We start from the raw sequence: 54987 nt of genomic DNA, 5'->3' as shown, positions 1-54987 counted from the left end.
GCGTCCGAACAGCGGGGAGCCGCTCGTCGAAGCGATGCTCCTCTCTATCACACGTCTATCGGCTTTTTCCGGCTGCAAACCAGAAGCCAAGACACAGGGTGAGAGAACCCGCAAAAATGGCCACCAGGACGGCATCGTAGCCGCCGCTGGCTGCCATATGACGGCTGCCGCAAGTGGAGCCGCCGCCTGCATGAGGTTCATCGGAGCGACGAGAGAGCCATTGACTGCGCCGTAAGCTTGCCGCGTCACCATTTCAGGCACGGCTATCCCCCGCACGATGGTGATCATGCCGTTGGCTGCCCCATAGAAGGCGGCGATCGCGGCGATCGCCGAAACTTCAGGCGGGGCGAATGACAGGCCGATCACGGCAAGGGGGAACACGATCACGACCGCCGATCCGATCGCCTTCACGGGAGCGCGAGGCGCGAACGCCATGATCGCAATCCGCCCGATGACTTGTGCCGGACCGATCACGGCCATGACCGTCACGACCCCTGCAGCGTCCAGGCCGCGCTCCAGTAGCAAGGGGTAGAAGTGATAGGTGAGCGACGAAAAGGCTGCAGCGTAGGAGACCCAGGCCAGCATCAGCCCCCAGTAAGACGGCTTCCTCATGGCTGCCGCCGCGGCGTGCTTCCCGGCCAGCGGCGCCACCTCGTCCGGGTGCGCGATCCGCGCCGGGGAATCCTTGGAAGGGTCAATCGCAATCAGGTACAGGCCGCCGCAGACGATGCCGTTCACGGCGGCCATGCCAAGGAGCGCGCCTCGCCATCCATAGATGTCGATCAGCAACTGGATGAGCGGAATGAACACCGTGCTGGCGAAGCCGCCCCAGAGCGTCAGGGTCGTTATCCCCGCCGCGCGTTCAGGGGTCCCACCCGCCGTGCTATCACGGCGAAAGCGGGCTCGTAGAGTGTCGCTGCCTGCATGCATCCTAGAATCGCCATGACGGCATAGAACGCTGTCAGGCTGGAAACTTGTGACCAAGCGACAAGCAGCACCCCGGCGATCGCCGACGCGAGGGACATGAGCGCGCGGCCGTGGCCTCTGTCGATTGCCGAACCGACCGGATACGCAGCCAGCCCAGCGAGGAACATGCCGAGCGTAGCCGCGCCATAAAGCTCGGGCTTTGACCAGCCGAGGTCGGTCCGCATAGCCTCCGCGATCAGGGGGAAGCCGTAGAACAGCGTTCCCCACGAGCATATCTGGGCGGCTCCCAGGGCGCTGATGAACCATCCGGTTCCCGCGCCTTCTCCTGCTGGCTTCACGCGGCGCTCCGGCAGCACCCGGCAGACGCGGCGGGAGCGGGTTCAGATACCCGTTCTCCGCATCCGCACCCTGCGTCCCCAAGTTCCTTGGCCACTGCGTCGTCAACGCAACAAGCGTCGACAGCTTCAGGAACAGGACCGCCGCAACACCCCGATGCGCCATCGCGGTCCCCGGCTGAAGGCACAGCATTGCAAACGCCAGTCTCGGGCAGCACCAAGTGAACTTCGCGCGCGGCCTTCGCGTCGCCGCCGATCTCCGCGACGACGGACCGAACCTGCTCGTATCCGGTAGCCATCAGGAAGGTCGGCGCGCGACCATACGACTTCGAGCCGACGATGGTGAAGCCCGGTTCCGGGTGGGCGAGTTCCTCGATTCCATGCGGCGGGACCGTGCCGCATGAATGGAAGTTCGGGTCGATCAGTGGAGCGAGCGCCGGCGGCGCTTCGACGGCCGGGTCGAGCGCAATGCGGAGTTCACCAAGGAACGACAGGTCGGGACGGAAGCCAGCCGCGACGACAATCCGGTCCACAGTCAGGCTGAAAGGCTTTCCCGCCAGCGTCGCGTCGACGGTGAGGCTGTCGCCATCGGTTTCGACGCGGTCGACCGAGAACGGGGCCAGCATGTTCAACGTGCCGTCCTCGATCGCCCGCTTCGCGGCTAACCCCAGCGCGCCACGCTCGGGCAGCTGGTCGTTCAGCCCGCCGCCGAGGAGCTTCTCCACGCCGTTCCTGCGGAGCGCCCAGAAGATCTCGGTTCCGGGGGCCTCATTCTGAAGTTCCATGAGCGCGAGCGCGACGTTGATCGCCGAGTGGCCACCGCCGATGACGAGAACGCGCTTCCCGGCGTAGTCGCTCCTGGCCGCCCCGAGAACGTCCGGAATGCCATAGGCGATCCGGTCCCCCGCCTCCTGCTCGCCAGGAACCCGGAGACCGTCAACGCCGATAGGATTGGGGCGTGCCCAAGTGCCGGACGCGTCCAGCACGGCCCGGGCGAGCACGCGGTGCTCCCCTTCCGCGTCCTGGTAGTGGACGACGAACGGCGAAGCCTCGCGGCCCTCGTTCGAGACCTTGTCGTGTCCCTGGCGCGCGATGGCCGTAACCGTCGCCCCTAGCCTCAGGTTCGACGCGATCTCCGGAACCGCCGCGAGCGGAACGAGGTAGTCGCGCACAATCTCGCCCCCGGTCGGCAGCCTGTCGGGATCGGGAGCGCGCCAGCCAGTCCGTCCGAGGAGGCCGCGCGCCGCCTCGTCGACGTTGTATCGCCAAGGAGAGAAGACCCGGACGTGCCCCCACTCGAGAAGCGCAGCCCCGACGCTCGCACCCTTCTCAAGGACCAGCGGCCGGAGACCTCGGCTGGCCAGATGTGCCGCGGCGGCGAGGCCGACTGGGCCTGCACCGATGACAGCGACCGGAAGATCGGGAGGAAACGTCATGTTGATAGCTTCGATCTTCTGGCATGTTCGAATTAATCGGCAAAAAAACAGAACGATCAGGTGAGTTCGGCTTTCCTGGCGACTGGCGGACAGGAACCGTCGGCACAGCATTCGTCGGCGAGATAGCCGATCAGGGACTGCATCGCAGGATAATGGGCACGGCAGATCAGCGTGGTCGCCTGCCGCTCCTGCGAGACGAGGCCCGTGTCGATGAGCCGCTTAAGGTGATGCGAAAGGGTGGAGGCCGGGATGTCGAGCTTGTCTTGAATCCGCCCGACGGGTAGGCCCTCGTCGCCAGCCCGCACCAGCGTGCGGTAGAGCTGCAGCCGCGTCGGATTGCCCAGGGCCTCGAGCTGCAATGCTGCTTTTTCGAGTTTCATGGAATTAACCTACATATCCGCGATGTCGCCGTCAAAGGGAATTTCGAGGACTCTCGAATTAGCGTCACTGCGACCGCTGGTTCACCCGCCTGGAAACCTCCTCCGCGGTCTCGACGCGCTCCGAATAGCGGTCCGTCAGGTAGCCAGTCCGATCGCGCAACAGCAGGGTGAACTTCATCAGCTCCTCCATCACGTCCACGATCCGGTTGTAATAGGACGACGGCTTCATCCGTCCCGCCTCGTCGAACTCGTTGAACGCCTTGGCGACGGAGCTCTGGTTGGGGATCGTGAACATCCGCATCCAGCGGCCGAGAACCCGAAGCTGGTTGACGGCGTTGAAACTCTGGGAACCGCCGCTGACCTGCATGACCGCGAGCGTGCGGCCCTGGGTCGGGCGAACGCCGCCGAGCGACAGCGGCAGCCAGTCGATCTGGGCCTTCATGATGCCTGTCATGGCACCGTGCCGCTCCGGCGAGCACCAGACTTGGCCCTCCGACCACAGGGACAGCTCGCGCAGTTCCTTGACCTTGGGATGATCGGCCGGCGCGGAATCCGGAAGCGGCAGTCCGGAAGGATTGAAGATGCGCACTTCGGCACCGAGCCTTCGCAGGATTCTCGCCGCTTCTTCCGTCGTAAATCTGGAATAGGAGCGTTCCCGTAGGGACCCGTAGAGCATCAGGATGCGTGGCGGGTGCGTGGCGCGCGGTGCGTCGAAAAGCGCGGCCGGGTCGAGAGGCTGGAACTGGTCCTCGTCAATGTTCGGGAAGGTGTCCATCGGACGTGCGGCGTCAGTCATCGGCGAACTCCAGGCACTCGTGCACGATGCAACGTGAGCGTAATTTCGATTTACTTGGAAATATAGATGGCATCGCATGCAGGTCAACCCTGCTTCGAGAAAAATCGAAATAGCGTCAGCGCACGCGCCTGCCCGACGCGTCGATCACGACCTCGCCGTCGTCCTTCGTGAACGGTCCGATGTCTGGATTTGGCAGGATGTCCAGGACCGCCTCCGAAGGACGGCACAGCCTCGTGCCCTTCGGCGTGACGACGATCGGCCTGTTGATGAGGATCGGATGCGCGGTCATGAAGCCGATCAGTTCTTCGTCCGTCCACTTTGGATCGCCGAGCCCGAGTTCCGCGTAGGACGTGCCCTTCTCGCGCAGCAGCTCGCGCGGGTTGATGCCCATCGCGGCAATCAGCTCGATCAGCTTCTCGCGCGACGGCGGCGTCTTCAGGTATTCGATCACCTCCGGCTCTTCGCCGGACTGGCGGATCATGGCGAGGGTGTTGCGGGACGTGCCGCAGTCCGGGTTGTGGTAGATGGTGATCGTCATTCGGCAGGGTTCCTGATCACGGTCGGAGCGACGGCTGAGCCTTCCTCATACCAGTCCTTGCTGCGGTTCACGATCCAGACGACCGACAGCATCACCGGAACCTCGACCAGCACGCCGACCACGGTGGCGAGCGCCGCGCCCGAGTTCAGGCCGAACAGGGCGATCGCGGCCGCCACGGCAAGCTCGAAGAAGTTGGACGCGCCGATCAGCGCCGACGGGCCCGCCACGCAATGCCGCTCCCCCGAGATCCGGTTGAGCAGGTAGGCGAGACCGGAGTTGAAGTAGACCTGGATCAGGATCGGCACGGCGAGAAGGGCGATCACGAGAGGCTGGGCTATGATGTGCTCGCCCTGGAAGCCGAACAGCAGGACCAGCGTCGCCAGCAGCGAGACGAGCGAGACGGGCTGGAGCCTGGCGAGCAATCCGTCGAGCGCTGCCCGGCAAAGGGATGCACCTCTCCCTTGGGCTGGGAACCTGCCGAAAACGCCTTGAAGCGGCCCTGCCCTACCCGGTTCAGGATAGCCTCGGCAAGGATCGACCGCGCCGAGTTGCCCGTGCACAGGAACAGCACGTTGAATGGATCGTCGCTCATTCCCAGGTTCCTTCTAACATTCGCAGGTGACCGCATCGATGACGGGGCGGCACAGCTCCGGCGAGCCGTTGCAGCAGTCTTCCATCAGGTAGGCGAGCAGGTCGCGGAACCCGGTCATGTCGGCGACATAACGAACGACGCGGCCGTCCCGCTCGGTACGGACAAGGCCCGCGTGATGCAGGATTTTCAGGTGCGCCGACGTGGTGTTCTGGACCGCGCCGAGCCTGGAAGCGACTTCGCCGGAAGGCACGCCCTCCGTCCCTGCCTTCAAGAGAAGCCGGAAGATGTCGAGGCGCGTTTCCTGTCCGAGCGCCGCCAGCGCGGCCAATGCAATCTTCTTGTCCATGTATCCGCAAATCCAGATATGATGGATATACGGGCCACATATGACACTGCCATGACAGCAGTCAACAGGATGCGAGCGACTTCGCGGGTCACCGATCAAGAGCCTGCCCGCCCTCCCGAAGCTCGCCGGGCGTTGTTGTCGAGACGATGATCGTACGGCATCGGCCAATCTTCGTTGACGTGTCCTATGGGGGAGGATAGGAAGCGCCATGACCGATCACCGCCATGCCCCTCATGCCGACATCATAAAACGCCTGAAGCGTGCCGAGGGACACCTGCGCAGCGTCGTCGCCATGATCGAGGGCGGGAAACCGTGCCTCGATAGTGCTCCCCAGCCCGAAGCCCGCGAAGCCGCGCGGCATCTATGACCGCACCACGTGCGGCATCCGCATCTATCTCGCCACGCCTCGCCTGCGAGGCCTGCTCGCCATGAGCCTCGCCGTCGCGTCGGCGGGCGCACTCGTGATCGTCAACACCGTTGTCTACGTGCAGTCCGCTTTCGGCCTCGACCAACAGGCGATGGCCATCGCTCTCGCGGCCTTCGGCGGCGGCTCCATGCTGGCGGCGCTCGCGCTCCCGCGCCTTCTCGAAACCGTCCCCGACCGCACGGCCATGCTCGGAGGCGCTGGGCTGCTGGCCGCCGGGACACTGGCCGCAGCCGCCTTGCCCTCCTATCAATGGCTGCTGCCGCTCTGGTTCGTGCTCGGCCTCGGCTATTCCATGGCCCAGACCCCGTCCGGCCGCCTGCTGCGGCGTTCGGCCAACCCGGAAGATCGTCCGGCCCTGTTCGCCGCCCAGTTCGCCCTGTCGCATGCCTGCTGGCTGATCGCCTACCCGCTCGCGGGATGGGCGGGCGCAACGCTCGGCCTCCCGGCGACGGCGGCAGTCCTTGCCGCAGTGGCGGCTGCCGCAATCGGCATCGCGCTGACGGTCTGGCCTGCGGAAGATCCGGAGGCTGTCGAACACAGCCACGACGACCTGTCTGCGGACCATCCACATCTCGCTGGACCGGGACACCGCAGCCACTCGCATGCCTTCGTGATCGACGATCTCCACACCGCCTGGCCGATGAAGGGCTGACACGGGGTGGATGTTCTTCTCGCGTTGACAGGCCTGTTCGCCATTGCCTTTGTCGCCGCGACCATTCTCCCGGCGCAGTCCGAAGCGGCTATGGTTGGCCTCCAACTGGCGGGCTATCCCGTCGTCCTGCTCGTTGTCGTAGCCAGCGTCGGCAACACGCTTGGAGCCGTCGTCAACTGGGCTCTCGGACGCGGCGTCGAGCGCTTCAAGGATCGGCGCTGGTTCCCTGTTTCTCCCGCGTCGCTGGATCGGGCATCGGCCTGGTACCGCAAGTGGGGCCGCTGGAGCCTGCTGCTGTCGTGGGCGCCTCTAGGCGGCGACGCGCTCACCGTCGCGGCAGGTGTCCTTCGGGAGCCGTTCTGGAGCTTCCTTGCGCTCGTGGCGATCGCGAAGACCGGACGGTACGTCGTGCTCGCCGCGGCGACGGCGGGGCTGGCAACATGATATGGCTGTTCCAGGACCTCGTCGCGATCCAGCGCGAAATCTACCTTGCCTTCGCCGACCGCATCCGGGAGTTCGCGGAGACGGGGAACTGGTCGCTGCTGGTGGCCTACCTGCCGATGGGCATCCTGTTCGGCGCTGTACACGCCCTTACGCCCGGCCACAGCAAGGCGGTGCTCGCGACTTACCTGACGGGATCGACCGCGAGCGTTCCGCGCGGGCTGGCGGTCTCGCTGATCATCTCTTTCTTCCATGTCGGCATGTCGGTCCTGATCGCGCTGCTGTCGCTGCCGCTCGTCTCAGTCGCGCTGGGCAGCGTCGGCCGTGCACCGCTGCTGGAGGAAATCAGCCGCGGACTGCTCGGCGTGATCGGTCTCTGGATGCTGTGGCAGGGTTTCCGTGGAGCGGGTCACGCACACGGCTGCCGGACTCATCCCCTGTCCGCTCACCCTTTTCGTCATGACCTTCGCGATCTCGCGGGCCGTGCCTGAAGCTGGCGTGGCTTTCGCCGCCGTCATGATGGCGGGTGTGGCCTGGTGCCAGCCACGGTCGCGCTGGCGGCGATCCTGTTCAGACAGCAGTTGCTGCGGCTCCTGTCGTCCCGGCCGAAGCTCGTCGACCGCGTTACGCGGGCGATACAGATCGGGGCCGGGCTGGTTCTCGCCACAGTCGCCCTCAACGCGCTGGCTGCTTGAACGCAACCGCTTGACAGCGTGCCTGCATCGGCGCGATGAATCTCGCATGGGGATTGCGGTCTCCCCATGAGGCTACGGCCAAAGAATCGCGTCCTGATGAACCCGGCAACGGAGGACGCGCCATGCCATCTCCCACGACCATATCGGTCGACAAGCTTTCCCGATTATACGGAACCCCCGGCTGCGCAACGCTGGTCGACGTGCGGACGGACGAAGACTTCGCCGCCACCCCGCGGCTCGTTCCCGGGTCGGTCCGAAGGTCCCATTCATCGGCTCCAGAGTGGGCCGTAAACCTCGCCACACGTCAGGCGGTCGTCATCTGCCGGCAAGGCAGGAAGCTCAGCGAGGGCGTGGCAGCGTGGCTGCGCCATGAGGGTATCGCAGCAGAAGCGCTGGAAGGCGGCTTCGATGCCTGGACCGCCGCGGGTCTGCCCACAGTGCCCGAGGAACGTATCCCGGCCCGCGACGGGCAAGGGCGCTCTGTCTGGGTGACACGGGCGCGCCCCAAGATCGATCGCATCGCCTGCCCCTGGCTCATCCGCCGCTTCGTCGATCCGCTGGCGGTCTTCCTGTTCGTCGCGCCGCAGGAGGTGGAGGAGGTGGCCGACAGGTTCAACGCCGTTCCCTTCGACGTGGAGAACGTGTTCTGGAGCCACCGTGGAGAGCTCTGCACCTTCGACGTGATGGTCGAGGAGTTCGGCCTCGCCACCGAGCCGCTGATGCGGCTTACGAAGATCGTCAGGGGCGCCGACACCGCGCGTCTCGACCTTGAACCAGAGGCGGCGGGGCTGCTCGCGGCGTCGCTTGGGCTCTCGAGGATGTTCTCGGACGACCTTGAGCAGCTTGAAGCCGGGCTGACGCTCTACGATGCCTTCTATCGCTGGGCGCGCGATGCGACGGGCGAGACGCACAACTGGCCCTCGGCGAAGGCGGGAGGCACGAGATGAGCGCGCGCCCTTCCGTTCAAGCTTCCACTGATCCCCTCGGCGCGGCCGACCTGTCCCCGCCCGTGCAGTCGCCGGGCCAGATATTCGTCCGCTTCCTGCGCTTCGGCCTGCTCGCCTGGGGCGGTCCCGTCGCGCAGATCGCCATGGTCCGCCGCGAATTGGTCGACGAGGAGCGCTGGCTGTCCAGCGGCCGCTTCAACCGCCTGCTGGCCGTCTACCAGATTCTTCCCGGGCCGGAGGCGCATGAGCTCTGCGTGCATATCGGCATGCTCGCCGGGAAGCGGTTCGGAGGCCTTCTCGCCGGCCTCGGCTTCATGCTGCCCGGCTTCGTGCTGATGTTCGCCCTGTCCTGGCTCTACTTCACGATCGACATCACACAGTCCGCGCTGGGGCCGATCTTCCTCGGCGTTCAGGTAGCGGTCATCGCCCTGATCGTGCGCGCGGTCCACCGCATCGGCGAACACGTCCTGCTCGACAGATGGCTATGGGGGATCGGGTCGCGAGCGGGCTGGCGGCGCTGTTGGGCACGAGCTTCTGGATCACGCTTCCGGCGGCTGGCCTCTGCTATGTGCTGGCGAGGCGGGGACAACGCGCGATGGCGGCTGCGGCGCTGATCGTAGCGGCCATCCTTGCCTATGCCGTCGGCCCCGAGGGGATCATGCAGCCCCTCTCGCCTGGCCTCGCGTCATCGGCGGACGGGATGGCAGGCCAGCCCTCATTGTTCGGGCTCTTCCTCTCAGGCCTCAAGGCGGGCCTGCTGACCTTCGGAGGCGCTTACACGGTCATCCCGTTCCTGCGCGACGACGCGGTGGGCAACGGGTGGATGACCGAAGCCCAGTTCCTCGACGGGCTCGCGCTCTCGGGAATCCTTCCGGCCCCGCTCATAATCTTCTCGACATTCGTCGGTTACTTCGGCGGCGGTCCGCTTGGCGCGGTCGCGATGACAGTCGGCATTTTCCTGCCCGCCTTCGGTTTCTCGCTGCTGTTCCACGAGCGCCTTGAGCAGGTCGTCGAGAACAGGACCCTGCACGGCTTCCTCGAAGGCGTAGCCGCCGGGGTGGTCGGCCTGATCGCCACGACGGCGCTGGAACTGGCAGTCACGCTCGTCCGGCGGTTGCCGTCGCTGCCGTCGGGCATGCTCGTCTTCGTGCTGGCGCTTGCCGTTCTTTGCCTCTGGAAATCGAAGCTGAACGTGGTTTTGGCGATACTCTCCGCGGGCATGCTGGGGTGGGTGCTATTCGGGTAGAGGCTGCCTTTCGGGCCATCTAACATCGGTTGATGTGCCTGGTGGCCAGGAATTCATTCTGGCGTCTGCAAGTACGCGGCGCACGTCGTGAAATCGCCGCAGAGAGTAGCCGGACAAGCGCGCGGTTGACGTAGCAGCACCGGGCGCGATGTCCTGCGCGACAAAGATTTCGATTATGGTTAACGGTTTCTCGCAGGATTCCAGGCCGCAGAGGCGAGCCCGCTTGCCGCCGCTCCCGCTCGGGGGTTCGGAAGAAGCCCCTCGCCCAATCCGAAAGATGCTTTCATGCGGCGTCGGGGCTCCGACGGCTATGAGGCTGTGAGGCTGTGAGGCTACGGGTCTCATGGATTCCAGACCCCGGCAGAACGCAGTCGTCCGAACACGAATCGTTCACGAAAGCATACGGTTGGCGGAATTTCCTGAGCGCTTGGCGGGACTTGATCTGATGTCGGAAATGAGGCGACGTCGCATCGAAGCCAGGACGCGGTCGCAGACGTCAGATAACGGACAGGCGCAGCGGAAGGGGGAGAACTCACGAGGCGATCCTCCCGGCCACGTCCGGACTCATTGTAAGAAGACCAATTCCAGCAAGGAAAACGGACGGGCGAAAACAAGGAATAGAAGGAGAAGCTTAATAAATCACCGGCGCCACCGCACGCTTGCGACCCATTGCGGGTGAAGCCGCGCATTTCCAACCCGAAATCGCTTGCATCTGGAGGGAAACTGATGTTCCTGTTCCGTTCCATTCTGACTGACAATCGCGGGGCCTTCCCGCATCCGTGGAGCGAGGACGTCATGCGTCTCGTCATATCCATAGACAGGCGAATATCCGCCTGACCTAACGCGGTTCCGCGTCGGGTCGCCATTCACCGAGTCAACTTGAAAGCCTTAACGCCGCTCGCAGGAGCGCGATCCGGGACACACGTGCGTCTGCCGAATCCGTTCGGCAGCCGAGGACCGTCTGCGCCCGGATTTCGGGAGAACCCTGATGAACCTTCTATCGCAGGGCCAACGACTTTCGAATGGATTGCTTGCCATCGCCGACCCGGGCCGTGGCTCGTTCGACGTCATCCGTGCAAACGTTCCGTTCCGTGGCAGGGAGCCGGCGCCTTGCCACCTGAGGCCGGAAGGCCGCTGGGTGAGGCCCGGCAATTCCTACAGGAACGGATATTCCCTTAGCTGCTGGGGGCACGGGCAGCTTAGCTTCCTCGTGTTCCTGATCCGCGCGACGGAAATCGCCGTCAAGGCGGCATCCGGGGACCTGAACATCCTTCATCTAGGAAAGGCGTTCGACGAACTGAAACCGCGCGGCACGAAGGGCAATCCGTTTTCCTGCAAGTCAGTTCGGTTCCCGCACGATTACCTCGAACTCCTCATTGAAGGCGTCCGGCGGAAGAGCGGCCTTCGCAAGCGCGCGAAAGAGGATGCCGCATGACGAGACGGTACAAGCATGCCGGCGGGCGCACGGTCCTGCCGCTCTCGCCCGGCAGGAGCCGCACGAGCCCGCCCATGCCATCATTGCCAAGGCTGCGGACCTCAACGTGCCGGGAGCGGCAAGCTTCTTCAGACAGCTCCTGGACGACCAGCCTGGCCGTCTCGTGACGAACGTGCGGCCTGACGCCGTCGCGCGCTTCTGCGGCGTGTACGGGAGGATGCTTCGCCATGCGTCACCCCGTTTCGAGGGCATAATGGTGTCCGTCATAGGGGAAAGATTCCGGGCTAGCGATTACTCGACGGCGTACAGGCGCTGGTGCCCCGACTGCCTTCTCGAGACGGGTTCACACCGGACCTGGTGGGAACTGGCCTACGTCACGTCCTGTCCGCGGCATCAAATCGTGCTCTCCGAATCCTGCAGATGCGGAGCGCGTCCGACCTGGGCCTCGTCGCCGAGCGTCCTCCACTGTCGGTGCGGACGCGAACTGGCTTCGTCACGGGCCGACCGCTGGATGCCCGCGACGTGGCCTTCGACGCCTACCTGATCGGCCGGATGACGGGCGAGAGGGCGCAGCCCGTCCGTTGGCTGGACGCGATGGAGATGCACGAGGTGATGGACACGGTCGGGGTCGTTGGCAGGTTCGTCCTCGATCCGTTTTCCGAGACCGCCTTCTCGTATCGGCAGGAGGACCGCCGCCGTCTGATGTCGGCAGGCTTCAACGCGATCCTCGACGTTCCCGCGGCTGTCGCCGCCACGCTCGAGCGCGTCTACGCCGGGATGGAGGGCATGCTTGCGCCGCCGCATTTCATGCATTCCGACGAGTTCAGGTTCTGGCTCGTGCGGGATTTCAGGAACGGGCTGAAGGAGACCATCCGGCATAGCATCCGCAGCTGGACCGAAAGCCGCACGCTCGCGATCGGTCCGCGCGACGTCCCTTACGGATATTTCACGCTGGAACACGCAGGAGTCTTGTGCGGCTTCGCCCCCTCCTCCGGCGCAGGGCTGCGGCCGCTGCCGGCCGTCTCGCGGTCGCTTGGCGTTCCCGTCGCCGGACTGGTCCGGGCGGCGCTCGAGGGCAGGCTGCGCGCGGTTAAGTCAGGGGACGGGATCGGCCTGTCGGGGGTTCTTGTCGACGTGGAAGAATCCGCCTCGCTGGCGTCGCTACGGATGAGGGCGGCCTGCGACGGCTTCGCCTCGTCCAGCCGACTTATGGCTCAAAAATACTCCTGAGATGCGCTTTCGCAGTCGCTGGCACGCGTGATCGAGGACGATCTCGGCTGGCGCATCCACAGTTTTGCGTAGTCGTCCCGCTTGAAGTCGGCCTTGGCGGCGGCTCGCAGCGTGGCCAGGGCCTCGTCACGGCGGACCTGGCGTCCCCTTCCTCCCTTACGGCTGACCTCCAGCGGTCGAGAGCATCGGATGCCTTCCAGTAGGACTGCGACCTGCGCGCCATCGCCGCCGGCGAGAGGCCGCCGAGCGAATCCTGCGGTGACGACATCCGTTCCGAGGCGGCGCCCATCGCTGCCATCACGGATTTAGCCAAGCTCGCCTCGCGATCTCCGGCTTCGCGCTCGACCTTCTCCGCGGCCTCCTTTGCCCGCCGTTCCTCCGCAGCGCAGTGAGCGGCCGCCCGGGCGTCGCAAAAAACCCCATCTGAGGAAGCCTGCGACCATTCCGATTCTGGACACGGTGCGGAGGCAGGACTAGTGTCCGTTTGATGAACAGGCTCGTCCGCGTCCTCGCAGTCGTCTTCCTCGCGGCCTTCGCCGCGGGCACGGCAGCGCATGCGGCGGCCGCCACCAACATGTCCCTGAAGATGTCCATGGCGACCATGGACGACGGTGGCATGGCCGATTGCCAGGACTGTCCCGGCGATGACGCGCAGGCGACAGCATGCGACCAGTTCTGCGTGACCACGCTGGCCGCGATCTGCCCGCCTGCCGCGACCGAACATCCGCACGTCGCAGCCAGCGTTTCTTCGCCACCCGCGGAACGGTCGGACGGCCGCACGGGTCCGCCTGATCCCTACCCTCCCCGAACCACCCTCCTGAGCTGAAGCGGCCGCGGAGCATTCCGCTCGCGGCCGAACTCGTCGACGCGCCTGGCTAGGTCCGCGCGTCACATGAGGCTATTCCAGGATGGTTGATCCATGTCCGATTTTCGTGCGCCGACGCTGACGCGTCGAGCCTTCATTGCATCCGCCGCAGCCCTCTCGGCGAACGCGATGCTCCCGCTGCAATCCATTGCCCTTGCCGCAGGCGTTCGGGAGTTCCGACTCCGCGCCGGATCGGGCCGCGCCCAGATAGCGCCCGAGCCGTACGGGGAAACCCTTGTCTGGTGCTACGACGGCAAGCTGCCCGGCCCGGAAATCCGCGTCCGCCAGGGAGAGCGCCTGCGGATCGCGGTCGAGAACGGACTCGAGGAAGAAACGACCGTGCACTGGCACGGGGTGCGCGTGCCGAACGCCATGGACGGGGTGCCGCACCTCACCCAGCCGCCGATCGCGCCAAGCGAGACCTTCACCTACGAGTTCGACGCGGTCGATGCGGGCACCTTCTGGTACCATCCGCACCAGCGCAGCTTCGAGCAGGTCGGCCGCGGCCTCTACGGCCCGCTGATCGTGGAGGAAGCCGATCCGGTCCGGGTCGACCGCGACGTCACCTGGGTGCTGTCGGACTGGCGGCTGACCAAGACCGCCGAGATGCGCAACGACTTCGGCAGCCGCCACGACATGATGCACAACGGCCGGGTCGGCAACACGGTGACGATCAACGGCCGCGTGCCGGATATCTTCCGGGTCAGGAAGGACGAACGGATCCGCCTGCGCCTGATCAACGCCGCCAACGCCCGCATCTTCGCCCTCGACTTCGGAAGTCACGAACCCGTCGTCATCGCGCTCGACGGGCAGCCTGTCGAGCCGCATGCGCCGGAAGGCGGACTGGTGGTGCTCGGACCCGCCATGCGCGCCGACATTATGCTCGACATGACGGCTGATGCAGGAAGCCAAGTTTCGGTGATCGACCGCTTCTACGAGGGCCTCGAATACCGCCTGATCGATCTCGCCTATGAAGACGAGCCGCTGAGGGACAAAGCCCCCGACTGGCCCGTCGTCCTGCCGCCGAACCCGCTGCCGGAGCCGGACCTCGCGACGGCTGCCCGCCACGAGGTCACCTTCAACGGCGGCATGATGGGCGCCATGGTGATGCGGGAGATGGGCGGCAGCATGGGAGACATGGGCAGGGATTCCTCCGGCGCGATGGGTGGCATGATGGGTGGCATGATGGGCAACATGAGCGACATGATGAACATGATGCATTCCGGCGGCATCTGGTTCATCAACGGCGTGGCCGCGGAAGGCCACGTCATGGACCCGATGCTGACCCTTGCGCGCGGCAAGAGCCACGTGATCGCAATGACCAACGCGACGGCCTGGGACCACCCGATGCACCTGCACGGTCACTCGTTCCGGGTGATTTCCCGGAACGGCAAGCCGACGCCGCGACGCGAATGGCAGGACACGGTACTCATGTCGCCGCGCGAGCGTGTCGAGATCGCCTTCGTCGCCGACAACCCCGGCGACTGGATGTTCCACTGCCACGTCCTCGAACACCAGGCCGCCGGGATGATGGGCGTCTTCCGCGTCGCCTGACCAGTTTCCTCGAAAGGAGAACCGAAATGCGAAAGTTGCTGAACACCCTTTGCCTGGCTGCCTTCGTCTGGGGGACGGCTCCGGCCATGGCGGGCGAGAACGAGGTGATGCTCTACAAGAACCCGCAATGCGGCTGCTGCGAAGGGCACGCCGAGCACCTGCGGCAGAACGGCTTCAAGGTCACCGAGCAGGCCACGCACAACCTTGCGCAGATGAGCAGCGAGGCGGGCATTCCCGAGGAGTTCCAGGGCTGCCACCTGGCCTTCGTCGACGGCTATGTCGTCAGCGGCCACGTTCCCGCCTCGACCGTCCGCAAGCTCCTGACCGAGCGGCCCGACATCAAGGGCGTGACTCTGCCCGGAATGCCGACGGGCTCGCCCGGCATGCCCGGACCCAAGGAGGGTCCGCTCGAAGTCCTCGAGATCACCAAGTCGGGGACTGTGGGCGGGGTCTACGCGCGGGAATAGTGCCGCCTGAGCCCAAACCTGGAAGGAGCCGGCGATGATGGACGGTGGAACGATGGGCGGGATGATGTGGGGCATGGGTCTGGTCTGGCTGATCGTCGTGATCGTGCTTGTCCTCGCGGCCGCGGCCTTGGTGAAGTACCTGTTCTTCAGCAGCCCCAAATGAGCAGGAAGGTCGTTGCCCTCGGCATCATGGGAGCGCTCTCGGGTGCTGCGGCCCCCGCCCTGATCTGGCTGTTCCGGATCACCAAGGAAGGACCCGCCGTTGTCGCGCGCGGCGGCTACGAGAGCGACATGCCCGGATTCCGGGATGTGCTGAGCGACAACGAAATCCGCTCCGTACTGGCCTTCATCAGGAGCACATGGCCGGAACAGGAGCGAGCCTACCAGGCGCAGATGAGCCGCCAGGAAAAGGAGAAGGCGCAGTGAGAGCGATCCTGACGGCGCTTGTAATTGCTCTCGCGGCCGCGAGCGGCGCGCACGCGCAGGAACGGACAGTGATGCCGCTGCACGAGGAGCCGCAGCCCTTGCCCGAACTCGTCTTTGCCGACGAGTCGGGAGAGCCGCGATCCCTTGAGGACTGGCGCGCCAAGGTGGTGCTGCTCAACGTATGGGCGACGTGGTGCGCGCCCTGCCGGGCCGAGATGTCCACGCTCGACCGCCTGCGGGAGCGGCTCGGCGGCGAAGGGTTCGAGGTTGTCGCCCTTTCGGTGGACCGGGCCGGGGCCAGCGCGGCCAGGCAGTTCTTTGACGAGATCGGGGTCAAGCTCCCAATCTTCATCGACCGGGACGGGGCCGCTATTCGTTCGCTGGGACTGTTCGGCCTGCCAGTCACGCTGCTCATCGGCCCGGATGGAAACGAGCTCGCGCGGCTCGCCGGACCCGCCGAATGGGACACCCCTGAGATGGTCGCCTTCCTCGAAGGGGTCATAGAACGGGAACTCGACGACCAAACTGGAGAACGGAGATGAACAGAAGAGTGCTTCTCACCGCGATGGCCGCAGTCGCGGCTGCCGCATTGCCCGCGCATGCCCACCATCCAGGCGCTGATCTCGACAGGCTGATGGGCAGCGAGGAGAAGTACTTTCAGGCGATCGACGCTCCGGCAGCGCCCGGCTTCGAACTGGCGGATGCCGAAGGCAACCCGGCTCGGCTCTCGGACTTCTCGGACAAGGTGGTCGTGCTCAACTTCGTCTTCGCGAGCTGCACGGACGTCTGCCCGCTGCACTCCGACCTGATCGCCCGCGTCCAGGCCATGGTCAACGAGACGCCGATGAAGGACATGGTGCAGTTTCTGACGGTGACGACTGATCCGGCGGCGGACACGCCCAAGGTGATGAAGGCATACGGCGAGGCGCACGGGCTGGACCCGAGCAACTGGGCCTTCCTGACCACCCGCGAGGGACAGGCGGAGGACGCAACGCGCAAGCTGTCCGAGGAGTACAACGTCCGTTTCGATCCGCTTGGGGGCGGCCAGCAGATGCACGGCGTGGTTACCCACGTGATTGACCGCGGCGGGCGTTTCGCGGCCAAGTTCCATGGCCTCCGGTTCGATCCGCTGAACCTGGTCATGTATGTCAACGGTCTGACGAACAACATGAAACAGCCGTGACCAATTGACTTGGTCGAGGACTACTGCCTCAACGTCTCGGCCTTCTTCTTCAGGGTCTTCGCGCCGACGACGAGATCAACACAATCCTTTTTTTCCGGCTGCGGTCCCCGTTAGGCTTCGCCCCGATTGCGAAACAATCTGATTAATGGTAATGCAAATAGTTCTCATTTGCAGGATTTGGCTATGCCCGAAGTGCGAGTCTGGTTCCGCGAAAAGATCAGCAGGCGCGGTCTGCTGTGGGGCGGCTTGGCGGCGGCCGGAGGATCGGCGATAGCGGGGACGGCGAGTGGCCAGTCAGGTCATTCCGGCCATGGGGCCGTGTACTCCGGGAACGCTGAGGCGCCTCCGGCGCACCTGACCACACACGGCTCGATGATTACCGTCGGAGATGTCGACGCCGAGCGGAACGGCTTCGATCCTTCCAAGATGGTGACGGACTGGGAAAAGGGTTCGGTCTCGACACTTGCCGACGGACGAATCCTTCGGACCTTCGAGATAGAGGCGGTCGACAGGGAAATCGAAATCGCGCCCGGGATCATGTTCCCGGCTTGGACATATAACGGACGGGTTCCAGGGCCAGCGCTGAGGGCCACCGAAGGCGAGCGCCTGCGGATCGTTTTCCGCAATTTAGGCTCGCACCCGCACTCGATGCACTTCCACGGCATTCACGCCGCAAGGATGGACGGCGTTCCGGGAGCGGGCTTGATCAATCCGGGCGACGAATTCGTCTACGAGTTCGATGCTCGTCCGTTTGGATGCCATCTCTATCACTGCCATGCGCTGCCCCTGAAGCGGCACATCCACAAGGGCATGTACGGGCTGTTCGTGATCGATCCGGATCCGGTCCGCCATCCGGAGCTTGCCGAGGTCGCCCGTTCCCGCCTGCTGGGCACGCCCGAAAACGCCGAATGGCAGGAATTCGCCATGGTGATGAACGGCTTCGACACCAACTTCGACAACGAGAACGAAGTGTATGCGGTGAACACCGTCGCGCACGCCTACATGAAGCGGCCGATCAGGATTGTCCGCGACCGCCCTGTCCGCATATATCTTGCCAACGTCGTCGAATTCGACCCCATCAACTCGTTCCACCTGCACGCCAACTTCTTCGACTATTTCGAGCAGGGAACGACGCTCACGCCGACTTTGCGGACGGTCGACCTGATCACGCAGGTGCAGGCGCAGCGCGGCATTCTCGAGTTTACCTACAAGGATCACGAAACCGGGCTCTATATGTTCCACCCGCACCAGTCTGAGTTCACCGAACTCGGCTGGACGGGTATGTTCGACGTGGTGGAGGCGGTCGCATGAACGACGCCTCGCCGATCACAGCCGCCGACGCGACGCCTGTCGTGGCAAGAAAATCCCGCGCCGCCCTGTTGTGGTTGGTTCTGCCCATCGCGGCGCTTGCTCTGGCGATCGCCTGGCTGCTGATCGCGGACCCGCTCAGAAACTTCGGCAACGGCGCTCCGCCGGTCGAAAACCTGACCTTCGAGAGGACGATCCTTTCGTCCGACGGCATCCGCGTCCTGATCCGCGCCGGGGGCTCCGAGCCGATGACGATCGCCCAGGTCCAGGTCGACGACGCATACTGGCAGTTCACGCAGGAACCCGAAGGGCCGCTCGCCCGCGGTTCTACGGCATGGCTGCATCTTCCCTTCCCGTGGGTGCTGGGGGAGGCACATGCCATCAACATCGTCACCAACACCGGGGCGACGTTCGAGCACGAGATCGCGGTCGCGGTGCCTACCCCGACGCGGGATGCAAGGAGCCTCGCGTCCCAGGCGCTCCTCGGCGTCCTTGTCGGCCTCGTTCCGGTGGCCATCGGGATGATGTTTTATCCAGCGCTGCGCGGTGTCGGCCGCAACGGCATGAATTTCCTGCTCGCCCTGACAGTCGGCCTGCTGGCATTCCTGCTCGTCGACACAACGGCGGAAGCTTTCGAACTGGCGGCCGAGTCGGCCGCCCTGTTCCAGGGACAGGCCATGGTCGTGCTCGCAGCCGCGGCGAGCTTCCTCCTGCTGATGGCGGCTGGCCGCCGGGACGGAGTGCCGACAGGGCTTGCGCTCGCCACCTTCATCGCGCTCGGCATCGGCCTGCACAACCTTGGCGAGGGACTGGCCATCGGCGCAGCCTTCGCGGCGGGCGCGGCCGGACTGGGCACGTTCCTGGTGTTGGGATTCATGCTGCACAACATCACCGAAGGCATCGGCATTTCCGCGCCGATGCTGAAGAAGCGCCCGCCTTTGTGGAGCTTCGTCGGCCTGGCTCTGCTGGCGGGTGGACCCGCCGTCATCGGCCTCTGGATCGGCAGCGTCGCCTATGCGCCGCAGTGGTCGGCGCTGGCTCTAGCGATCGGTGCCGGAGCCATCCTGCAGGTCGTCGTCGAGGTCATGGCGTACCTGATGAGGTCGGACGGGAGGGGCCCCGCGGCGGCACTGACTGCGCCGGCCACGATGGCAGGATTGGCTGCAGGGGTTTCGTTCATGTATTTGACCGCGATGCTCGTCAAAGTTTGACCCTGCCGCGACACGATTGTCCCGGCTGGGTCACTCCTGCCGGATGGTCTCGCGGCTGTGGCTGCTGGTCGCGGCGGATTCGAATTCCAGCTCTGTATGATCGATGCCGAAGGACTCTCGAAGACGCTCCTTCATGGTTCGTCTGAGGATATCCACCTCCTCCAGATTTGCTAGGCGGACCGCCACATGCGCCTCGGCCGCCAGCCGCTCCATCCGCATCCTGGATGCCTCCCCGGCGCCTCTGTCGGAGACGTTCCGCCAGCGGATTTCCGAGGTCAATCTTGACGTCAACCAGTCGGTCGAGCCGATGAGCGACCTCGATCTGTTCGGCAAGGAGGAACTCTTGACGTATCCCGGAAAGGCGGGGGACTGCGAGGACAGAAGCGCCGTGTCCTTCGCCAGGAAGGCGACGTGCGCCAGTCGTGTCTCGGCGCTTCGGCCACATCCCGCCATTGCGATAGCGCGGCTGTCCGACTGATGCCTCCAATTTCCTCATTTGCAGACTTATGGGCCGAAATTCGGCTGAAGTTATGAGTCTCTCCGGGCCGCTAAGTCTGCGATATACTGTCGGGCATGCATGCAGGCTTACGAGTCGAAATGCATCCGGCTTCTCCTTATGGCTGATCGAGCATCCCCTACTGGCCAGTTGTGATCCGGATCGTCCGTGTTGGATTGTACCGCTACTGCTGGCGCTTGGAGATCATGGCGAACATCATCTCGAAAATTCTCGCGTGGCTGAGCCTCACGGCCATAGCGATTGCCACCATCGGACCAATAACCATGCGGCCGGAAAGCGGAGCAGCCCCAGATTGGGAGCGGTTCGCCGCTTTCGCACTGGTTGGCTTCCTGTTTTCGTTCGCCTACCGGAAGCGATTTATGCTGGCGTTGCTGATCTTGCTGGCGTCCGCGTTGGGACTGGAAATTTTGCAACTCGTCGTACCGGGCCGCCACGGGCATGTATCCGATCTGCTCGTAAAGATTACTGGCGCAATGCTCGGAGTCATTGTCGCTGTTGCAATGGGTCGGATGTTGCGCATCGATCGGTCAGCATCCTGAGCCTGATCGCTGTCAACGAGCGCTCAGGAAGTTGTTGCGCGAGCTGCAATATGCGCGACCGGCCAGACAGCAGCGAGGAAAGACGCACGTCAAAACCGCCGAACTGACCGAACTCGGCAAGAAATCGCTCAGACTCAGGAACCGACGCTGAACATCCGGGAGGTGCCCTCGCCCAATCGAACAGAAACCCGCGGAGCGATCCGCGGGTTTCTTGGCTCGGAGACGATACTCAAGGCTTAGTGCGCGAGTATGGCCAGAAGCAGCAGGGCGACGATATTGGTGATCTTGATCGCCGGATTGACAGCGGGGCCGGCCGTATCCTTGTAGGGATCGCCGACCGTATCGCCCGTGACGGAAGCCTTGTGTGCTTCTGAACCCTTGAGGTGCTTGACGCCATCCTTGTCGCAGAACCCGTCCTCAAACGACTTCTTGGCGTTGTCCCACGCACCGCCGCCCGAGGTCATCGAAATCGCGACGAACAAGCCGTTGACGATGACGCCAAGCAGCGAAGCGCCAAGCGCTGCAAAGGCCGACGCCTTGGAGCCGGAGATCAAGAGCACGCCGAAATAGACGACAAGCGGCGCCAGCACCGGCAACAGCGAAGGCACAATCATTTCCTTGATCGCCGCCTTGGTTAGGAGATCGACCGCGCGAGCGTAGTTCGGCTTTTCCGTACCCTTCATGATGCCGGGCTTTTCGCGGAACTGCCGACGCACCTCCTCGACGATCGAGCCTGCGGCACGTCCGACCGCCGTCATCGCAATGCCGCCGAACAGGTAAGGAATGAGGCCGCCGAAGATCAGCCCTGCAACCACGTAGGGGTTGGACAGGTCGAAGGAGACGGTGCCCATATCCTGAAAGTAGGGATATCTGTCGCCGTTGGCGGCGAAGAATTGCAGGTCATTGGAATAGGCTGCGAACAGCACCAGCGCGCCGAGGCCCGCCGAGCCGATCGCATAGCCTTTGGTGACGGCTTTCGTCGTGTTGCCGACCGCGTCCAGTGCGTCGGTGGACTGGCGCACTTCCTTCGGCAAGCCAGCCATTTCGGCGATGCCGCCGGCGTTGTCCGTCACCGGGCCGAAGGCGTCGAGCGCCACGATCATACCGGCAAGCCCGAGCATCGTGGTCACTGCGATCGCCGTGCCAAACAGCCCGCCGAGCTGGTAGGTCGCGATGATGCCGCCGACGATTACGATCGCCGGAAGAGCCGTCGATTCCAGCGAAACCGCCAGACCCTGGATGACGTTTGTGCCGTGACCGGTCACGGAAGCCTGTGCAATCGAGTTGACCGGGCGCTTGTTGGTGCCGGTGTAGTATTCGGTGATGACGACGATCAGTCCGGTGACCAGAAGACCGATCAGGCCGCAGATGAACAGGTTCTGGCCGCTGATGGCAATGCCACCGCCGGTGCCGATCTCGCCCCAGCCGACGGTCAGCGAGGTCGCCGCGCCCAATCCGATCACGGACAGAATGCCGGTGACGATCAGACCCTTGTAGAGCGCGCCCATGATGGAGCCGTTCGAACCGAGCTTGACGAAGAATGTGCCGATGATCGAGGTGATGATGCAGGCGCCGCAAACGGCGAGCGGATAGAGCATGACGGTGCCGAGCATGGCAGTGCCGCCGAAGAAGATGGCGGCAAGCACCATAGTGGCAACGACCGTCACCGCATAGGTCTCGAACAGGTCGGCGGCCATACCGGCGCAATCGCCGACATTGTCGCCGACATTGTCCGCAATGGTTGCCGGGTTGCGCGGATCGTCCTCCGGAATGCCGGCCTCGACCTTGCCGACAAGGTCGCCGCCGACATCCGCACCCTTGGTGAAGATGCCGCCGCCGAGACGGGCGAAAATCGAGATCAGCGAGGCGCCAAAGCCGAGTGAAACCAGCGAGTCGATGACCGTGCGGTCATCGGGAGCGAGCCCCATTGGGCCGATGAGGACCCAGTAATAGACGGAGACGCCAAGCAGCGCCAGGCCGGCAACCAGCATGCCGGTGATCGCCCCAGACTTGAAGGCAATGTCGAGGCCGGCAGCAAGGCTGTTGGAGGCCGCTTGGGCAGTTCGAACGTTGGCACGCACCGAGACATGCATGCCGATGAACCCGGCCGCGCCGGAAAGCACTGCACCAATCAGGAAGCCGATCGCGGCTGTTATGGACAACAGCCACCATGCAAGAAGAAGCACCACGACGCCGACAATGGCGATGGTGGTGTACTGACGCGCAAGATAAGCCTGGGCACCCTCACGGATGGCGGCTGAGATTTCCTGCATGCGTGCGTTGCCCTGGTCGGAAGCAAGAACCGACTGTGTCGCCCAGATGGCGTAAAGGACAGAAAGCAGGCCGCAGGCAATGACGACGTAAAGCATGGTCATATGCCGATCTTCCCTGATTATGGGCCCGGCAGAACCCCTCCCCGGGCCGCGCGATGAAAACCGGTGGCGATATGCCGCACCGGCTACAGCCCTTTGTGCGAAACGGGTCAAGGAAGGTCAAGATGTTGTTTGGATTTTGCTCTGCTTTCAGCCGAAATGCAGGTTTGGACAAGTAGACGCATACTAATATCTAAAGGATCAAGCTTGTGCCCCGCCGTCTATTCGGCGCCGGGTTCCAGGCGTGGCGACGAGTTAACGACTCTGGCGCTGGACCTTGCTGGAGAAGGAGAGCGCCACAAGCGCCGCCAGGCAGATGGCCGTGACAGGAAACACCACCCAATTGAGCATTTCCCAGCCATAGGCATTGTAGACCCTGCCGGACATCAGCGATGCGAAAGCGACGCTGCCGAACAGAACGAAATCGTGAAAACCTTGGGCGCGACCCTTTTCGGAAGGGAGATAGGTTTCGGCAACGAGCGCGGTCGCACCGATGAAGCCGAAATTCCACCCGAGACCGAGGAGGATAAGCGCCACCCAGAACTGCCAGAGCTGGATGCCCGACAATGCCACCAGCGCACAACCTATCAGCAGTGCGAAACCGGCAACGACAATCCTGTGCGCGCCGAAACGCTGAATGAGTCGGCCGGTGAAAAAGCTAGGCGCAAACATCGCCATCACATGCCAGGAGATGCCGAGCGTCGCCTCGTCGGCCGAGAACCCGCAGCCGACCATCGCAAGCGGTGCGCCCGTCATGACAAAGCTCATAAGCGAGTAGGAACCGACCGCGCAAAGCAGCGCGGCCATGTAACGCGGCTGCGAGATGACCTGCAGCGTGGAGCGGCCCTGGCCATCGGCTACGGCATGTTGCGCTGAGCCGGGATTTGTTCGCAGAAAGGATAGGATGACCGCCCCCGCCGCCGCCAGAGCGATGATCGCGGCGAAGGAACCCGCGAACATGATCGGCGCAAACAGTTCGCGCGTGAAAATGACGATCTGCGGCCCCAATACGGCGTTGACCACTCCGCCGGCAAGCACCAGCGAAATGGCGCGCGCCTTGAGCTGGGGCGGGGCATTGTCGGCTGCGGCGAAACGAAACTGCTGGACGAATGCCGCGCCGAGGCCGACGATCGTCATGCCGGCCGTGAACAGCCAGAAATCGCTGCGAAACAGACCAAGCGTCGAGACGAACCCACCGAGCGCGGTCACGAGCGTGCCGCTCTGAAAGCCGCTGCGCTGGCCGAGAAGGCGTATGAGGGCGGCGGCCGGCAGTGCCCCTAACGCGACACCAAGACTGAAGCCGGTGATCGGGACGGTCGCCAACGACTTGTCGGCATCGAGCAGGTAGTGCCCCGCGAGCGCACCGAGCGCGAAACAGATGGGAACCGCTGAGCCGACGATCGCCTGTGCCGCAGCAAGGATGAAGATCGTTCGCTGGGCCTCGCGCGCGGCGATATCGGTCATGAGGCGGCGTCCTTGCCTCTTCCTTCGCCGCGCACGCGGCGCGCGACACGGTCGAGGACGGCGTTCACCAGCTTGGGCTCATCCTCGACATAGAACGCCTTGGCGATATCGACATATTCAGACACGATCACAGCGACGGGTACATCGCCGCGCTGCATCAGTTCGTATACTCCTGCACGCAGGATCGCTCGCAGCGTCGAATCAAGCCTTGAAAGCGGCCAGTCCTCGGTCAGCGCCTTGCGGATGACCGGATCGATGGTCTTCTGATTCTCGACAACGCCGGCAAGTATGGCCCGAAACCACTGCGCATCGGCTTCGCGGTAAAGAGCGCCATCGATCTCCTTGCCAAGTCGGAATGCCTCATATTCGGCGGTTATCTCAAGCAGGCCGGCGCCAGCGACATCCATCTGATAAAGCGCCTGCACGGCGGCAAGACGCGCAGCACCGCGCTTGTTGGCTTGGCGAGGGCCGGATTGGCCGGTTCCGGTAGGGTCGCTCACCAGCATCAGGCTCCAAGCTTCTCGCGCAGGTCAATCATGGTCAGGGCCGCACGAGCTGCAAAGCCACCCTTGTCGCCCTCCCCGCGCCTTGCGCGCGCCCAGGCCTGCTCATCGTTTTCGACGGTCAGTATGCCGTTGCCGATAGCAAGCGATTCGTCCACGGCCAGATCCATCAGAGCGCGGCAGGATTCATTGGCGACGATGTCGAAATGATAGGTCTCGCCGCGAATGACCGTTCCAAGAGCCACGAAGCCGTCATAGTGCCTGCCGCCGTCGGCCGCTCCATCGAGCGCGAGGGAAATGGCGACGGGAACCTCCAGTGCACCGGGCACGGTGACCACGTCATAGGATGCGCCGGCTTGCTCGAGCGCCGCCTTTGCGCCTTCCAGCAAGGCATCGGCCAGCTCGTCGTAAAAACGGGCTTCGACGATAAGAAGATGGGGGCTTTTCGAATTGACCATTTTGATGTCTCCGGCGGAGCCGGTCATCTAGGCCGAACGGCAGGAGTAAGCAAGCCGCGCAAACGTCCGAGAGCTTATTGGAGCCGCAGAACAGCCATGCAATTTTTTGTGGTCGGTGTCTAAAGCCCTTCTTTCTCCGCCTGAGCAAGCCGCGCTGCATAACGCGCCATCGTGTCGATCTCGATATTGACCCGGTCGCCGGCCTGCCGCTCACCCCATGTCGTCACGGCCAACGAATGGTGGATCAGAAGCACATCGAACTGCGTGCCTTCCACCTTGTTCACGGTCAATGAAGTGCCATCCAGCGCCACTGACCCCTTCGGCGCGATGAACTTTGCGAGTTCCCGCGGCGCTTCCAGGCGAAAGCGCACGGCATCCCCCTCCTCCGTGCGCGACACGATCTCGGCCATTCCGTCGACATGGCCCGACACGATATGGCCGCCAAGTTCATCACCAATTTTCAGAGCGCGTTCGAGATTGAGGCGTGTACCGGCTTTCCATGCCGATGCAGTCGTCAACCGCAGCGCTTCTTCCCAGGCTTCGACCTCGAACCAGCGTTGGTTCGAGCGATCCTCGGGCAAGGCGACGACTGTCAGGCAGACTCCGCCGCAGGCAATCGACGCACCAATATCGATGGTCTGCGGATCGTACGCCGAGTCGATTCGCAGCCTTACGCCCTCGCGAAGAGGAGATACGCTGGCAATTGATCCGACGTCGGTGACAATTCCGGTAAACATCAGAAATTCCTTGTCCATTCGGCATAGAGGTCGTCGCCAAAGCGAGCCTCGCGCACCAGCCGAAACCCGGTCGGCATATGGTTTCGGTCGACAGGGGATGCAATACCGTCTGCGCCAAGATGAACCGGCCCCTGGAAAATCACCAGCCGGTCGACCATGTCATCTTCCAGGAATGCGCGGGCAGTCGCCGCGCCACCTTCGACCATGACATTCATCATGCCTTGCGCGGCCAGATCCTCCAGCATTTCCGGCAGCGCGATGCGACCTTCATAGGTGTCCGTCGCCAGAAATTTCACACCCTGCGCCTCAAGTTCCGCTCTTCGTCCGGCATCGGCTTCACCGTCTATGGCAAGCAACACCGGCACGGCCTCGGCGGTGCGCGCCAGTTTCGAAGCCGGATCAAGCCGTGCGCTGCGATCCAGCACCAGGCGCGTCGGCGAGCGGCCTTCAAGCCCGGCCAGGCGAACGGTCAGTTCCGGGTCGTCGGCAAGGGCCGTGCGAATCCCCACTACGATTGCATCGGCTTGCGAGCGCATCAAATGAACCTGTCGACGCGATATCGCGCCGGTGATGGCGATTTGCCCCTCACCCGGCCGTCCGATCATTCCATCCAAGGAAAGTGCAAGCTTCAGCGTGACTTGTGGTCGCTTCTTGATAGATCGTATCAGGTAGCCCGCGAGCTGATCGGCGGCTTCCTCTGCCAGAACGCGCTCGGTCACCGCGACGCCCGCCCTCCTCAAGATTGCGTAGCCCTTTCCCGAAACGCGCGGATCGGGATCGCTTGCGGCACCGACGACCCGCGCGATGCCGGCCGTCACCAGTGCGTTGGCGCAAGGCGGCGTGCGGCCATGGTGCGCACAGGGTTCAAGCGTGACGTAGGCGGTGGCGCCGCGCGCCAGTTCGCCCGCCTCCGCCAATGCTTCGGCTTCGGCATGTGGCCTGCCGCCGACAGCCGTGACGCCGCGTCCGACAATTACGGGACCATTGCCGTCGTCGCGCACGATGAGCGTGCCGACCGCCGGATTGGTTGCTGTCAGCCCGGCGTGTTTTCGAGAAAGTCGCAGTGCGGCCGCCATGAAACGGCGGTCTGTCTCGTCGGCCGTTGTCGCCGCGTGCACCATGGCTCAGCCGGCGTCCTCTTCGTCGCCCTTGAGTTCGCCCAGGACTTCATGGAAATCCTTGGCTTCACGGAAGTTCCTGTAGACCGATGCGAAGCGCACATAGGCGACATCGTCGAGCGATTTCAGCGCTTCCATGACCAATCGGCCGATTTCACCGGTCGTAACTTCCACTTCACCGGAGCTTTCGAGCTGGCGCACGATGCCCGTAACCGCGCGGTCGATGCGTTCGGGGTCGACATTGCGCTTGCGAACGGCGATTTCCATTGATCGCAGCAGCTTGTCGCGGCTGAACGGAACCTTGCGGCCGGACTTCTTGACCACGACGAGATCGCGCAACTGCACTCGCTCGAAGGTGGTGAAGCGGCCGCCGCAATCCGGACAGACGCGACGCCTGCGGATCGCCGCCCCATCTTCAGCGGGACGGGAATCCTTCACCTGGGTGTCTACCGACTGGCAGTAGGGACAACGCATTGCTTGCCTTCGACTTTCCGCGAATCCTGTTCGCGTAAGGCTTAGACCATGACGCGCGAAAGTGGAAACCGGATTTCGCCGGCGCCGGTGCCGGTTGGGCGAAGAACAGCCATCGGGCGAGTCCGCCCGATGGTCCATTACGGCGAGAACGCTTATCCCAGATAAGGATAAAGCGGGAAACGGTCGGTCAGTGCCATGACCTTCGTCTTGACCGCTGCCTCGACGGCCGCGTTACCCTCATCGGAATTCGCAGCCTTCAGCCCGTCCAGCACTTCGGCAATGAGGTTGCCGATCTCGCGGAACTCGGCCTGGCCAAAGCCGCGAGCGGTGCCTGCCGGCGTTCCCAGGCGCACGCCGGAGGTGATGAAGGGCTTTTCGGGATCGAAGGGGATGCCGTTCTTGTTGCAGGTGATGTTGGCGCGGCCAAGCGCCGCTTCGGCGCGTTTGCCGGTGGCGTTCTTGGGTCGAAGATCGACCAGCATGAGGTGGTTGTCGGTACCGCCCGAAACGATATCCAGGCCGGTCGCCTTCAGGCTTTCGGCAAGTGCCTTGGCATTTGCCACCACATTCGCGGCATAGGTCTTGAATTCCGGCTTCAGCGCCTCGCCGAACGCCACTGCCTTGGCGGCAATGACGTGCATCAGTGGGCCACCCTGCAAACCAGGGAACACCGCGGAATTGATCTTCTTGGCGATCTCTTCGTCATTGGTAAGGATCATGCCGCCGCGCGGTCCGCGGAGCGACTTGTGCGTGGTCGTCGTGACCACATGGGCATGCGGCAGCGGCGAAGGATGCTGACCGCCGGCCACGAGCCCGGCGATATGGGCCATATCAACCATCAGGTACGCGCCGATCTCGTCGGCGATCTCACGGAAGCGCTTCCAGTCCCAGATGCGCGAATAGGCCGTGCCGCCCGCCAGGATCAGCTTCGGCTTGGTCTCACGGGCGAGCCGCGCCACTTCGTCCATGTCGAGCAGATGGTCGTCCTTGCGCACGCCATAGGAGACGACCTTGAACCACTTGCCCGACATGTTGACCGGCGAGCCGTGGGTCAGATGGCCGCCCGAATTGAGATCGAGGCCCATGAAAGTATCACCGGGCTGCAACAGCGCCAGGAAGACCGCCTGGTTCATCTGGCTGCCGGAATTGGGCTGGACATTGGCGAAATTGCAGTCAAACAGCTTCTTGGCCCGTTCGATCGCCAGTTCCTCGGCGACGTCGACGAACTGGCAGCCGCCATAGTAGCGCTTGCCCGGATAGCCTTCGGCATATTTATTGGTCAGAATCGAGCCTTGAGCCTCGAGTACCGCCCGGGAAACGATGTTTTCGGATGCGATAAGCTCGATTTCATGCCGCTGACGGCCAAGTTCATTGCGGATTGCGCCGAAGATCTCGGGATCGGATTCGGAAAGCGGAGTGCCGAAGAAGGATTCGCGGTGGGAGTCGGCTGCCATGTGGGATCAATCCTTGCTGTGGTATTGTTAACGGCCCGTTCGGCCATGGGCCTCTGCGCGCTCTGCGGGACCATGCCAGTTCGGCGCGCCCTTAGCATAGTTGCGGCGATGTCGCCATGTATCGGACCGCGATATGCCATTGCGCTTTAGGGCAGATTGACGCAATAAACAAAAAGGCCGCCCCAGAAGGACGGCCATTTTGTTTCACGGCAACAGACGTCAAAGCGCTGAAGAAATCTTCAGCTCGTCCACACCGTCACGGGCGTAAACGTCATCGCGGAAGTGCACCACGCCATCGCCGGTCGACCATGCCGAGATGTAAGTGAAATAGACCGGCACCGGGTCGGCAAGCTGCACGGGCGTGCTCTCGCCGGTCTTGATCGTCTGCTCGAAACGCTGGCGGTTCCAGCCATCGGTATTCTTCAGGAGCCAGGTCACCAGATCGCGCACGTTCTGAACGCGCACACAGCCGGATGAATCGAAACGCATCAGCTTGGAGAAGAGGCTCTGCTGCGGCGTGTCGTGCATATAGACGGCGTGCGGGTTCGGGAAGTTGATCTTCACCGAAGCCATGGCATTGATCTTGCCCGGATCCTGACGGAAGCGATACTTCATCGCGTCCTCGGTTGACCAGTCGATCGTCGCGGGATCCACCTCGGAACCATCCGGTGCAAGCAGTCGGATGTTGTTTTCTGTCAGATACTGGGGATTCTTGCGCATCAACGGAATGATGTCCTTCTTGACGATCGATTCCGGCGCATTCCAGTAAGGATTGATGATGACTTCGTTGATCTTCGAATTGAGGATTGGCGTCTGGCGGTCGATCTTGCCGACAATGGCTGTGTGACGCAGGACGACGCGACCGTTCTCCACCGCTTCAATCTGCGCGGCCGGGATGTTGACCATCACGTAGCGGTTGCCAAGGTCGCCCGACATGGTGCGAAGACGCACAAGATTGGTTTCGAGCTGGCCAAGCCGCACCGGCGCCGAAACATTCATCGCCGCATAGGAATATTTACCGAGTACGCCATCAGAAGGCAGCCCGTGGCGGGCCTGGAAGCGCTTGACCGCCGCATCCACATAGGTGTCGAAGGCTGGCGAAATTCCAGCCTGCTGCGAAAGATCGCCGGAAATCATCAGGCGCTGGCGCAGGGATTGGACATCCGCATCCTCGACACCGAGCTGCAATTTCTTGGTCGCCGGCACCACCGGCCAACCGCCTTGGGCTACGATATTCTGATACTGGCCGATCGCAGTCTCCAGATAGGAAACCGTCTGCGGTGAAAAGATTGGCAGGGTCGAAGCCACCTTCCCGCCTTCGCTGGCGCGCGCATCGAACGTGTCGTTCCAGTTGCCGCGTCGCGATGAACCCAGGATATCATTGATCACGTCCTGCGCGAGCGCCGGGCCGGCAAGTGCACTGGCGGCGAATGCTCCCGCTGTGGTGAGAAAGGAACGGCGAGTTGTGTTCATGGACATCCCAGACATCTATTCTGCATGCAGCGCTCGGAACAGCTTTCGCAAATCCTAGCGCTGCCGCGTTAACAATTAGCCAACCATGCCGCCGAAAGTCGTCGACATGTCAAAGAACTGTCGCCGACGATACCCGGCCTCCGAAGCACAAACGCGCGGCCTGATGGAGTATTTCAGCATTTCGGATTTCATTCGAATATGGCGTTTGCGTGGCCGCAATCGGCGCAAGCGCATACGTTCAGGCCGGCGCCTGTCGGACGCCGGCCTTGAAGCTAAGATAAGTGGTCGCGTGTGGCCGTAGGGTCACATGCGATAGGCGATAGTGTCGTTCCAGAACCGGTCGAGGCGCTGCAGTGCGCGATTCATCTGCTTGAACTCCTCGGCGTTGATGCCGCCGACCTGCTCGATCGAGCCGATGTGACGTTCGTAAAGACCTGCCACCACTTCGGCCACTTCCGAACCCTTCTCTGTCAGGCTGATGCGGACCGAACGGCGGTCGATGCGCGAGCGCTGGTGGTTGATGAAACCGAGCTCGACCAGCTTCTTGAGATTGTACGAAACATTGGAGCCGAGATAATAGCCGCGCGAGCGCAGTTCACCGGCGGTCAGCTCGGAATTGCCGATGTTGAACAGCAGCAGCGCCTGAATGGCATTGATATCGCTGCGGCTGTTGCGATCGAACTCGTCCTTTATAACGTCAAGCAGACGGCGGTGCAGTCTTTCGACAAGCTGCAGTGATTCCATGTAAAGCGAACGAATTGCTTCACGACGGTCGTCGGATACGTTTGCGGTCTTCGCCGCCGGACGGGAATTGATCATTGTCTTTGCCTCTCGTTTGTCGCCGGGTGATGTTTTGTTTTTCTCACCTTGATCGCGACACTATCGAATACACATAAAATTCGACTTAAACGCCAAGCTTAACAACGCCTTACTTGAGGCAGGCTTTGGAAGAGGGTTAATAAAACGCAGGCCGGGGGTCGTTTGTTAACCCTGACGCTCCGCCTGCCGTTTCTGCAGGAATATGACCAGCCTGAAGGCCACGTAGAGCAGCGCCACGCAGGCATGGGCGACAACGATGGTGAAGCGGTATCCGAAGAGTTCGGGAAAGCCCGCATACATGATGATTTCCGCCGTCGCGCAAATGAACCATATGACCGGCCCCCAGGACGCAAGCATCCACAGGCCGATCGCCGCAAACGGATAGAAGACGGCGAGCATGACCGATGCGACCTGCCAATAGACCGGCATTCTGTCGAAGCGCCAAAGCGGCGCGTCGTAGAAGCCGATCAACCGGATCCAGTAGAGGATGCCGAAAAAGAGGCAGTATGCGGAGATAATGCGCAAAAACCAGATGAAGGTGACCTCCGCCGCCGAAAGGCCGACGGCGGTCGATCTCGCCATTCGATCACTCACAGTTCGAGGTCTCCGTCCGGCAGCGGCGCGAAGTACTCCTCGACCTTCTCCGGATCAACGGCATCGAGCGAGGCTGGACGCCAATGCGGTTTCGAACCCTTGTCGATGATGGCAGCGCGGATACCTTCGTAAAAATCATGGCCATGCAGCATGCGGTTGAGGATGCGAAACTCCATGCGCATGCATTCGTCCATCGAAAGCGTCGATCCTGCGACAATCTCCCGAAATGCGACACTGATGCTGATCGGCGAACGGGTGCGGATGGTGGCCAGCGCGTTGGCGGCGAATGTATCGGTCGGAGCGGCCGCCTCCAGACTATCCAGAATTCCTTTCAGCGAAGGTTGGGAGAAATGGCGGGCAATCGCCTCCAGCGTTTGACGATCGGTTTCGCGCTTGGCGGGAGTAAAGACTTCTCGAAGCGCCATACCGGCATCGCCGGTTTCGACCAGTCGGTTCAGCAGGCCATCCAGATACTGCGCCTGCACCGTATGGGTTGCGAGCCCCGACCACAGCGCGTCGCCATAGCGAATACGGTTGCCGGTCAGCCCCAGATACATGCCGAAGCTGCCGCCAAGATTGGGCAGCAGATGGCTTGCGCCGACATCCGGGAAAAAGCCGATCCCCACCTCCGGCATCGCGAACTGCGCGTTCTCGGTCATGATCCGGTGCGATCCGTGGAAAGAGACGCCGACCCCTCCGCCCATCACGATGCCGTCTATCAGCGCCACATATGGTTTTGGAAAGCGGGCGATCTGCGCATTCAGACGATACTCGTCTGCGAAGAACGCAACCGACGGATTCCCGGCACGGCCTGCTTCATAGACGTCGAGTATGTCGCCCCCGGCTGAAAACGCCCTGCCCTCGGCCTTGATGACAACGAGCGCAATCTTGGGATCGATTTCCCAGGATGAAAGCGCCCTTCGCAATGCATTCACCATGGAATGGGTCACGGCATTGAGCGCCTTCGGCCGTGTCAGCGTGACGATGCCGGCCATGCCCTGATGCTCGAAGCGGATGTCGCCGCCGCCGCCAAAGTCCATTTTTTAGGTCCCTCCGGGTCCACCGGAATTGCAGTGCTAAAGCATCGGACCGAAAAGTGGAATCGGTTTTCGGATTTATTCCGATGCGAGATCAAAACGCCAGCCGCCCGGTGCGTCAATGTCTCTCGCCCCACTCGTTCGGCTTGGCGGCTCGTGAGACGGCGTGTTAGAAATGGGCAATCTGGAGTTTGCCTACCATGAACAAAATGAGCCGTGCCCAGCCTGTCGGAACGCGATCCGTCGACCAGATCACAGGCGGCAGGCGGCTGCGGCGCATGCGCAAGGCACCGTGGTCGCGGCGTCTGGTCCAGGAAAACCGTCTGACGGTCGACGATCTGATCTGGCCGATCTTCGTCGTCGACGGCAGGAACGTGCGCGAGCCGATCGGCGCGATGCCCGGCGTTTTCCGCGTCTCTCCCGATCTCGCTGCGAAGGACGCTGAACTGGCGGCCAAGCTCGGCATTCCCGCCGTCGCCATCTTCCCAAAGGTGGACATCGCGCTACGCGATCAGACCGGCTCGCATATTCTCGACCCGCAAAACATCATCAATCGCGCGACGACTGCCATCAAACGTGCTGTTCCCGAGATCGGCATCATCACCGATGCCGCACTCGATCCGTTCACCGATCACGGGCATGACGGCATTCTGCGCGAGGGGGTGATCGTCAACGACGAAACCGTCGAGCGCGTTGCAGCTGCCGCTGTGCTGCAAGCTGCGGCCGGCGCCGACGTCATCGCCCCGTCAGACATGATGGATGGACGCATCGGGGCAATCCGCGATGCGCTCGACGGCAATGGCTTCCATGACGTGCCAGTCATGTCCTACGCCACCAAATTCGCGTCGGCCTTTTACGGCCCTTATCGGGATGCGATCGGCACCGCGGGGCTCCTGCGGGGCGACAAGAAGACCTATTACATCGACCCGGCCAACACCGATGAAGCGGTGCGCGAGGCCGAACAGGACCTTCTCGAAGGCGCCGACATGCTTATCGTCAAGCCCGGCCTGCCTTATCTTGATATCGTCCAGCGACTGAAAGACGAATTCGGAATGCCGACTTTCGCCTATCAGGTCTCGGGCGAGTATTCGATGATAAAGGCTGCCGGCGCCAATGGCTGGATCGACGGCGAGCGCGTCATGATGGAGAGCCTTCTCGCCTTCAAGCGCGCGGGCTGCGACGGCATCCTGACTTATTTCGCCATGGAAGCGGCGGAACTTCTGAAAGGCTGACATCCGCTCGCCCTGGATCACCGATCTTGAATTCGTCTGGCGACTTCCCATTTCAGCTTGGGACGCGGGTTTGGCGTCCCTTATGAGGACGAAGATGTCGACCAGAACCTATGATGGGGAGACCGCGCAGTTTGACGACAGCCGCCTTTACGATGGCGTGCTGACGCGTCGGGTCGTTGCGTTCTGCATCGACTATCTGATCGTCGGCCTGCTGCTCATCCCGTTCGCCATTCTGGTCTTCCTGCTCGGCATACTCACACTGGGATTGGGTTGGGCTCTGTTCGGCATTCTGTTTCCGGCGGTCGCGCTGATCTATGTCTGGAACACGCTCGGCGGGCCGAACCAGGCGACGACGGGCATGCGAATCATGGGAATTCGCCTCGATCGCCTCGACCACAAGCCCGTCGACGGCCTGCTCGCCGTCGTCCACTCGATCCTGTTCTGGGCCGGCAACGTCATTCTGACGCCGCTAATCCTTTTGGCGACCCTCTTCACCGACCGTAAGCGAACCGTTCATGACCTTTTATTGGGCACGGTCGTTACGCGCAGCGACCGCTGATTTTGCCCGCACGACAGCGTCGGACCGCGGATGGACTTGTGATCCGGCAGTGACTTGGTTCTTCAATAATAATCAGTTGAAATTTTCGCCACTGCGGCCAAGGTAGAGCTATTGGTGGGAGTTGAATCGAACGCCATGACGCATCATAGCACCCAGTCCCCGCAGTTCTTCCTGACCGCGCCTTCGCCATGCCCCTACATTGACGGCCAGTTCGAGCGCAAGGTGTTTACCCATCTTGTCGGCGAGAAGGCGCCGGAAATGAACGACCTGCTGACGCAGGGCGGTTTCCGCCGCTCGCAAAACATTGCCTACCGGCCCGCCTGCGAAACATGCCGGGCATGCATCTCCGTCCGCATTCTTGCAAACGAGTTCTCACCGACCAGGAACATGCGGCGAATCATCCATCGCAATGCCGACCTGATCGGCGCGATGCACGATGCCGAGCCGTCGACCGAGCAATATTCGCTGTTTCGCAAATATCTCGACGCCAGGCATCGCAAGGGCGGCATGTCGGACATGACTGTCCTCGACTACGCAATGATGGTGGAAGACACCCATGTCGATACAAAGATCATCGAATACCGCCGTCGCGGCCCTGACAGTTTCATGACCGGCAAGGGCCAGGGCGAACTGATCGCGGTTGCCTTGTCCGACATGATGGCCGACGGCCTTTCAATGGTCTATTCCTACTTCGACCCGGAACTGGACGAACGCTCGCTTGGCACCTTCATGATTCTAGACCATATTGCCCGCGCTCGCTCGGCCGGCCTGCCCCATGTCTATCTTGGCTATTGGGTCAATGGTTCCAGCAAGATGAACTATAAGGTGCGCTTCACGCCCCAGGAGCATTTGGGGTCGAAGGGCTGGGAGCGCTACGTGCACGAGGCGGGCTGACTCGAGCCTGACGTCAGGCAGTCCTCTTTCAGTCCGGAGCTTTCCTAAGTGTTCTCCAATTTGTCCGATCACGCGAAGGGCCTCGCGTTGACCGCATTCGGCGGCTTGATGCTCACCGTCGATATTCCGCTTATTCGCCTGTCCAACGGCGATACGTGGACGATACTTCTTCTACGCAGCGGCATGACGTTCCTCTCCTGCATCGTCGTGTGGAGCATCTGGCGGCTTTTGCGCACCAATGTGCCACCGCTTGTTCCGGGCTGGACCGGCGTCGCGGTTGCCTCCCTCTACGCGATGGGAACGGTCACCTTCATGCTGGCGGTCTTCAACACGTCGACGGCCAATCTTGTCTTCATCCTGGCCTTCAACTCGATGTTTGCCGCGCTGCTCTCCTGGATTTTCCTCAAGGAGCGCCCTCGCCCGATCACTATCGTGGCGATGTTCGTCATGCTTTCCGGCGTTCTTCTAATTGTCAGCGACGGCGTCGGCACCGGCAATTTTATCGGCAATCTGCTGGCGCTGGCCACCGCATGCCTGCTTGCGTCGGCAATCACAGTCAGCCGTGCGAGCCGCAAGGACATGGGTTTCACGCCGCTCGTCGCCGTCCTCCTGCCCTTCAGCGTGGCGCTGGTGATGGTGTCAAAGGGCGGATTTCATGTGGAAACGCCGTGGTGGATCATCTTCAACGGCGCGATCGTCATGCCGATTGCGTTCTTCTGCCTCGCGAATGGACCCAAATACATCTCCGGCCCCGAAGTGGCGATGTTCTACCTTCTCGAAACGGTGTTGGCACCGGTCTGGGTATGGATGATCTTTTCCGAAGTTCCGTCGCGCAACAGCCTGATCGGCGGCACAATCCTCATTGTGACACTCGTCATCCATTCACTTTGGCAACTCAACGATGTGCGCAGGCGCCGCGCGACACTGGCCCTCAGGCACCCGGCCTGAGGGCTTCTTTGGGGCCGTTCAAATTCCGATTGAATCGGAATAGGCTCGATCTCTTCGTTTCGGGATCACGCTCTGCGTTCAAGAGAATTTGCCGGTTCTCGGGAAACCTTTGGGCACCATTCGACCGGCGGCGGCGCGAGAACCGAGCCATTCGACCAATTCTTCGCGGGTCCTGACGAAAGTCCGCTCAGCCGAGTCCTGCCAGCTCAAGCCCGTCTCCAGAGTGAACAGCTTGACGTCGAGCACGCCGCCATCCTTGTATTTCTGAAGCCGAACGCCCTTGCCGCGCGCCATTTCGGGAACCTCGGCGAGCGGAAACACCAGCATCTTGCGGTTTTGGCCGATGATCGCGACGTGATCTCCTTCGACAGTCACGCAATAGCGCGCCTCGTCTGGCGAGCGCACATTCATCACCTGCTTGCCCTTGCGGGTATTGGCGACGACGTCTTCTTCGGCCACCACGAAGCCGTTGGCCTGGTGTGAAACGAGCAGCAGCTTGCGCTGCGGATCGTGAACGAAAGCCGTGACGATGTCCTGATCGTTGTCCATATCGACAATAATGCGGATCGGTTCGCCATGGCCGCGGCCGCCCGGCAGCCGGTCGGCGCCAATGGTGTAGAACTTGCCGCCGGTGGTGAATACCAGGATCTTGTCGGTGGTTTGCGCATGGAAGGCAAGCTTGAGCTTGTCGCCCTCCTTGAAGCTGAACAACGAATGGTCGTTGAGATGACCTTTCATCGCGCGCAGCCATCCCTTCTCGGAGACGACCACGGTGACCGGCTCCTTCTCGATCATGGCGTTCTGGATGTCGCTAAGATCATGGTCCGGTGCATCAGCAAAGCTCGTGCGGCGCGCGCCGAGCGTGGTGTTTTCCTCCGGCCCGAAGTCGCGGCGGATCTTATGGACCTGCCAGGCGATGGTCTTCCACTGCTTTTCGTCGGATGCCAGAAGCGCCTCGATCTGCGATTTCTCCTGGCTCAGCCGGTCGAATTCGGTGCGGATCTCTATTTCCTCGAGCTTGCGCAAAGCGCGCAGCCGCATATTGAGGATCGCTTCCGTCTGCACGTCGGTGAGTGACCACCGCGCCATCATCACCTGCTTGGGTTCGTCCTCCTCGCGGATGATCCGGATGACCTCGTCGAGATTCAAATATGCGATTAGGTAGCCGGCAAGGATTTCGAGCCGCTTCTCGATTTCGGCAAGGCGGTGACGCGAGCGTCGCACCAGCACTTCCTTGCGATGCTCGAGCCACTCCTTCAGCACATCCTTGAGCGACAGGACATTTGGCACGCGCCCGCGCGAAAGCACGTTCATGTTGAGCGGAAAGCGGCTTTCAAGCTCGGTCAGCTTGAAAAGCGATTCCATCAACAGTCCCGGATCGACCGTCCGGCTCTTGGGCACCAGGACGAGGCGGATATCCTCCGCGCTCTCGTCGCGGATGTCTTCCAGCAGCGGCAGTTTCCGCGCGACCAGCAATTCGGCGATCTTTTCGATCAGTCGCGCCTTCTGCACCTGATAGGGAATTTCGGTGACGACGATGTTCCAGGTTCCGCGCCCCTGGTCCTCAACCGTGTATCGGGCGCGCACGCGAAAGCCGCCACGGCCGGTCTCGTAAGCCTCGACAATCGACGCGCGGCTGTCGATGACGACGCCGCCGGTAGGGAAATCAGGCCCCTGCACCAATCCATCGTCCGGCTTGCTGCTCAAAAGGTCCGCGACCGAAGCGTCAGGATTATCGATCAGGACCAGCGCGGCGGTGCACAGTTCGGCGGCGTTGTGCGGTGGTATCGACGTCGCCATGCCAACCGCGATTCCGGACGAACCGTTGGCAAGAAGGTTGGGAAACGAGCCCGGCAATACTACCGGTTCCTCGTCTTCCTCATTGTATGTCGGCCGATAGTCGACCGCATCCTCGGTGATGCCCTCGAGCAGCGCCGTGGAAACCTCGGTCATTCGCGCTTCGGTGTAGCGCATGGCGGCGGCGTTATCGCCGTCGATATTGCCGAAATTGCCCTGCCCGTCGACGAGCGGATAGCGTACCGCGAAGTCCTGGGCGAGCCGCACCAGCGCATCGTAAATCGACTGGTCGCCGTGCGGATGGAACTTGCCCATCACCTCGCCGACGATGCGGGCGCATTTGGCGAAGCCCTGGTCGGGGTTGAGGCGAAGCAGCCGCATGGCATGCATGATGCGCCGATGCACCGGCTTCAGACCGTCGCGTACGTCCGGCAGCGCCCTATGCATGATCGTCGACAGCGCATAGGCGAGATAGCGCTCTTCCAGCGCCTTCTTCAGATCGACCGGTTCAATATTGTCGCCATCGCCGGCACCCGGCGGCAAAAGCCCTTTTCCCATGGGTTCCGGTTAAACGACCGGGCGATTCGCGGCAAGAGGAACGAATCAATCAACAGGGCCGATTTGAAAGCAATATCGCCTTTCCGCCACGCCTCACATCTTCCATTTGCCTTTTCCTGGCGTTTTCGACCAATGTGTCGCCGGATGCCTTTCCAATGCCGCCGGTGGCGACGGAACAAGGCGTGACACCTTGCTAGGAACACATGATGACGATTTACCGTCCCACACTTTTAAAGCTCGCGCTCTCTGCCGCCTTGTTCAGCGCGCCGTTTCACGCTGCTTTCGCGCAAGACGCAAACGACATCGCCGAGCGCCTCAAGACTCTGCTTGCCGAGCAAGGCACGGACCTGCAGTGGACTGAGGTCAGCGGCGACGCGGATGAAATGGTTCTTGAAGGCGTCACGATGGGCGTGCCCGGTGAAGCCGACCGCGTACAGGTTGGAAAGGTGACGATCGAGGGCGTCTCCGAGGAGAGAGGTGGCTACCGGATCGACACCGTCACCACCGAGCCTTTCCATATAGCCGAAGATCGGGCGGCCGCCGATGTCAGCGCCATGACTATTTCGGGTCTGGTCGTTCCATCCGCCAAGCCGGCGGACCCGCTGGGCTCGTTGATGATGTATGAATCTGCCGAATTGGCGAGCGTACAGGTGAAGCTTGCCGACAAGCCGGTGTTTTCCTTGTCCAATTTGACAATCCAAGTGACACCGCCTGCCGAGGGCAAGCCGCTGGAGTTCACGGGTGCCGCGGAAAAATTCTCCGCCGATCTGACGACGGTCGAAGACGCGAACGCCAAGGCCATGATCGAGGGTCTCGGCTACCAGTCGATCAACGGAACCTTCGAGATGGCCGGCTCCTGGCAGCCGTCGGATGGCCGTGTCGCGCTTTCTCAGTATGACATTGCCGTCGATGACGCCGGCACATTCGGCGTCAGTTTCGACTTCGGAGGCTATACGCTTGCCTTCGTGAAATCACTGCAGGACATCCAAAAGAAGATGGCCGAGCAGCCGGAAGGCTCCGAAAACTCGGCGCAAGGCCTCGCCATGCTCGGGCTGATGCAGCAACTGACGTTTCACGGCGCCAATATTCGTTTTGACGACGATTCGCTCACCAGCAGGATTCTGGAATATTACGCCAAGCAGCAAGGCTTGAAACCAGAGGACATAGCCAACCAGACCAAGGCGGTCGTGCCGTTCTTTACCGCGCAGCTCAACAATCCGGAACTGTCTGGTCAGATAACCGCGGCAGTGAATGCGTTTCTCGACGATCCGCAAAGCATCCAGGTCACGGCCGCACCCACCTCGCCGGTACCGTTTGCAATGATCGCCGCCGGCGCAATGGCTGCGCCGCTTGAACTGCCGAAGACGCTCGGAGTGACGGTCACCGCCAATGAAGACCGCAACTAGGCGGAGTTCGATGCTCAACAAAAGCCCGGCACGCTGCCGGGCTTTTTTTATTAGACATCTTCGAACGAAGCTCTACGCGTCCTTCTTCGGCGCGACCACGCGCAACTCGAGTTCGCGAAGCTGCTGCGGCGTGGCAGGCGCAGGTGCGCCCATCAGCAAGTCCTGTGCCTGCTGGTTCATCGGGAACAGGGTCACTTCGCGAAGGTTCTTCGCTCCGACGAGCAGCATGACCACACGATCGATACCTGCGGCCATGCCGCCATGCGGCGGCGCGCCATACTGGAATGCGCGGTAAAGACCGCCGAACTGTTCCTCGACCTCCTCGCGCGACTTACCGGTCAGCTCAAACGCCTTGACCATGAGCTCCGGCAACTGGTTGCGGATCGAACCTGATGCGATCTCGAAACCGTTGCAGACCAGATCGTATTGATAAGCCTTGATGGAGAGCGGGTCCTGGCCATTCAGCGCCTCCAGGCCACCCTGCGGCATCGAGAATGGATTATGCGCGAAATCGATTTTCTTCTCGTCCTCGAGCCATTCGTAGAACGGAAAATCGACGATCCAACACAGCTCAAAACGATTGCGATCAACTAGATTGAGTTCCTCGCCGGCACGGGTACGCGCCTCGCCTGCGAATTTGTAGAATTTTGCCGGATCGCCCGCGACGAAGAAGGCGGCATCGCCCTCTTCGAGGCCGAGTTGCTCGCGGATGGCTTCGGTGCGCTCTTCGCCGATGTTCTTGGCGATGGGGCCGGCCCCCTCGATCTTGTCGCCTTCCTTGCGCCAGAAAATATAGCCGAGACCCGGCTGGCCCTCACCTTGCGCCCAGGAGTTCATGCGATCGCAGAAGGCCCTGGAACCACCGGTCTTTCCCGGAATTGCCCAGACCTCCACCTTCGGGTTCGCGGCGATCATGCCCGCGAAGACCTTGAAGCCGGAATCGGCGAAATGCCGGGTGACCTCTTGTATCTCGATCGGATTGCGCAGGTCCGGTTTGTCGGAACCGTAGGTGCGTAGCGCCGTGTCATAAGGGATACGGCGGAATTTCTGTGTGACCGGCTTGTCCTCGGCGAAAGCTTCGAACACGCCGCGCATCACCGGCTCCATCGTGTCCCAGACGTCTTCCTGTGTCACGAAGCTCATTTCGAGGTCGAGCTGATAGAATTCGCCGGGCAGCCGGTCGGCACGCGGATCCTCGTCGCGGAAGCAGGGCGCGATCTGGAAGTAGCGGTCGAAGCCGGCGACCATCAGAAGCTGCTTGTACTGCTGCGGCGCCTGCGGGAGCGCAAAGAACTTTCCCGGATGGATGCGGCTCGGCACCAGGAAGTCGCGCGCGCCTTCCGGACTGGAGGCGGTCAGGATCGGCGTCGAATATTCGGCGAAACCGGCCTCGGTCATGCGCCTGCGCATATCGGCGATGATCTTCGTGCGGCTGACGATATTTTTGTGCAGCGTCTCGCGGCGGAGATCGAGAAACCGGTATTTCAGACGGATGTCTTCGGGATAGTCGGGCTCGCCGAACACCGGCAGCGGTAGTTCCTTGGCCGCCGACAACACCTCGATCTCGCGCGCAAAAACCTCGATTTCGCCGGTGGGCAGGTTTGGATTGATCGTTTCGGCCATGCGCGCCTTGACCTCACCGTCAACGCGGATCACCCATTCGCCGCGCACGGTCTCGGCAATGCTGAAGGCAGGCGAATCCGGATCGGCTACGATTTGGGTCAGGCCGTAATGATCGCGCAGATCGATGAACAGCAGGCCGCCATGATCCCGGACGCGATGGACCCATCCCGAAAGACGAACGGCCGATCCAACATCGGATTTTCTAAGCTGAACGCAGGTATGGCTGCGGTAAGGGTGCATGGTCGGATTCCGGTATGGAGTATTGAAATGGCTCGCGACCGGCGGGCATTCGCAGCCGGCGTTGAAATTCGCGCGAAAAGCGCATGCGCACCCCACTTTGTCAAGTTTTGACCGAGTGGCGGTCGCAATGCCGCTAGCATTCGCGGTGCCGATAGTCCACTAGGGAACAGATCAAGCCTTCCCTCGACCGTGCGCCTGATGTCCTCGATCCGTCCGCTGATCCCGCTCCTCATAGCTGCCGGCATTCTCCTTGGAGGCAATGGCCTGCAGGGAACGCTGATTGCGCTGCGCGGTGCGCAGGAGGGTTTTTCGCCGTCGGCTATCGGCTTCATGGGCACCGCCTATTTCGCCGGGTTCCTGCTCGGCTGCGTCGCCATCACGCGCATCATGAAATCGGTCGGGCATGTCCGGTCGTTTTCGGCGCTTGCGGCGATCGCTTCGGTGGGAACGCTTCTGCTCGTATTGATCATCGATCCGGTGATGTGGTCGGTCATTCGTTTCGCCAGCGGTTTCTGTTTCGCCGGCCTCTTCACCGTCATCGAGAGTTGGCTCAATTCCGGTGTTTCGAATCACAATAGGGCGCGCGTACTTGCGCTTTACCGCATTATCGATCTGGGCTCGGTCACCGGCGCGCAATTCCTCATCCCCATATTCGGATCGGGCGGCTTTGCGATCTTCGCCATCATGTCGATCATGACCACCCTGTCGCTTGTACCTGTTTCCCTTGGAGATCGATCGAACCCGCAGCCGCCGGAAGACGTCAGGCTCGATCTGGCGAGAGTCTGGCGCATTTCGCCGCTCGGCAGCATCGGCTGCATAGCAGTCGGCATCACCAACAGCGCCTTTCGCACATTGAGTCCCATCTATGCCGAACAGATCGGCATGTCGGTGACGGATGTCGTGACTTTCGTGACCGTTGGCATCATCGGTGGAGCAGTCTTCCAGTATCCGCTGGGCTATCTTTCCGATCGACGGGATCGGCGCATCGTGCTCTTGTCGACCACGACGGGCGCGATGCTGGCCTCGCTTTCCATCGTTTTTCTCGCCGGAAGCAATGAGACGGCGAATTTTGTTTATGTGTTCGTCTTCGGTTGCTTCGCGATGCCGCTCTACTCACTTTCGGCCGCACACGCCAACGATAGGGCGGAAAAGGGCGAGTTCGTGCTCGTCAATGCCGCACTGATGCTGTTTTACTCTGTCGGCGCAATCGTCGGGCCGTTCGCTGCGGCGATGATGATGGAATTTTTCGGGCCTCATGCATTGTTCGGGTTTTCAGCCGCGGTTTACGCAGCTTTCATCGCTATTACGCTCCAGCGCATGCAAACCCGGAGCAAGGTGCCCGTCAGCCGGCGCGGCCGCTTTATCGCCCTGTTGCGGACCTCGACGATTTTCGGCCGCCTGATCCGGCGCAACGGCGATGATGGAAAGCCCGGAGTCTGACGGCTTTGGCGGCAAAGCTTGACGAAAACGATACAGACTGAAAGGAAAAGATATTCCTTTTCTGTCCGAAGAAATTTCATGCACGTAATAACGACCCAGAACGACCTTGAAGCGGCCATCGAGGCACTCGGCAAATCAGCCTTCGTGACCGTCGATACCGAATTCATCCGGGAAACGACCTTTTGGCCGGAACTCTGCCTGATCCAGATGGCCGCGCCCGGAGTTACCGCGCTGATCGACCCGCTGGCGCCGAATATTGATCTTGCCCCATTCTTCGCGCTGATGGCGGATGAGAGCGTCGTCAAGGTGTTTCATGCCGCCCGCCAGGACATCGAGATCGTCTTCCATCTTGGCGGGCTCATTCCGCACCCGGTATTCGACACCCAGGTCGCGGCCATGGTCTGCGGCTTCGGGGACAGCGTGTCCTACGATCAGCTCGTGCAGAAGATTACCGGGGTCCAACTCGACAAGTCGTCGCGCTTCACCGATTGGCGTCACAGGCCGCTTACGGAAAGGCAGCTCGCCTATGCGCTTGCCGATGTCACGCACCTGATCGACGTCTACAAGTATCTCAAAACCCAACTTGAGCGGGACAATCGCGCCCACTGGGTGAACGAGGAAATGGAGATCCTGACCTCCCGCGAGACCTACGATCCGCATCCGGATGACGCGTGGAAACGTCTTAAGATGCGCTTGCGCAAGCCGATCGAACTGGCGGTGGTGCAGGCCGTTGCGGCTTGGCGCGAGCGCGAGGCGCGGGAGCGCGACGTGCCGCGCGGACGCGTGCTGAAGGACGACGCGATTTACGAGATCGCCCAGCAGCAGCCGCGCGATGCGGTCGCCCTCGCCCGCCTGCGCACCGTGCCCAAGGGCTGGGAACGCTCCTCGACGGCGACAGCGCTTCTGGAAGTCGTAAATGGCGCTCTCGGCATTCCAAAGGATGCCCTGCCCCGCCTGCCGAAAGTCGGCCCCGCCCCGGAGGGCACCAGCGCCGCTGCCGAGCTTCTGAAGGTCCTGTTGCGGCAGATCGCCGACAAGGAAGGCGTTGCGGCCAAGGTGCTCGCCTCCGGCGACGACATAGACCGCCTCGCGGCCGAAGGTGAAAAAGCCGACATTCCGGCCATGCGGGGCTGGCGTCGCGAAGTCTTCGGAAATATCGCCGCCCGCCTGGTTCGCGGCGAAATCGCGCTCAAGTTTGAACGCAAAAGAATCGCGATATTCGATACATAGAGCACCGTGCGTCCAACCGGACCCGCGTTCCGATACTCTGTCGTCGAGCGCTCCGTGCAGGTTAGGCCTTTTTTGCCTCACCCGCCAGAAACAGTGCTGCGATGACCATAAGCGGAATCGCGCCAAGGGCGAATTTCGCGACGACCAGTCCTGACGCAAGCGAAAGCGTGTCCGGGTTGGCGGCAAGCGGGTCCGCAAGCACGCGCGCCACCGCAAGATTCTGTGCGTAGTCCGTCACGGTGTAAGGCAGCACAAAGCCCAGAGCCAAAATTGACTGGACTCGTTTCGAAAGCGCCGCAAACCGCGGCAATCGGTTGCCGGCCACCAGGATAAGGCTGACCAGCGTTGCCGAAAGCAGCGCCGGGAAAAGCAGGTCGAACGTCAAGTAGTGCCAGACAAGAATATTTTCGGCGCCGCGACGTCCGAGCGCGTTCAACCATTCCAGGCCCTCATCCGGCGTAAACCCGATAACGCGCAAATCGAGCGACGACAAACCACCGCTCAAGCTGCGGAAATAGAGGAACTCCAGCACAGTCATCGCGGCAAACACGCAGGCGGAGGCGACGCACAGCGCCGCCGCATGCCGCGCGAGACGAGCCGTTATGTTGGTCATTGACCGCCGGGATAGTTCGGGCTCTCGCGCGTGATGGTAACGCCATGCGCATGGCTTTCGCGAAGGCCGGCATTGGAGATGCGTACGAAGGTTGCACGGTCGCGGAAGTCGGCAAGGTCGCGCCCGCCGACATATCCCATTGCCGCCCGAAGCCCGCCGGTAAGCTGGTGCAGCACACCCGATACCGGGCCCTTGTAGGGCACCTGCCCCTCAATGCCTTCCGGTACCAGTTTCAGCGTATCGCGCACTTCGGCCTGGAAATATCGGTCCGCCGAGCCGCGCGCCATGGCGCCTACCGAACCCATGCCGCGATAGGCCTTGAAGGAGCGGCCCTGGTAAAGATAGACCTCACCCGGGCTCTCGTCGGTTCCGGCAAGCAGGGAGCCGATCATGGCGGCGCTGGCACCTGCAGCCAGGGCCTTGGCGAGATCGCCGGAAAACTTGATGCCGCCATCGGCAATGACCGAAACGCCGGCCTTCTGCGCAGTTTCCACTGCCGACATGATCGCGGACAGTTGCGGCACGCCCACGCCTGCAACGATGCGCGTCGTGCAGATGGAACCTGGCCCGATGCCGACCTTCACAGCATCCGCGCCAGCGTCGATCAGGGCCTGCGTGCCCTCGGCGGTCGCCACATTGCCCGCCATGATACGAACGGAGTTCGAAATCTTCTTGGCGCGGCTGACCGCATCGAGCACACGCTGCGAATGGCCGTGCGCGGTGTCGATGACCAGGAGGTCTACGCCGGCATCGACAAGGCGCTCGGCCCGCTCGAATCCATCGTCGCCGACGCTGGTGGCGGCCGCCGCGCGCAGCCTGCCCTGCGGGTCCTTCGCCGCGCTGGGGTTGAGCTGCGACTTTTCGATGTCCTTGACGGTAATCAGCCCGACGCAATTTCCTCGCTTGTCGACCACCAGCAGCTTCTCGATGCGATGGGCATGCAGCAGCCGCTTTGCTTCGCTCTGGTCGACGGTCTCGCTGACTGTCACCAGGTTCTCCCGCGTCATAAGTTCGTAGACTTTCTGCGCGGGGTCGTTCGCGAAGCGCACATCGCGATTGGTCAGGATGCCGACCAGCTTGCCCATCTTCTGGCCGCCGGTGCCGCCGTTTTCAACGACCGGGATGCCCGAAATGCCATGGGCATGCATCAGCGCCTGCGCGTCTGCAAGCGTCGCCTCAGGGCCGATCGTCACCGGGTTGACGACCATGCCGGATTCGAATTTCTTGACCTGGCGCACCTGCTCGGCCTGTTCGGCCGGCGTGAAATTGCGATGGATGACGCCGATGCCGCCGGCTTGCGCCATGGCGATGGCGAGGCGAGATCCAGTCACCGTGTCCATAGCGGCTGAGAGGATCGGAATGTTGAGTTCGATGTCGCCGGCAACGATGGTACGGACATCGGTTTCGCCCGGCATGATCATGGAATGACCGGGCTGAAGCAGCACGTCGTCAAAGGTCAGCGCCATGGCGCCCGTTGCGGTTTCGATGATCTTTGCCATTGCCAATCCTCGATTCGTAAGCGGTCGCTGGCTTTCAAAAGCTGCGCCGACTCTTCTGTTTCCTTTGCGGAATGGCACCGGCTGGTACCACGTCTCCTCGCCCATGAAAAGCGCACCGGCGCATTTTGCGTTTCAACCTACAGATTGCGTTGACGGACGCGTCGTCGTTCGGCCTTTTTCATCGGATCAAGCTCACGATTCGATGTCGGCGTGATACCGATGGCGGGGAAGTCACAGGGATTTAAGGTTTTGCTGAAACTCGATCCGATCGATCTGCGCATACTCGATGCCGTCCAGCGTGACGGGCGCATCACCAAACAGGCGCTTGCCGACGAGATCGGGCTGCCGCCAGCGCAATCCTGGATGCGCCTGAGCAAGCTCGAAAGGGCCGGCATCGTCACCGGCTATCATGCACGGGTTTCGACGCGGCATGTCGCGCCGGTCGCGACGATCTTGATGGAAGTGTCGCTTGGCGCGCACAGGCAGTGCGATTTCGAACGCTTCGAGCGTGCGGTTGGCGATATTCCCGAGATCGTCGCCTGCTGGATTGTCGGCGGCGAAGTCGACTATGTTCTCAAGATCGTGACTCAGGATATCGCCGCCTACCAGCGCCTGGTCGACGCGCTGCTCGAACGTGAGCTCGGAATAGACCGCTACTCCACCTATGTCGTCATAAGAACCGTGAAGGACGAGGGCGTCCTCCCACTTGAGACGCTGCTGCCGCAAACTGCTTCATAGTACCGGCTCTCACTTTCGCGATGCGGCATTTGACCGTTTCAACCTGCGGGGGACTTGAAGCCAGCCCGATCCGATGTCACATCAGGGGGCAAACGCGGCCACTTCTCTGCGAGCCGCCCGCAAGCGCTGGGTCAAATCCATGGTCACCTATCTGGACGCCACGACGGCACCATCACGAAATACCGGACAAATCCGGCTTTATGGCGAAGAGGCGTTCGCCGGCATGCGCAAGGCGTGCAATCTGACGGCACGCTGCCTGGACGAACTCGCCTCAATGGTGGCGCCCGGCGTGACGACCAACGCCATCGACCGTTTCGTCTTCGAATTCGGCATGGACCATGGCGCACTGCCCGCCACGCTGAACTATCGCGGCTATACCAAATCCTCCTGCATTTCCATCAACCATGTGGTTTGCCACGGAATTCCCGATGACAAGCCGCTGAAGGAAGGCGACATCGTCAATATCGACGTCACCTACATTCTCGACGGATGGCATGGCGATTCCAGTCGCATGTATCCGGCGGGGCGTATCAAGCGTGCGGCTGAACGGCTGCTTGAAGTCACCCACGAATGCCTGATGCGCGGCATTGCAGCCGTTCGTCCCGGCGCAAGGACTGGCGCGATCGGCGCGGCCATCCAGAGCTATGCCGAGAGCGAGCGTTGCTCCGTGGTGCGCGATTTTTGCGGACACGGTGTCGGGCAGTTGTTCCACGACGCTCCGAACATCCTGCACTATGGCAGCCCCAACGAAGGTGTGGAGCTGCGTGAAGGCATGATCTTCACCATCGAGCCGATGATCAATCTCGGCCGCCCGCATGTGAAGGTCTTGTCCGATGGCTGGACCGCCGTTACCCGGGACCGCTCGCTTTCGGCGCAGTACGAGCACACGGTCGGCGTGACGGCAACCGGCTGCGAGATCTTCACGCTGTCGCCCAAGGGCCTTGATCGGCCGGGCCTGCCTTCCTGACACCCGGCCCGAAAATCGGAATCGATTTCCGCCGGGAATCTGCATAGATTCAAAGCGTTGCGGAACAAGAGCGGGGGCGCACGCTGCATGCATGACGATGAGGATGAGCGTGGCTTTTTCGCCGAACAGCGGCCGCCTGCAATGCGCTCTGTCAAACCGGTCGAGGAAAAGCCGCATTATCTGGGACATCGCCAACGTTTGCGCGAACGTTTTCGCCAGGCGGGAGCCGAAGCGCTTTCCGACTATGAAATACTGGAATTACTCCTGTTTCGTTCCATCCCCCGCGCCGACACCAAGGAGCGAGCCAAGGCTCTGCTGAAGCGCTTCGGCTCTTTGGCCGAGGTGCTTGGCGCTCCCGAGCACCTGCTTCGCGAGGTCGAGCATATTGGCGAGGGCGCCGCGGTCGATCTGAAAATCGTGGCTGCGGCGGCGCTGCGCATGGCACGCAGCGAAATCAAGGGCCGCGAGATCCTTTCGTCATGGAACCAGGTGCTCGATTATTGCCGCGCCGCCATGGCTTTCGAGGAGCGCGAGCAGTTTCGCATCCTGTTTCTCGACAAGAAGAATGCGCTGATCGCCGATGAAGTGCAGCAGACCGGCACGGTCGACCACACGCCGGTCTATCCGCGCGAAGTGGTGAAACGGGCCTTGGAGCTTTCGGCCACGGCAATCGTCCTTGTCCACAATCATCCGTCGGGCGATCCGACGCCGTCGCGCGCCGACATCGACATGACCAAGATGATTGTCGAGACTGCCAAGCCGCTGGGCATCGCCGTGCATGACCACATCATCATCGGCAAAAAGGGCCATGCCAGCATGAAAGGCCTGCTTTTGATCTGAACAAAGTCGCTTCGCAGCCACTGAACTGAACGCAAATAAAAAAGGCCGCATTGCTGCGGCCTTTTTTATTACGTCACGCCGAAAGATTATTCGGCATCGTCTTCCTTGGCGGCCTTCTTCTTGGGCGCGGCCTTCTTCTTCGGCTCTGCCTTTTCAGCCTTGTCGGCGTCGTCGGATTTCTTGGCAGCAGCTTTCTTGGTCTTCTTCTCCGGCTTGGCGGCATCCTCCTCGTCATCCGCCATCAGCTCTTCCTTGCTCACCTTCTGATCGGTGACGGAAATCTGAGTAAGCAGATGATCGACGACCTTCTCCTCGAACAGCGGTGCCCGAAGCGTGGTCAGCGCATTTGCATTGTTGCGATAGAAGTCGAAGACTTCCTGCTGCTGGTTGGCCGGGTAGCGACGCACGAACTCGAACAGTGCGCGCTGCAACTCTTCGTCCGACACCTGCACGCCAGCCTTTTCGCCGATTTCGGCCAGCACCAGCCCGAGACGCACGCGGCGCTCGGCAAGGCGCATATATTCCTCACGCGCCTCTTCTTCCGTCGTCTCTTCGTCGGCGAAGGTGCGACCAGCCGTTTCCAGTTCACGCGTCACCTGATTCCAGATGTTGGAGAACTCCGCCTCGACAAGCTTGGACGGCGCCTCGAACTTGTAGGTGGCGTCGAGCTGGTCGAGCAACTGGCGCTTTACCTTCTGCCGCGTCATCGAGCCGAACTGGCTCTCGATCTGGCCGCGCACGATCTCACGCAGACGCTCGAGCGACTCGAGGCCGAGATTCTTGGCGGTCTCGTCGTTGATCTCCAGCGGTCCGGGTTTGCTCACCTCCTTGACCGTCACATCGAAAGTGGCTTCCTTGCCGGCCAGTTCCGACGCGCCGTAGTCTTCCGGGAAGGTCACGGTCACGAGCTTTTCATCACCTGCCTTGGTGCCGACCAGTTGGTCTTCGAAGCCCGGGATGAACTCCTTGGAGCCGAGCACCAGCGGCTGGTCAGAACCGGTGCCGCCATTGAACGGCGTGCCGTCGATCTTGCCGACATAGTCAATCGTGACGCGGTCGCCTTCTTCGGCCTTGCCCGTCTTGGGCTCGTAGGAGCGGGCGGACTCGGCAACGCGCTTGACCTGCTCGTCGATTTCCTCGTCCGGTACGTCGAACACCTGACGCGTCACCGCGATCTTGCTGAAATCTTCTATGGTGATTTCCGGGATGACTTCATAGGCGAGCTGGAATTCGAAATCGGCGGCGCCCGCGAGGATTTTCTCGGCTTCCTTCTCGTCCTCGGTCATGATGACTTCCGGCTGCATGGCCGCCTTTTCACCACGGTCGGCAATGATCTTGCGCGCCGAATTCGACAGGATGTCGTTCACCACCTCGGCCATCAGCGACTTGCCATAGACCTTACGCAGATGCTGCAGGGGCACCTTGCCGGGGCGGAAGCCGTTGATGCGGACCTTGTCCTTAGCCTCCGAAAGCCGCTCCACGAGCTTGGCTTCGAGGTCACCGGCCGGCACGGTCACCTTGATTTCGCGCTTAAGACCGGAATTGAGAGTTTCGGTAACCTGCATCGTCGAACCTTTGTTTTCACCAATGACGCTGAACAAACGGCGTCCCGCCATTTGGCCTGTCGGAATATCGTGCCGGGGTAGTTCCTGGGTGCGGGACAAGCAAGTGCGTCGAAATGGTACCGTCTACCAGTTGCCGCTAGCTTTGAATGCGCTCCAAGAACGAGGTAAGCTTTTGTTTTTCCTGCTTCTTACCACATCCGTCGGACGCGGACAGTTACAACCCGTCACATTTGACACGCCTTTTGTCACACACCAGTCGAATTTTCAACTCTCTTCGCACGTTTGGGCCCGTAGCCATCTTGTGATTGCGACATTGACATAACGAGGATCACGTGAGATTTCCGGCCCATTGCGGATGTGGCGGAACTGGTAGACGCCCTGGATTTAGGTTCCAGTGCCGAGAGGCGTGGAGGTTCGACTCCTCTCATCCGCACCAGCCGGCTCCGAGCGCTAATAAGGCGGCTCCTCGAAAAGCTTAGTCTCGCCATCCATCAGCGCCTTGATCTGCGCCGTGCCGTCCGCGTCGATGGAAGCGACGATGCCGAAGCTGCGCACGCGCATGTCCCGCTCAATAGCCTTCCCCTCGTCTTCCGGCAGATAGAAGCGCTCAATGCCGTATGTGACCCGCAATACATCGTCACCCCAACGGGACAGAACATTGCCGCGAATGTCGATCTCTCCCTCGCGCCGGGCAGTTGTCGAAGGCTGGCCGAGAGACGCGGATACTGGTCGCCAGAAGCCGTCGGCATCTTTATTTATGCGCACATAGATAGGCCCGGCCGCGACGGTCTGCGGGTCTTCCGGCATGTTCTCGACGATCTTTTCCGGGATCGTGGAGATATCGTAGCCGAGTTGGACATAGTCGCCGCGCAGCAGGTCGCGCGGATCGACCGGCTCGACCTTGAGCAGGACATCCTGCCCGTTGCGCAATGTCATGGCGCGTCCAGCGATCATCCAGGACAGGAACGCGATCTGCAGCAATGCCACGACGATCGCCGACGCAATAAGCCTTTGGCGGACAATCATGCGGTTGCTCCTCCATGCCCCGAGATTCCGGTCCTGATACGCCTCTCCACACGGATGATGAAAATGGCGATGATGCCGAGAAGCACACCGGACGCCAGGAACAGGCCGGCCGTGCCGAGCATCGTTCCCATTGTGACCGCATAAACGAAGCAAAGCTCCAGCCCGAACCCGACATAGGCGATAGAGCGCAGGACACGGCTTTCACGCCCCGCCAGGTACAAGGCTGCGGCAATGCCTCCAAACGTCGCCAGCGCCGCAAACGCCAGAGACATGCCTTCGTCCACAAGTTCGGCCTGAATCATCGCCAGACCGGCAAGGAAGCCAACAAGGCAATGTGCCGGGAAACCGCTGCCGAGACGGATGACCCTCTCGACTTCGCCCGGAATCCTGACGTGAAGCGCAAACAGCGCAGCCGAGCCTATGGCAAGCACAGTGGCCAATCCGAGAACTTCATATTGCACCGCCAGCAGTGCGACATAAAGAATGAGCGAAAGCAGGATGAGGTGGCGCGCGGCACGACTCTGCGTCCAATAAGAAACCAGCCAGAGGAGCAGCGCGATCACCAGATAAAGGTGGGAAGGCAAACCGGCCCCCCAATTTTCCACCCCGCGCAATATCAACCACGCCATCGCAATGGCCACAGCGCCGACCGTCAGCGGGCCGGACCGGAGCAGGAAAGCGGCCAGTACGGTGCCGACACACCAGGTCAGCAAGGCGGCGTCCAAGTCGCCGGAGAAATGATACATCTGGCCTATGAGCGCGATCGACGCGCCGAAGGAGCTGGCGGCGACCAGCCACAACGCCTCTGCCAGAGCGTCATCACCACGCTGCTTCAACACGGCACCGCCGACATAGCCGCCGAACAGGACTGCTAACAACCCGCAAACTCGCACGAGACGCGGGATCGATCCCCAATTGGCGGCAATCAGCAGGAGGATGGAAGCACCAAGCAGCAACGCCGCCATGATCGCCAATACGAAACCGAAACTGAAAGATCGGCGCTCGTTCGCCTCAGCGTCCTGCAAAAGCGCGGCTGCCGTCGACGCGTCGACAATGCCCGTCTCAGCCCAGCGCGCGATATCCTGTTTCAAGCGCGATGCGTAGCTAGCCAATAGGTTTTCCTCCGAGAGGGTGCGACAAAAAGAACATCATTCAAGTCTTTGACATTATGGCATTTTTGCGAAGAGACCCTACTTATGCCACAGCCATTAACGTCAGTTGATGGTGCAATGCACAAAACGCATTGCTGCTATGCACCAACAGCTATTTCAAACCACGAAGAACAGTCCTATCTACGCATCGTACACAGAGACAGCGAAAACGAACCGAAGACGAAACGAGCACTGCCATGAACCTCATCCGCAACTATCGCAACTGGCGCCGCTACCGGGAAACCGTGTCCGAGCTGAGCCGCCTTTCGAACCGCGAGCTTACCGACCTCGGCATCAGCCGCAGCGACATTCACTTCGTCGCGCGCAAGTCGATCTAACGAGGCCTTGAGCCCGAACGCCGAAACACAGTCTATAGAAAGCAAGAAAAATGAACATTCTCCGCAACTACCGCAACTGGCGCCGTTACCGCGAAACCGTGAATGAGCTCGGCCGCCTGTCGAACCGCGAACTTTCCGATCTCGGCATTAGCCGCAGCGAGATCCACACGGTCGCGCGCCGCGCGATCTGAACTACGGAATTTCGTTGACGCCTACCTCCTCCCGGGCGCCGACGAATACGGTCAGCTTCTCCTCCTCCCGATTGCTGACCGGACCTAAACGGCACCCGCCGGACCTCCTCCCCCGGCGGGTGTTGTTTCCCTCTCAAGGGCTTTCGCACCCTTTAAACGGCGAAAAGAATTTCGCTGGCGCCTACCTCCTCCCAGGCTCCAGTGAATACGGCCGGCGTCTCCTCCTCCCGATTGCTGGCCGACCCACACGACACCCGCCGGACCTCCTCCCCCGGCGGGTGTTGTCGTTTCCAGGATATGTGTGTTTGACGGCTTGCTGGCAGGCGGGCGAGGCGCGGCTCAGCGGACCCCCATTACGCCGCGTTTCAGCCATTCCGACAGCGGCATGATGTCGGGCGGGCCGCCCGTCGGTTCGTACCAGCTGTCGACCGCCCACTTCGTTCCGGATTTTTCCCGTAATACCGCTGTCGAATGCGGATAGCGTCCGTCAATCAGGAAGCCGCGGGTGACGTTCCGATTCACTGTGTGATGCTTCAGCAGGCCGCGTCTTTCGAGATGGAGCAGAAACGCGCGAGTGTTGGTCGATTCGTCGATGCAATCCATCTGGCCACGCTTGCCCAATTGTTTGGCAGTGGACTTGCCCTGGTCACGCACGCCAATCACGCGTACCGCACGGTTCTCATAATATTGAACCGCCTTGGATACGGCGACCCGTTCGGCACGCGGAGAGGAAGCGCCCGCCGAAAGCATCGCGGCAAGGCGCTTTTCGTCGCCGCTCGCAAGATCCAGTTCAGATCTGAAGTGGCAGCCGAAACCGTGACAGATCCTGATGGAGGCCCTCCCCGTGGTGGCTTCGCCGGCACTGAGGCTGGACACCGGAACCCAGCCCGCAGCCAGGCCGACAACTGCTAACATCGCTGCGCGGGCGCTTAAAGGATGCGTCATATCCAATGATTAGCCACAGCCGTTGCCGGCGACAATGCCGTCATCGCGCCAACTTGCGAATCCCTGGCAAGCGCGGCAAAAATGAAACGAGGGCGCTTTCTTGCAATTCGTCTCCCTGACGACTATTTCGGCTGGCATGACAGAACCCGTTCACATCATCGGCGGTGGCCTGGCCGGCTCGGAAGCGGCAT

The 54987-nt window shown here is 61.9% G+C and carries 58 protein-coding genes, 1 tRNA gene and 6 pseudogenes (2 of these 65 cut by a window edge); 35 read left to right on the top strand and 30 right to left on the bottom strand.

Features of this window, described 5'->3' with window-relative positions; genetic code table 11:
• The 9 genes and pseudogenes from ACLKMW_RS04500 to ACLKMW_RS04460 form a co-directional block, all read right to left on the bottom strand.
• Positions 1-930, bottom strand: partial view of an MFS transporter gene (locus ACLKMW_RS04500; protein WP_415723161.1) — the 5' portion only. 72 nt of this gene lie to the left of the window's left edge; the window shows 930 of its 1002 coding nt (coding positions 1-930); the start codon lies at positions 928-930; its stop codon lies off the left edge, out of view.
• A complete protein-coding gene (locus ACLKMW_RS04495) occupies positions 846-1265 on the bottom strand; it encodes an MFS transporter (protein ID WP_415723160.1) in 420 nt (139 codons plus the stop codon). The genes ACLKMW_RS04500 and ACLKMW_RS04495 overlap by 85 nt, the downstream gene beginning before the upstream one ends.
• Complete coding sequence (locus ACLKMW_RS04490) at positions 1262-2698, bottom strand: FAD-dependent oxidoreductase (RefSeq protein ID WP_415723159.1); 1437 nt, start codon at positions 2696-2698, stop codon at positions 1262-1264. Before ACLKMW_RS04490 ends, ACLKMW_RS04495 begins: the two co-directional genes overlap by 4 nt.
• Positions 2699-2754: 56 nt before the next feature.
• Positions 2755-3078 (bottom strand): ArsR/SmtB family transcription factor, encoded by a 324-nt coding sequence (locus ACLKMW_RS04485; protein ID WP_415723158.1) that lies wholly within the window; start codon positions 3076-3078, stop codon positions 2755-2757.
• 64 nt (positions 3079-3142) lie between these two features.
• Positions 3143-3874 carry an arsenical resistance protein ArsH gene (arsH, locus tag ACLKMW_RS04480; protein WP_415723157.1) on the bottom strand — a complete coding sequence of 244 codons (732 nt, stop codon included), beginning with the start codon at positions 3872-3874 and terminating at the stop codon, positions 3143-3145.
• 115 nt (positions 3875-3989) lie between these two features.
• Entirely contained in the window at positions 3990-4412 is a 423-nt protein-coding gene (gene arsC, locus ACLKMW_RS04475; RefSeq protein WP_415723156.1) for an arsenate reductase (glutaredoxin), read from the bottom strand.
• Positions 4409-4852, bottom strand: a pseudogene (locus ACLKMW_RS04470) (arsenic resistance protein); the annotation flags it as partial. The gene arsC and the pseudogene ACLKMW_RS04470, both read right to left, overlap by 4 nt.
• A pseudogene (locus tag ACLKMW_RS04465) lies at positions 4845-5004 on the bottom strand (arsenate reductase/protein-tyrosine-phosphatase family protein); the annotation flags it as partial. The pseudogenes ACLKMW_RS04465 and ACLKMW_RS04470, both read right to left, overlap by 8 nt.
• A gap of 13 nt (positions 5005-5017) precedes the next feature.
• Entirely contained in the window at positions 5018-5350 is a 333-nt protein-coding gene (locus ACLKMW_RS04460) for an ArsR/SmtB family transcription factor (protein ID WP_415723155.1), read from the bottom strand.
• Between the two features lie 208 nt (positions 5351-5558).
• On the opposite strand from ACLKMW_RS04460, the pseudogene ACLKMW_RS04455 reads away from it, so the two are divergent.
• The 19 genes and pseudogenes from ACLKMW_RS04455 to ACLKMW_RS04365 form a co-directional block, all read left to right on the top strand.
• Positions 5559-5705: pseudogene (locus ACLKMW_RS04455) on the top strand (metal-sensing transcriptional repressor); the annotation flags it as partial.
• Positions 5668-6429 (top strand): annotated as a pseudogene (locus ACLKMW_RS04450) (MFS transporter); the annotation flags it as partial. The pseudogenes ACLKMW_RS04455 and ACLKMW_RS04450, both read left to right, overlap by 38 nt.
• Positions 6430-6435: 6 nt before the next feature.
• Entirely contained in the window at positions 6436-6873 is a 438-nt protein-coding gene (locus ACLKMW_RS04445; RefSeq protein WP_415723154.1) for a YqaA family protein, read from the top strand.
• Between the two features lie 5 nt (positions 6874-6878).
• Positions 6879-7565, top strand: a pseudogene (locus tag ACLKMW_RS04440) (HoxN/HupN/NixA family nickel/cobalt transporter).
• A gap of 122 nt (positions 7566-7687) precedes the next feature.
• Entirely contained in the window at positions 7688-8512 is an 825-nt protein-coding gene (locus ACLKMW_RS04435; protein ID WP_415723153.1) for a chromate resistance protein ChrB domain-containing protein, read from the top strand.
• Positions 8509-9126, top strand: a complete 618-nt coding sequence (locus ACLKMW_RS04430) for a chromate transporter (RefSeq protein ID WP_415723152.1) — start codon at positions 8509-8511, stop codon at positions 9124-9126. Before ACLKMW_RS04435 ends, ACLKMW_RS04430 begins: the two co-directional genes overlap by 4 nt.
• A complete protein-coding gene (locus ACLKMW_RS04425; RefSeq protein ID WP_415723151.1) occupies positions 9033-9758 on the top strand; it encodes a chromate transporter in 726 nt (241 codons plus the stop codon). The genes ACLKMW_RS04430 and ACLKMW_RS04425 overlap by 94 nt, the downstream gene beginning before the upstream one ends.
• 988 nt (positions 9759-10746) lie before the next feature.
• On the top strand, positions 10747-11193 hold the full coding sequence (locus ACLKMW_RS04420; protein WP_415723150.1) for a hypothetical protein: 447 nt from the start codon (positions 10747-10749) through the stop codon (positions 11191-11193).
• Positions 11183-11587: pseudogene (locus ACLKMW_RS04415) on the top strand (TniQ family protein); the annotation flags it as partial. The gene ACLKMW_RS04420 and the pseudogene ACLKMW_RS04415, both read left to right, overlap by 11 nt.
• 26 nt (positions 11588-11613) lie before the next feature.
• On the top strand, positions 11614-12423 hold the full coding sequence (locus ACLKMW_RS04410; protein WP_415723202.1) for a hypothetical protein: 810 nt from the start codon (positions 11614-11616) through the stop codon (positions 12421-12423).
• Between the two features lie 487 nt (positions 12424-12910).
• The gene (locus ACLKMW_RS04405; protein ID WP_415723149.1) at positions 12911-13249 is read left to right on the top strand and encodes a hypothetical protein; all 339 of its coding nucleotides are present in this window, start codon (positions 12911-12913) and stop codon (positions 13247-13249) included.
• Between the two features lie 93 nt (positions 13250-13342).
• On the top strand, positions 13343-14842 hold the full coding sequence (locus ACLKMW_RS04400) for a multicopper oxidase family protein (RefSeq protein WP_415723148.1): 1500 nt from the start codon (positions 13343-13345) through the stop codon (positions 14840-14842).
• Between the two features lie 26 nt (positions 14843-14868).
• On the top strand, positions 14869-15309 hold the full coding sequence (locus ACLKMW_RS04395; protein WP_415723147.1) for a DUF411 domain-containing protein: 441 nt from the start codon (positions 14869-14871) through the stop codon (positions 15307-15309).
• Positions 15310-15343: 34 nt separating this feature from the next.
• Complete coding sequence (locus ACLKMW_RS04390; RefSeq protein WP_415723146.1) at positions 15344-15472, top strand: hypothetical protein; 129 nt, start codon at positions 15344-15346, stop codon at positions 15470-15472.
• The gene (locus ACLKMW_RS04385; RefSeq protein WP_415723145.1) at positions 15469-15735 is read left to right on the top strand and encodes a c-type cytochrome; all 267 of its coding nucleotides are present in this window, start codon (positions 15469-15471) and stop codon (positions 15733-15735) included. Before ACLKMW_RS04390 ends, ACLKMW_RS04385 begins: the two co-directional genes overlap by 4 nt.
• The gene (locus ACLKMW_RS04380; protein WP_415723144.1) at positions 15732-16277 is read left to right on the top strand and encodes a TlpA family protein disulfide reductase; all 546 of its coding nucleotides are present in this window, start codon (positions 15732-15734) and stop codon (positions 16275-16277) included. Before ACLKMW_RS04385 ends, ACLKMW_RS04380 begins: the two co-directional genes overlap by 4 nt.
• A gap of 8 nt (positions 16278-16285) precedes the next feature.
• Positions 16286-16918 (top strand): SCO family protein, encoded by a 633-nt coding sequence (locus ACLKMW_RS04375; protein WP_415723143.1) that lies wholly within the window; start codon positions 16286-16288, stop codon positions 16916-16918.
• A gap of 183 nt (positions 16919-17101) precedes the next feature.
• On the top strand, positions 17102-18229 hold the full coding sequence (locus ACLKMW_RS04370) for a multicopper oxidase domain-containing protein (RefSeq protein WP_415723142.1): 1128 nt from the start codon (positions 17102-17104) through the stop codon (positions 18227-18229).
• The gene (locus ACLKMW_RS04365) at positions 18226-19437 is read left to right on the top strand and encodes a ZIP family metal transporter (RefSeq protein WP_415723141.1); all 1212 of its coding nucleotides are present in this window, start codon (positions 18226-18228) and stop codon (positions 19435-19437) included. The genes ACLKMW_RS04370 and ACLKMW_RS04365 overlap by 4 nt, the downstream gene beginning before the upstream one ends.
• A 30-nt stretch (positions 19438-19467) precedes the next feature.
• On the opposite strand, the gene ACLKMW_RS04360 is transcribed toward ACLKMW_RS04365, so the two are convergent.
• A complete protein-coding gene (locus tag ACLKMW_RS04360; protein ID WP_415723201.1) occupies positions 19468-19656 on the bottom strand; it encodes a hypothetical protein in 189 nt (62 codons plus the stop codon).
• Between ACLKMW_RS04360 and ACLKMW_RS04355 the strand changes: the two genes are divergently transcribed.
• Together ACLKMW_RS04355 and ACLKMW_RS04350 are read left to right on the top strand one after the other, a co-directional pair.
• The gene (locus ACLKMW_RS04355; RefSeq protein ID WP_415723140.1) at positions 19571-19915 is read left to right on the top strand and encodes a transglutaminase-like cysteine peptidase; all 345 of its coding nucleotides are present in this window, start codon (positions 19571-19573) and stop codon (positions 19913-19915) included. The genes ACLKMW_RS04360 and ACLKMW_RS04355 overlap by 86 nt on opposite strands.
• A 224-nt stretch (positions 19916-20139) precedes the next feature.
• The gene (locus ACLKMW_RS04350; RefSeq protein ID WP_415723139.1) at positions 20140-20493 is read left to right on the top strand and encodes a VanZ family protein; all 354 of its coding nucleotides are present in this window, start codon (positions 20140-20142) and stop codon (positions 20491-20493) included.
• A gap of 236 nt (positions 20494-20729) precedes the next feature.
• On the opposite strand, the gene ACLKMW_RS04345 is transcribed toward ACLKMW_RS04350, so the two are convergent.
• The 12 genes from ACLKMW_RS04345 to ACLKMW_RS04290 form a co-directional block, all read right to left on the bottom strand.
• Positions 20730-22868 carry a sodium-translocating pyrophosphatase gene (locus tag ACLKMW_RS04345; RefSeq protein WP_415723138.1) on the bottom strand — a complete coding sequence of 713 codons (2139 nt, stop codon included), beginning with the start codon at positions 22866-22868 and terminating at the stop codon, positions 20730-20732.
• A gap of 252 nt (positions 22869-23120) precedes the next feature.
• Positions 23121-24329 carry an MFS transporter gene (locus tag ACLKMW_RS04340; protein WP_415723137.1) on the bottom strand — a complete coding sequence of 403 codons (1209 nt, stop codon included), beginning with the start codon at positions 24327-24329 and terminating at the stop codon, positions 23121-23123.
• On the bottom strand, positions 24326-24829 hold the full coding sequence (gene nusB / locus ACLKMW_RS04335) for a transcription antitermination factor NusB (protein ID WP_415723136.1): 504 nt from the start codon (positions 24827-24829) through the stop codon (positions 24326-24328). Before nusB ends, ACLKMW_RS04340 begins: the two co-directional genes overlap by 4 nt.
• A 5-nt stretch (positions 24830-24834) precedes the next feature.
• Positions 24835-25290, bottom strand: a complete 456-nt coding sequence (gene ribH / locus ACLKMW_RS04330) for a 6,7-dimethyl-8-ribityllumazine synthase (protein ID WP_415723135.1) — start codon at positions 25288-25290, stop codon at positions 24835-24837.
• Positions 25291-25409: 119 nt separating this feature from the next.
• Positions 25410-26027: a riboflavin synthase gene (locus ACLKMW_RS04325; protein WP_415723134.1), complete on the bottom strand. Its 618-nt coding sequence runs from the start codon at positions 26025-26027 to the stop codon at positions 25410-25412.
• A complete protein-coding gene (gene ribD, locus ACLKMW_RS04320; RefSeq protein WP_415723133.1) occupies positions 26027-27148 on the bottom strand; it encodes a bifunctional diaminohydroxyphosphoribosylaminopyrimidine deaminase/5-amino-6-(5-phosphoribosylamino)uracil reductase RibD in 1122 nt (373 codons plus the stop codon). The genes ACLKMW_RS04325 and ribD overlap by 1 nt, the downstream gene beginning before the upstream one ends.
• Before the next feature lie 3 nt (positions 27149-27151).
• Positions 27152-27619: a transcriptional regulator NrdR gene (gene nrdR / locus ACLKMW_RS04315; protein WP_415723132.1), complete on the bottom strand. Its 468-nt coding sequence runs from the start codon at positions 27617-27619 to the stop codon at positions 27152-27154.
• A gap of 152 nt (positions 27620-27771) precedes the next feature.
• Positions 27772-29073, bottom strand: a complete 1302-nt coding sequence (gene glyA, locus ACLKMW_RS04310) for a serine hydroxymethyltransferase (protein ID WP_415723131.1) — start codon at positions 29071-29073, stop codon at positions 27772-27774.
• 219 nt (positions 29074-29292) lie between these two features.
• A complete protein-coding gene (locus ACLKMW_RS04305) occupies positions 29293-30546 on the bottom strand; it encodes a L,D-transpeptidase family protein (protein ID WP_415723130.1) in 1254 nt (417 codons plus the stop codon).
• Positions 30547-30849: 303 nt separating this feature from the next.
• Positions 30850-31365, bottom strand: coding sequence for a transcriptional regulator LdtR (gene ldtR / locus ACLKMW_RS04300; protein WP_415723129.1), 516 nt, complete (start codon positions 31363-31365; stop codon positions 30850-30852).
• 165 nt (positions 31366-31530) lie between these two features.
• Complete coding sequence (locus ACLKMW_RS04295) at positions 31531-31947, bottom strand: DUF6163 family protein (protein WP_415723128.1); 417 nt, start codon at positions 31945-31947, stop codon at positions 31531-31533.
• Positions 31948-31955: 8 nt separating this feature from the next.
• Positions 31956-32999, bottom strand: a complete 1044-nt coding sequence (locus ACLKMW_RS04290) for an enoyl-CoA hydratase/isomerase family protein (RefSeq protein WP_415723127.1) — start codon at positions 32997-32999, stop codon at positions 31956-31958.
• A gap of 197 nt (positions 33000-33196) precedes the next feature.
• On the opposite strand from ACLKMW_RS04290, the gene hemB reads away from it, so the two are divergent.
• From hemB to ACLKMW_RS04270, 4 genes are all read left to right on the top strand, one after another.
• Positions 33197-34228, top strand: a complete 1032-nt coding sequence (hemB, locus tag ACLKMW_RS04285) for a porphobilinogen synthase (protein ID WP_415723126.1) — start codon at positions 33197-33199, stop codon at positions 34226-34228.
• Positions 34229-34322: 94 nt separating this feature from the next.
• The gene (locus ACLKMW_RS04280; RefSeq protein WP_415723125.1) at positions 34323-34787 is read left to right on the top strand and encodes an RDD family protein; all 465 of its coding nucleotides are present in this window, start codon (positions 34323-34325) and stop codon (positions 34785-34787) included.
• Between the two features lie 135 nt (positions 34788-34922).
• On the top strand, positions 34923-35681 hold the full coding sequence (locus tag ACLKMW_RS04275) for an arginyltransferase (RefSeq protein ID WP_415723124.1): 759 nt from the start codon (positions 34923-34925) through the stop codon (positions 35679-35681).
• A 108-nt stretch (positions 35682-35789) separates the two neighbouring features.
• Positions 35790-36629, top strand: a complete 840-nt coding sequence (locus ACLKMW_RS04270; RefSeq protein ID WP_415723199.1) for a DMT family transporter — start codon at positions 35790-35792, stop codon at positions 36627-36629.
• 78 nt (positions 36630-36707) lie between these two features.
• Here the strand turns inward: ACLKMW_RS04270 and parC are convergent, their stop codons facing one another.
• A complete protein-coding gene (parC, locus tag ACLKMW_RS04265) occupies positions 36708-38984 on the bottom strand; it encodes a DNA topoisomerase IV subunit A (RefSeq protein ID WP_415723123.1) in 2277 nt (758 codons plus the stop codon).
• A gap of 203 nt (positions 38985-39187) precedes the next feature.
• Between parC and ACLKMW_RS04260 the strand changes: the two genes are divergently transcribed.
• Positions 39188-40390, top strand: a complete 1203-nt coding sequence (locus ACLKMW_RS04260) for a hypothetical protein (protein WP_415723122.1) — start codon at positions 39188-39190, stop codon at positions 40388-40390.
• A gap of 72 nt (positions 40391-40462) precedes the next feature.
• Here the strand turns inward: ACLKMW_RS04260 and aspS are convergent, their stop codons facing one another.
• Positions 40463-42253 carry an aspartate--tRNA ligase gene (gene aspS / locus ACLKMW_RS04255; protein WP_415723121.1) on the bottom strand — a complete coding sequence of 597 codons (1791 nt, stop codon included), beginning with the start codon at positions 42251-42253 and terminating at the stop codon, positions 40463-40465.
• 198 nt (positions 42254-42451) lie between these two features.
• Here aspS and ACLKMW_RS04250 point away from each other — a divergent pair, with 198 nt between their 5' ends.
• Together ACLKMW_RS04250 and rnd are read left to right on the top strand one after the other, a co-directional pair.
• Entirely contained in the window at positions 42452-43693 is a 1242-nt protein-coding gene (locus ACLKMW_RS04250; RefSeq protein WP_415723120.1) for an MFS transporter, read from the top strand.
• A 78-nt stretch (positions 43694-43771) separates the two neighbouring features.
• Positions 43772-44923: a ribonuclease D gene (rnd, locus tag ACLKMW_RS04245; protein ID WP_415723119.1), complete on the top strand. Its 1152-nt coding sequence runs from the start codon at positions 43772-43774 to the stop codon at positions 44921-44923.
• A gap of 61 nt (positions 44924-44984) precedes the next feature.
• Here rnd and ACLKMW_RS04240 read toward each other — a convergent pair whose 3' ends face one another.
• Both ACLKMW_RS04240 and guaB read right to left on the bottom strand, forming a co-directional pair.
• The gene (locus ACLKMW_RS04240; protein ID WP_415723118.1) at positions 44985-45536 is read right to left on the bottom strand and encodes a hypothetical protein; all 552 of its coding nucleotides are present in this window, start codon (positions 45534-45536) and stop codon (positions 44985-44987) included.
• Positions 45533-47035 (bottom strand): IMP dehydrogenase, encoded by a 1503-nt coding sequence (guaB, locus tag ACLKMW_RS04235; protein WP_415723117.1) that lies wholly within the window; start codon positions 47033-47035, stop codon positions 45533-45535. Before guaB ends, ACLKMW_RS04240 begins: the two co-directional genes overlap by 4 nt.
• Before the next feature lie 252 nt (positions 47036-47287).
• Here guaB and ACLKMW_RS04230 point away from each other — a divergent pair, with 252 nt between their 5' ends.
• From ACLKMW_RS04230 to radC, 3 genes are all read left to right on the top strand, one after another.
• Positions 47288-47773, top strand: coding sequence for an Lrp/AsnC family transcriptional regulator (locus tag ACLKMW_RS04230; RefSeq protein WP_415723198.1), 486 nt, complete (start codon positions 47288-47290; stop codon positions 47771-47773).
• 139 nt (positions 47774-47912) lie between these two features.
• Complete coding sequence (gene map / locus ACLKMW_RS04225) at positions 47913-48740, top strand: type I methionyl aminopeptidase (RefSeq protein ID WP_415723197.1); 828 nt, start codon at positions 47913-47915, stop codon at positions 48738-48740.
• Between the two features lie 87 nt (positions 48741-48827).
• Positions 48828-49580, top strand: a complete 753-nt coding sequence (gene radC / locus ACLKMW_RS04220; RefSeq protein WP_415723116.1) for a RadC family protein — start codon at positions 48828-48830, stop codon at positions 49578-49580.
• Between the two features lie 86 nt (positions 49581-49666).
• Here the strand turns inward: radC and tig are convergent, their stop codons facing one another.
• Complete coding sequence (gene tig / locus ACLKMW_RS04215; protein WP_415723196.1) at positions 49667-51145, bottom strand: trigger factor; 1479 nt, start codon at positions 51143-51145, stop codon at positions 49667-49669.
• Between the two features lie 351 nt (positions 51146-51496).
• On the opposite strand from tig, the gene ACLKMW_RS04210 reads away from it, so the two are divergent.
• Positions 51497-51581: transfer RNA gene (locus ACLKMW_RS04210), tRNA-Leu, on the top strand.
• Between the two features lie 14 nt (positions 51582-51595).
• Here ACLKMW_RS04210 and ACLKMW_RS04205 read toward each other — a convergent pair.
• Positions 51596-52171 (bottom strand): GDYXXLXY domain-containing protein, encoded by a 576-nt coding sequence (locus tag ACLKMW_RS04205; protein ID WP_415723115.1) that lies wholly within the window; start codon positions 52169-52171, stop codon positions 51596-51598.
• Positions 52168-53283, bottom strand: a complete 1116-nt coding sequence (locus tag ACLKMW_RS04200) for a DUF2157 domain-containing protein (RefSeq protein ID WP_415723114.1) — start codon at positions 53281-53283, stop codon at positions 52168-52170. The genes ACLKMW_RS04205 and ACLKMW_RS04200 overlap by 4 nt, the downstream gene beginning before the upstream one ends.
• Before the next feature lie 236 nt (positions 53284-53519).
• Between ACLKMW_RS04200 and ACLKMW_RS04195 the strand changes: the two genes are divergently transcribed.
• Both ACLKMW_RS04195 and ACLKMW_RS04190 read left to right on the top strand, forming a co-directional pair.
• On the top strand, positions 53520-53660 hold the full coding sequence (locus tag ACLKMW_RS04195) for a DUF1127 domain-containing protein (RefSeq protein WP_280819307.1): 141 nt from the start codon (positions 53520-53522) through the stop codon (positions 53658-53660).
• A gap of 50 nt (positions 53661-53710) precedes the next feature.
• Positions 53711-53851 (top strand): DUF1127 domain-containing protein, encoded by a 141-nt coding sequence (locus ACLKMW_RS04190; protein WP_415723113.1) that lies wholly within the window; start codon positions 53711-53713, stop codon positions 53849-53851.
• Between the two features lie 339 nt (positions 53852-54190).
• Here the strand turns inward: ACLKMW_RS04190 and ACLKMW_RS04185 are convergent, their stop codons facing one another.
• Entirely contained in the window at positions 54191-54796 is a 606-nt protein-coding gene (locus ACLKMW_RS04185) for a hypothetical protein (protein WP_415723112.1), read from the bottom strand.
• Positions 54797-54932: 136 nt separating this feature from the next.
• Between ACLKMW_RS04185 and trmFO the strand changes: the two genes are divergently transcribed.
• Positions 54933-54987, top strand: the 5' end (the start) of a protein-coding gene (gene trmFO / locus ACLKMW_RS04180) for a methylenetetrahydrofolate--tRNA-(uracil(54)-C(5))-methyltransferase (FADH(2)-oxidizing) TrmFO (protein ID WP_415723111.1). The gene runs 1352 nt beyond the window's last position; the window shows 55 of its 1407 coding nt (coding positions 1-55); its start codon is at positions 54933-54935; its stop codon lies beyond the right edge, outside the window.

Origin of the sequence: Borborobacter xinjiangensis, assembly GCF_047739745.1 — a bacterium.
Classification (GTDB): domain Bacteria; phylum Pseudomonadota; class Alphaproteobacteria; order Rhizobiales; family Rhizobiaceae; genus Pseudaminobacter.
The sequence above is the reverse complement of the archived record's forward strand: the minus strand, read 5'-3'. Positions and strand labels throughout refer to the sequence as shown.

Coding starts and splice junctions, on each gene's coding strand:
- hemB (WP_415723126.1), top strand. CDS start 33,197: ATGAACAAAATGAGCCGTGCCCAGCCTGTCGGAACGCGATCCGTCGAC.
- ACLKMW_RS04195 (WP_280819307.1), top strand. CDS start 53,520: ATGAACCTCATCCGCAACTATCGCAACTGGCGCCGCTACCGGGAAACC.
- ACLKMW_RS04305 (WP_415723130.1), bottom strand. CDS start 30,546: ATGAACACAACTCGCCGTTCCTTTCTCACCACAGCGGGAGCATTCGCC.
- ACLKMW_RS04190 (WP_415723113.1), top strand. CDS start 53,711: ATGAACATTCTCCGCAACTACCGCAACTGGCGCCGTTACCGCGAAACC.
- ACLKMW_RS04260 (WP_415723122.1), top strand. CDS start 39,188: ATGATGACGATTTACCGTCCCACACTTTTAAAGCTCGCGCTCTCTGCC.
- ribH (WP_415723135.1), bottom strand. CDS start 25,290: ATGGTCAATTCGAAAAGCCCCCATCTTCTTATCGTCGAAGCCCGTTTT.
- ACLKMW_RS04280 (WP_415723125.1), top strand. CDS start 34,323: ATGTCGACCAGAACCTATGATGGGGAGACCGCGCAGTTTGACGACAGC.
- arsH (WP_415723157.1), bottom strand. CDS start 3,874: ATGACTGACGCCGCACGTCCGATGGACACCTTCCCGAACATTGACGAG.
- ACLKMW_RS04430 (WP_415723152.1), top strand. CDS start 8,509: ATGAGCGCGCGCCCTTCCGTTCAAGCTTCCACTGATCCCCTCGGCGCG.
- guaB (WP_415723117.1), bottom strand. CDS start 47,035: ATGGCAAAGATCATCGAAACCGCAACGGGCGCCATGGCGCTGACCTTT.
- aspS (WP_415723121.1), bottom strand. CDS start 42,253: ATGCACCCTTACCGCAGCCATACCTGCGTTCAGCTTAGAAAATCCGAT.
- ACLKMW_RS04185 (WP_415723112.1), bottom strand. CDS start 54,796: ATGACGCATCCTTTAAGCGCCCGCGCAGCGATGTTAGCAGTTGTCGGC.
- ACLKMW_RS04250 (WP_415723120.1), top strand. CDS start 42,452: ATGTCCTCGATCCGTCCGCTGATCCCGCTCCTCATAGCTGCCGGCATT.
- ACLKMW_RS04350 (WP_415723139.1), top strand. CDS start 20,140: ATGGCGAACATCATCTCGAAAATTCTCGCGTGGCTGAGCCTCACGGCC.
- ldtR (WP_415723129.1), bottom strand. CDS start 31,365: ATGATCAATTCCCGTCCGGCGGCGAAGACCGCAAACGTATCCGACGAC.
- ACLKMW_RS04385 (WP_415723145.1), top strand. CDS start 15,469: ATGAGCAGGAAGGTCGTTGCCCTCGGCATCATGGGAGCGCTCTCGGGT.
- ACLKMW_RS04460 (WP_415723155.1), bottom strand. CDS start 5,350: ATGGACAAGAAGATTGCATTGGCCGCGCTGGCGGCGCTCGGACAGGAA.
- ACLKMW_RS04395 (WP_415723147.1), top strand. CDS start 14,869: ATGCGAAAGTTGCTGAACACCCTTTGCCTGGCTGCCTTCGTCTGGGGG.
- ACLKMW_RS04275 (WP_415723124.1), top strand. CDS start 34,923: ATGACGCATCATAGCACCCAGTCCCCGCAGTTCTTCCTGACCGCGCCT.
- ACLKMW_RS04405 (WP_415723149.1), top strand. CDS start 12,911: ATGAACAGGCTCGTCCGCGTCCTCGCAGTCGTCTTCCTCGCGGCCTTC.
- nrdR (WP_415723132.1), bottom strand. CDS start 27,619: ATGCGTTGTCCCTACTGCCAGTCGGTAGACACCCAGGTGAAGGATTCC.
- ACLKMW_RS04325 (WP_415723134.1), bottom strand. CDS start 26,027: ATGTTTACCGGAATTGTCACCGACGTCGGATCAATTGCCAGCGTATCT.
- ACLKMW_RS04365 (WP_415723141.1), top strand. CDS start 18,226: ATGAACGACGCCTCGCCGATCACAGCCGCCGACGCGACGCCTGTCGTG.
- ACLKMW_RS04340 (WP_415723137.1), bottom strand. CDS start 24,329: ATGACCGATATCGCCGCGCGCGAGGCCCAGCGAACGATCTTCATCCTT.
- ACLKMW_RS04240 (WP_415723118.1), bottom strand. CDS start 45,536: ATGACCAACATAACGGCTCGTCTCGCGCGGCATGCGGCGGCGCTGTGC.
- ribD (WP_415723133.1), bottom strand. CDS start 27,148: ATGGTGCACGCGGCGACAACGGCCGACGAGACAGACCGCCGTTTCATG.
- parC (WP_415723123.1), bottom strand. CDS start 38,984: ATGGGAAAAGGGCTTTTGCCGCCGGGTGCCGGCGATGGCGACAATATT.
- ACLKMW_RS04360 (WP_415723201.1), bottom strand. CDS start 19,656: ATGCGGATGGAGCGGCTGGCGGCCGAGGCGCATGTGGCGGTCCGCCTA.
- map (WP_415723197.1), top strand. CDS start 47,913: ATGGTCACCTATCTGGACGCCACGACGGCACCATCACGAAATACCGGA.
- ACLKMW_RS04295 (WP_415723128.1), bottom strand. CDS start 31,947: ATGGCGAGATCGACCGCCGTCGGCCTTTCGGCGGCGGAGGTCACCTTC.
- tig (WP_415723196.1), bottom strand. CDS start 51,145: ATGCAGGTTACCGAAACTCTCAATTCCGGTCTTAAGCGCGAAATCAAG.
- ACLKMW_RS04390 (WP_415723146.1), top strand. CDS start 15,344: ATGATGGACGGTGGAACGATGGGCGGGATGATGTGGGGCATGGGTCTG.
- ACLKMW_RS04400 (WP_415723148.1), top strand. CDS start 13,343: ATGTCCGATTTTCGTGCGCCGACGCTGACGCGTCGAGCCTTCATTGCA.
- ACLKMW_RS04205 (WP_415723115.1), bottom strand. CDS start 52,171: ATGATTGTCCGCCAAAGGCTTATTGCGTCGGCGATCGTCGTGGCATTG.
- ACLKMW_RS04490 (WP_415723159.1), bottom strand. CDS start 2,698: ATGACGTTTCCTCCCGATCTTCCGGTCGCTGTCATCGGTGCAGGCCCA.
- ACLKMW_RS04270 (WP_415723199.1), top strand. CDS start 35,790: ATGCTCACCGTCGATATTCCGCTTATTCGCCTGTCCAACGGCGATACG.
- ACLKMW_RS04290 (WP_415723127.1), bottom strand. CDS start 32,999: ATGGACTTTGGCGGCGGCGGCGACATCCGCTTCGAGCATCAGGGCATG.
- glyA (WP_415723131.1), bottom strand. CDS start 29,073: ATGGCAGCCGACTCCCACCGCGAATCCTTCTTCGGCACTCCGCTTTCC.
- ACLKMW_RS04485 (WP_415723158.1), bottom strand. CDS start 3,078: ATGAAACTCGAAAAAGCAGCATTGCAGCTCGAGGCCCTGGGCAATCCG.
- arsC (WP_415723156.1), bottom strand. CDS start 4,412: ATGACGATCACCATCTACCACAACCCGGACTGCGGCACGTCCCGCAAC.
- ACLKMW_RS04370 (WP_415723142.1), top strand. CDS start 17,102: ATGCCCGAAGTGCGAGTCTGGTTCCGCGAAAAGATCAGCAGGCGCGGT.
- ACLKMW_RS04420 (WP_415723150.1), top strand. CDS start 10,747: ATGAACCTTCTATCGCAGGGCCAACGACTTTCGAATGGATTGCTTGCC.
- ACLKMW_RS04410 (WP_415723202.1), top strand. CDS start 11,614: ATGCGGAGCGCGTCCGACCTGGGCCTCGTCGCCGAGCGTCCTCCACTG.
- ACLKMW_RS04355 (WP_415723140.1), top strand. CDS start 19,571: ATGGTTCGTCTGAGGATATCCACCTCCTCCAGATTTGCTAGGCGGACC.
- ACLKMW_RS04435 (WP_415723153.1), top strand. CDS start 7,688: ATGCCATCTCCCACGACCATATCGGTCGACAAGCTTTCCCGATTATAC.
- ACLKMW_RS04345 (WP_415723138.1), bottom strand. CDS start 22,868: ATGACCATGCTTTACGTCGTCATTGCCTGCGGCCTGCTTTCTGTCCTT.
- rnd (WP_415723119.1), top strand. CDS start 43,772: ATGCACGTAATAACGACCCAGAACGACCTTGAAGCGGCCATCGAGGCA.
- radC (WP_415723116.1), top strand. CDS start 48,828: ATGCATGACGATGAGGATGAGCGTGGCTTTTTCGCCGAACAGCGGCCG.